38 protein-coding genes are annotated in these 49,863 nt (G+C 56.0%); 16 read left to right on the top strand and 22 right to left on the bottom strand.

The annotated features are described in order from the left end of the window. Positions 1-405: 405 nt before the first annotated feature. On the top strand, positions 406-1,455 hold the full coding sequence (selD, locus tag JRF57_01395) for a selenide, water dikinase SelD (protein MBW2302346.1): 1,050 nt from the start codon (positions 406-408) through the stop codon (positions 1,453-1,455). A gap of 107 nt (positions 1,456-1,562) precedes the next feature. Further along, a complete protein-coding gene (yedF, locus tag JRF57_01400) occupies positions 1,563-2,165 on the top strand; it encodes a sulfurtransferase-like selenium metabolism protein YedF (protein ID MBW2302347.1) in 603 nt (200 codons plus the stop codon). 36 nt (positions 2,166-2,201) lie between these two features. Here the strand turns inward: yedF and JRF57_01405 are convergent, their stop codons facing one another. From JRF57_01405 to JRF57_01415, 3 genes are all read right to left on the bottom strand, one after another. Beyond that, entirely contained in the window at positions 2,202-2,714 is a 513-nt protein-coding gene (locus JRF57_01405; GenBank protein MBW2302348.1) for a purine-binding chemotaxis protein CheW, read from the bottom strand. Positions 2,715-3,047: 333 nt separating this feature from the next. Then, positions 3,048-3,590: a hypothetical protein gene (locus tag JRF57_01410; GenBank protein MBW2302349.1), complete on the bottom strand. Its 543-nt coding sequence runs from the start codon at positions 3,588-3,590 to the stop codon at positions 3,048-3,050. A gap of 85 nt (positions 3,591-3,675) precedes the next feature. Continuing rightward, positions 3,676-4,311 carry a hypothetical protein gene (locus tag JRF57_01415; GenBank protein ID MBW2302350.1) on the bottom strand — a complete coding sequence of 212 codons (636 nt, stop codon included), beginning with the start codon at positions 4,309-4,311 and terminating at the stop codon, positions 3,676-3,678. Between the two features lie 1,229 nt (positions 4,312-5,540). Here JRF57_01415 and JRF57_01420 point away from each other — a divergent pair. Then, the gene (locus JRF57_01420) at positions 5,541-5,762 is read left to right on the top strand and encodes a hypothetical protein (GenBank protein MBW2302351.1); all 222 of its coding nucleotides are present in this window, start codon (positions 5,541-5,543) and stop codon (positions 5,760-5,762) included. A 292-nt stretch (positions 5,763-6,054) separates the two neighbouring features. On the opposite strand, the gene JRF57_01425 is transcribed toward JRF57_01420, so the two are convergent. The 3 genes from JRF57_01425 to JRF57_01435 are packed head-to-tail and all read right to left on the bottom strand — an operon-like array spanning position 6,055 to position 7,847. Next, on the bottom strand, positions 6,055-7,170 hold the full coding sequence (locus JRF57_01425) for a serine hydrolase (protein MBW2302352.1): 1,116 nt from the start codon (positions 7,168-7,170) through the stop codon (positions 6,055-6,057). Between the two features lie 42 nt (positions 7,171-7,212). Further along, complete coding sequence (locus JRF57_01430; protein ID MBW2302353.1) at positions 7,213-7,599, bottom strand: type II toxin-antitoxin system VapC family toxin; 387 nt, start codon at positions 7,597-7,599, stop codon at positions 7,213-7,215. Next, entirely contained in the window at positions 7,596-7,847 is a 252-nt protein-coding gene (locus JRF57_01435; GenBank protein MBW2302354.1) for a type II toxin-antitoxin system Phd/YefM family antitoxin, read from the bottom strand. The genes JRF57_01430 and JRF57_01435 overlap by 4 nt, the downstream gene beginning before the upstream one ends. A 240-nt stretch (positions 7,848-8,087) precedes the next feature. Between JRF57_01435 and JRF57_01440 the strand changes: the two genes are divergently transcribed. From JRF57_01440 to gcvT, 7 genes are all read left to right on the top strand, one after another. Next, entirely contained in the window at positions 8,088-8,717 is a 630-nt protein-coding gene (locus tag JRF57_01440) for a carbonic anhydrase (protein MBW2302355.1), read from the top strand. 370 nt (positions 8,718-9,087) lie between these two features. Beyond that, positions 9,088-9,675 (top strand): TetR family transcriptional regulator, encoded by a 588-nt coding sequence (locus tag JRF57_01445; protein ID MBW2302356.1) that lies wholly within the window; start codon positions 9,088-9,090, stop codon positions 9,673-9,675. Continuing rightward, positions 9,672-11,654, top strand: coding sequence for a 4Fe-4S dicluster domain-containing protein (locus tag JRF57_01450; protein MBW2302357.1), 1,983 nt, complete (start codon positions 9,672-9,674; stop codon positions 11,652-11,654). Before JRF57_01445 ends, JRF57_01450 begins: the two co-directional genes overlap by 4 nt. A 91-nt stretch (positions 11,655-11,745) precedes the next feature. Then, complete coding sequence (locus JRF57_01455) at positions 11,746-12,537, top strand: electron transfer flavoprotein subunit beta (protein MBW2302358.1); 792 nt, start codon at positions 11,746-11,748, stop codon at positions 12,535-12,537. Next, positions 12,538-13,506: an electron transfer flavoprotein subunit alpha/FixB family protein gene (locus tag JRF57_01460; protein MBW2302359.1), complete on the top strand. Its 969-nt coding sequence runs from the start codon at positions 12,538-12,540 to the stop codon at positions 13,504-13,506. It begins immediately after the preceding gene. A gap of 57 nt (positions 13,507-13,563) precedes the next feature. Further along, a complete protein-coding gene (locus JRF57_01465) occupies positions 13,564-14,712 on the top strand; it encodes an acyl-CoA dehydrogenase family protein (GenBank protein ID MBW2302360.1) in 1,149 nt (382 codons plus the stop codon). Positions 14,713-15,011: 299 nt separating this feature from the next. After that, on the top strand, positions 15,012-17,678 hold the full coding sequence (gene gcvT / locus JRF57_01470) for a glycine cleavage system aminomethyltransferase GcvT (GenBank protein ID MBW2302361.1): 2,667 nt from the start codon (positions 15,012-15,014) through the stop codon (positions 17,676-17,678). Between the two features lie 63 nt (positions 17,679-17,741). On the opposite strand, the gene JRF57_01475 is transcribed toward gcvT, so the two are convergent. The 7 genes from JRF57_01475 to JRF57_01505 all read right to left on the bottom strand — a co-directional run bounded on the left by JRF57_01475 (position 17,742) and on the right by JRF57_01505 (position 33,570). Next, on the bottom strand, positions 17,742-19,184 hold the full coding sequence (locus JRF57_01475; protein ID MBW2302362.1) for an amidophosphoribosyltransferase: 1,443 nt from the start codon (positions 19,182-19,184) through the stop codon (positions 17,742-17,744). A 62-nt stretch (positions 19,185-19,246) separates the two neighbouring features. Further along, positions 19,247-22,510, bottom strand: a complete 3,264-nt coding sequence (gene carB, locus JRF57_01480; GenBank protein MBW2302363.1) for a carbamoyl-phosphate synthase large subunit — start codon at positions 22,508-22,510, stop codon at positions 19,247-19,249. Positions 22,511-22,933: 423 nt separating this feature from the next. Beyond that, positions 22,934-24,091, bottom strand: coding sequence for a glutamine-hydrolyzing carbamoyl-phosphate synthase small subunit (carA, locus tag JRF57_01485; GenBank protein ID MBW2302364.1), 1,158 nt, complete (start codon positions 24,089-24,091; stop codon positions 22,934-22,936). A 526-nt stretch (positions 24,092-24,617) separates the two neighbouring features. Further along, positions 24,618-26,054 (bottom strand): glutamate synthase subunit beta, encoded by a 1,437-nt coding sequence (locus JRF57_01490; protein ID MBW2302365.1) that lies wholly within the window; start codon positions 26,052-26,054, stop codon positions 24,618-24,620. Beyond that, a complete protein-coding gene (gene gltB / locus JRF57_01495) occupies positions 26,047-30,597 on the bottom strand; it encodes a glutamate synthase large subunit (protein ID MBW2302366.1) in 4,551 nt (1,516 codons plus the stop codon). The genes JRF57_01490 and gltB overlap by 8 nt, the downstream gene beginning before the upstream one ends. A gap of 312 nt (positions 30,598-30,909) precedes the next feature. Further along, positions 30,910-32,142: a hypothetical protein gene (locus tag JRF57_01500; GenBank protein MBW2302367.1), complete on the bottom strand. Its 1,233-nt coding sequence runs from the start codon at positions 32,140-32,142 to the stop codon at positions 30,910-30,912. Between the two features lie 99 nt (positions 32,143-32,241). Beyond that, a complete protein-coding gene (locus JRF57_01505) occupies positions 32,242-33,570 on the bottom strand; it encodes a glutamine synthetase (protein MBW2302368.1) in 1,329 nt (442 codons plus the stop codon). A 230-nt stretch (positions 33,571-33,800) separates the two neighbouring features. Between JRF57_01505 and JRF57_01510 the strand changes: the two genes are divergently transcribed. From JRF57_01510 to JRF57_01535, 6 genes are all read left to right on the top strand, one after another. After that, the gene (locus JRF57_01510; GenBank protein ID MBW2302369.1) at positions 33,801-34,826 is read left to right on the top strand and encodes a biotin--[acetyl-CoA-carboxylase] ligase; all 1,026 of its coding nucleotides are present in this window, start codon (positions 33,801-33,803) and stop codon (positions 34,824-34,826) included. After that, entirely contained in the window at positions 34,823-35,374 is a 552-nt protein-coding gene (locus tag JRF57_01515) for a biotin transporter BioY (protein ID MBW2302370.1), read from the top strand. Before JRF57_01510 ends, JRF57_01515 begins: the two co-directional genes overlap by 4 nt. After that, a complete protein-coding gene (locus tag JRF57_01520) occupies positions 35,371-36,219 on the top strand; it encodes an energy-coupling factor transporter ATPase (GenBank protein ID MBW2302371.1) in 849 nt (282 codons plus the stop codon). The genes JRF57_01515 and JRF57_01520 overlap by 4 nt, the downstream gene beginning before the upstream one ends. Beyond that, on the top strand, positions 36,219-37,028 hold the full coding sequence (locus JRF57_01525) for an energy-coupling factor transporter transmembrane protein EcfT (protein ID MBW2302372.1): 810 nt from the start codon (positions 36,219-36,221) through the stop codon (positions 37,026-37,028). The genes JRF57_01520 and JRF57_01525 overlap by 1 nt, the downstream gene beginning before the upstream one ends. 265 nt (positions 37,029-37,293) lie before the next feature. After that, entirely contained in the window at positions 37,294-40,170 is a 2,877-nt protein-coding gene (locus tag JRF57_01530; protein MBW2302373.1) for a HEAT repeat domain-containing protein, read from the top strand. Beyond that, the gene (locus tag JRF57_01535; protein MBW2302374.1) at positions 40,167-40,370 is read left to right on the top strand and encodes a hypothetical protein; all 204 of its coding nucleotides are present in this window, start codon (positions 40,167-40,169) and stop codon (positions 40,368-40,370) included. Before JRF57_01530 ends, JRF57_01535 begins: the two co-directional genes overlap by 4 nt. 64 nt (positions 40,371-40,434) lie before the next feature. On the opposite strand, the gene JRF57_01540 is transcribed toward JRF57_01535, so the two are convergent. From JRF57_01540 to JRF57_01580, 9 genes are all read right to left on the bottom strand, one after another. Next, positions 40,435-41,403, bottom strand: coding sequence for a M20/M25/M40 family metallo-hydrolase (locus JRF57_01540; GenBank protein ID MBW2302375.1), 969 nt, complete (start codon positions 41,401-41,403; stop codon positions 40,435-40,437). A gap of 241 nt (positions 41,404-41,644) precedes the next feature. Next, on the bottom strand, positions 41,645-42,691 hold the full coding sequence (locus tag JRF57_01545; protein MBW2302376.1) for a leucyl aminopeptidase: 1,047 nt from the start codon (positions 42,689-42,691) through the stop codon (positions 41,645-41,647). Between the two features lie 358 nt (positions 42,692-43,049). Continuing rightward, positions 43,050-44,093, bottom strand: a complete 1,044-nt coding sequence (locus JRF57_01550; GenBank protein MBW2302377.1) for a leucyl aminopeptidase — start codon at positions 44,091-44,093, stop codon at positions 43,050-43,052. A gap of 68 nt (positions 44,094-44,161) precedes the next feature. Then, a complete protein-coding gene (locus JRF57_01555) occupies positions 44,162-45,112 on the bottom strand; it encodes a branched-chain amino acid ABC transporter permease (GenBank protein MBW2302378.1) in 951 nt (316 codons plus the stop codon). Continuing rightward, on the bottom strand, positions 45,096-45,953 hold the full coding sequence (locus tag JRF57_01560; protein ID MBW2302379.1) for a branched-chain amino acid ABC transporter permease: 858 nt from the start codon (positions 45,951-45,953) through the stop codon (positions 45,096-45,098). Before JRF57_01560 ends, JRF57_01555 begins: the two co-directional genes overlap by 17 nt. Before the next feature lie 16 nt (positions 45,954-45,969). Further along, positions 45,970-46,680, bottom strand: a complete 711-nt coding sequence (locus JRF57_01565) for an ATP-binding cassette domain-containing protein (GenBank protein ID MBW2302380.1) — start codon at positions 46,678-46,680, stop codon at positions 45,970-45,972. Between the two features lie 3 nt (positions 46,681-46,683). Beyond that, a complete protein-coding gene (locus JRF57_01570; GenBank protein ID MBW2302381.1) occupies positions 46,684-47,397 on the bottom strand; it encodes an ABC transporter ATP-binding protein in 714 nt (237 codons plus the stop codon). A gap of 119 nt (positions 47,398-47,516) precedes the next feature. Next, positions 47,517-48,830 carry an ABC transporter substrate-binding protein gene (locus tag JRF57_01575; GenBank protein MBW2302382.1) on the bottom strand — a complete coding sequence of 438 codons (1,314 nt, stop codon included), beginning with the start codon at positions 48,828-48,830 and terminating at the stop codon, positions 47,517-47,519. A 274-nt stretch (positions 48,831-49,104) separates the two neighbouring features. Next, positions 49,105-49,542: an Lrp/AsnC family transcriptional regulator gene (locus tag JRF57_01580; protein ID MBW2302383.1), complete on the bottom strand. Its 438-nt coding sequence runs from the start codon at positions 49,540-49,542 to the stop codon at positions 49,105-49,107. Positions 49,543-49,863 lie beyond the last annotated feature (321 nt).

The raw sequence follows: 49,863 nt of genomic DNA on the forward strand, positions 1-49,863 counted from the left end.
ATGCCATGCCCTTAACCTTAGAGGTAATGATATCTTATCGGACACTACCATGTACTCCTTTGATATTTCTAAATAAAAGGATCTCATCAAAATTTTGAAACGCTCAGTTTAGGTCATATGTTTCCTGAATCTTGCAAGCGTCGAGTTTGCCGAAGATGCAAGGCATCGCCGCACCCCGTGCCGTGATCACTCTGATCCGGCGCCGGAGAGATGGCTGGCCACGGGCTCAAGGAGTAGACTGGTCGAGACCTTTGAAAAACGTTCAATTTTGTTCAAGGTCAAGGAAGGCGAAAATTTCAACCGCAGGAATACATTTAGTATTTTGAGGATTGAAATTTGAGCCTGACGCCGCAATTGAAAGGTCTCTGGTCCTTACCCGTAACTTTTTAAGTGGAGTCGGAACCCATGGAAGACAAGTTGCCTCCTCGCCTTACACGTACCGTGACCGGGGCGGGATGAGCCTCTAAACTCCCTCCAGGGGACCTGGACAAGGCACTCTGTGGCTTGGAATTTCCAGCCGACGAGAACCTCATCGTGGGCCTGGACCGGGCGGACGACGCGGGGGTTTACAGGGTCACCGATGATATCGCAATCATCCAGACCGTCGATTTTTTCACCCCTGTGGTTGATGATCCATACTGGTTCGGGCAAATCGCCGCTGCAAACGCGTTAAGCGACGTTTACGCCATGGGGGGAGTTCCCAAGACCGCCATGAATCTCGTGGCCTTCCCCCGCCGTGAGATGGATCTTTCCGTGCTGAGAAAAATCATCCAGGGGGGCTTAGACAAAATGAAAGAGGCCGGCGTCGTCCTTGTGGGCGGCCACAGCGTGGAGGACAAAGAACTCAAGTACGGCCTTTCCGTCACGGGCTTCATCCATCCGGACCGGGTATTGACCAAGAAGGACATCCGGCCTGGAGACCGCCTGATCCTGACAAAGCCCCTCGGGACGGGAATCATCAATACTGCTATCAAGGGAGGCATGGCCTCGCCCGAACTCATTGAAAAGGTGACCCGGCTGATGGCCACCCTGAACCGCAGGGCGGCGGAAATCATGGGAGGTTTTCCGGTCCATGCCTGCACCGATATCACGGGGTTCGGACTCCTGGGGCACCTAGCCGAGATGGTCGTGGATTCGGAGGCGGGGATCACCATCCACTCCCGGGACATCCCGGTCATCCCCGAGGCCCTGGATTTGGCCGCAATAGGCCTCGTTCCGGGAGGGACACACCGTAACCGGGAATTTCGATCCACTATGGTCGACCTTGATCCCCAGGTGGGACCTGTCATGCAGGACATCCTCTACGACCCCCAGACATCGGGGGGGCTGTTGATCTGCGTGGACGGTGCCTCAGCCGACGCTCTCCTGGACGCGCTCGTTACCGGGGGGGTTGAAGATGCCGCCGTAGTGGGTGAAGTCCTTCCCTCGCCCGTGGAGCGAATAGTAGTCACATAGGACCTGAATCCCGCAGTGAGCGGAGCCATGGAAGGCGGAACGAACGGGGTGAAGAGAATATGCCGAACTCTGCATGAAGCAGCAAACTCTATTTGGGGTAAAATGAAATGAAGAAAGAAATCGACTGCCGTGGGCTGGCCTGCCCGGCCCCGGTGCTGGAGACAAAGAAGGCGATTGAAGAGGACAAGCCCAGCCTCATACGGGTGACCGTAGACAATGAAGCAGCGAGGCAAAACGTGACCCGGTTCCTGGAAACTCAAAAGTACCAGGTCTCCGTGGAAAAGGACGATGCTGGTTTCCACGTCACCGGGATCAAGGAGGAGAAGGCATCAACGGAGGAGGCAACCTCTGCGGATCGTCTTGAAGCGGCCGGAAAGAAAATACTGATCATGGTGGCCACAGACCGAATGGGTCATGGGGACGACGGGCTGGGCAAGAAACTGCTGATCAATTTTCTGACCACCCTGGAAGAAATGGGCAAAGACCTGTGGCGCCTGGTCTTTGTAAACAACGGGGTCAAGCTCACTATCGACGGATCGGAAGCCCTTCCGGTCTTAAAGAGACTGGAGGAGAATGGGATCACCATCCTGGTGTGCGGGACCTGCCTCGATCACTTCGATCTTCTGGACAGGAAAAAGGTGGGAGAGACCACCAACATGCTGGATATTGTCACGGCCATGCAACTGGCCGACAAAGTGATCAATATCTGATATTTCGCCCTGAGGAAAGGGCGGCAAGCCCCCCTACTATTGAATGGAGGCAATCTGGTCCAATTCCGTGGCCCCGATCGTCTTTTCAATGTTCAGGAGGATCTTAACGCCGCCTTCCATCTTGGCCATGCCGAGGATATATTCCGTGTCCAGCTTCGTCCCGAAGGTGGGGGTGGCCTCGATGTCTTCCTCTTTGATGTTGAGAACCTCAGAGACGGAATCCACAACGATACCGATAACCATCTGGCCGGATTCCTGTTCGATCTCCACCACAATGATACAGGTCCGTTCGGTGTATTCCGTCTCCTCCATCCCGAAGCGAAGCCGCAAGTCGATCACTGGGATGACCTTCCCCCGTAAGTTAACGACACCCTTCACAAAATCCGGAGTCCGGGGAACGGGGGTAATGGGCATCATGCCTATGATCTCCTTGATTTTCAGGATCCCGATCCCGTATTCCTCGCCGTCGAGAGAAAAGGTGAGGTATTTCCCCTCCTTTTGACCCATGACATTGATCGCTTGGCCCATCTTTTCCGCCAGTTCAGCCATTTCCTGAACCTCCCTGTTTCCGGGTCGTTCTGAACCTCAATGGGGTCCTGTTCTCATCCATCGGCACCTCAGGGCATTTCCTTGAATACTTTTCAGTGAAAACGACACAACGAAGATCCGAAATAAGCCGCTTCGTGAAGATCCTTTTACCCCTCCTCGGACAGACGTTCACGCATAATTTGGGTTTAAAGGTCTCCAAAGCAGGCGGGATGAATCATGCGGGGACTTTGACGAAATGGTGAGCGATGCCATGGTGGGATGGAGGAAGGATGAAAGTCTCTTGACTGTCACGGGTAGGGAAAGTGATGCGGCCGGTTCATTTCCGCCCCATCATCAGGCAGGTGCCCACGGCCCGTCATCCCCGTTTTTCCATCCATCCAGAGCATCTTTCAGGGCCTTTCTTTTCTCCTCCGTGAAAGTCTTCCACCCAGGATCAGCCTTCAGATTGGGGAGAACAGCGGAGCCTGAAATTCCCTTGTTCTCAAGCTTTTTCATCAAACTGGCCATCTGCTTTTTCTTTTCTTCTTCCAGTTGGCTGGTATAATCCCACAATTTCTTCCTGAGCGGACCTGTCTCAAGGCCAAGGACATCTTCCATGGCTTGAAAAACGGCTTCCTCGTTTTTTCCGGGCTCCAATCGATTCAGGACTTCTTCCGTCAAAAGTCGCCGGGCGAGATCTTCGTCCTGCTTCCAAAGATCAGAGGCTTCCCTCTTCATGCGATGAATGTCCAGGGCTCCGTCGATGTATCTCTGAACAAGGCCCTTTACCTTACCTTTAATTTCCTGCTCCCGAAAACCTTTCTTCTCCTCCTCGCTCACGCTGATTCCCTGGAGCTTTTCCATGATGATGTCCATCGTACTCCGTATCTCACCCATGAAGGCACACCTCCACCCTTTCTTACCTTTCAATCAGTCGGGAACATACCCCCAGCCTGCTTTCGTTCCCGGTAAAGCCGGGGTCTCATCCTTTCTCCTCTCCGGATGAAACAGACGGACATTTCTGATGCGTGGGATGCCCGTTGGAATCCCTTTCCACTGAGAGGATTCTGAAAGTACCAAGAACCTTTTGAAAGGTAGTAACGTCCGTTTCCGAAAACTTGTCCTCTTCTGCATTGTACCGGATACTGTAATACCATTCATCGTTGAGGAATCCATAGTAGAGGGTCCTGAAACGATGTCCTTTCCTGGTCCGATAAGTGAACTCGATTTTAAACCCATTGTAACCGTTCACTTCCGCAGGGCTGATTTCAAGTACATTCAGGTCCAGCACATCCTCATCGGATGCGATTTCTTCCCGAACCACCTCAGCCGCCTCAAGCGGGACCATCCCTGGATCAAACCCGCGCTTGGCATGTTTGAAGGGTTTTTCAACAGGCCGTTGCTGGATCAGGATATACTGAGAAAAGGGGTCTTCTCGGGTAAACATGACAAACTTGGAGACATTGATCCTTATCCAGTGATCAGGAGCGGCATAGGAAAAACGTAGCGGGACCTTCGACCCGGATCCGCCCCCATGGGGAGAGGAAGCACATGCAGTGAGGGCAGCAAGTGCGAGGATGAAAAGGCTTTTCATGAGTCTATCCATACTCGTTTTCATTTCAGTCCACCTTGCTGGAATTATTTGTATTTAGTGTCCATCCATAAATAGGCAATTTGGTTCAAGGTCAAGGAAGGCGAAGATTTTAACCATCCCGCTCAGAATACCAAGCGGCAGAGGCACCATACATTGAAGTATTTCGAAGATTAAACCCAAATTATGCGTGAAAAATGAAATAGATTTTTATTACAATATGTTAAAGCATTCTGAGAGCACCCGATGGGTGAAGGGTAAAAGGATGTTCCCTCCGCTACGTTCCCGCCAAACAGCCGGCGGGCAGGCGCTACGCCGTCCATGGCTCCGCTCACTGCCGATTTTGGCCCTTCCGCTCTCCCTGCCTGCGGCAGGCAGGCTGCTCCAGAGCCAAAATAGGCCGCTCCGGGAAAATCCTTTTACCCTTCCTTGGACAAGCGTCCCACATAATTTGGATTAAATTTTGTCCACACTTCATTTGGACTTCCCACCCTTCGGATGGGTCCCCGGTTTGAGCCTGACGCAGCCTGGTCACGCCGTAGCCGTAGCGAAGGCGGAAGATTGGGGAAAAGGGCCATTTATGGATGGGCACTATTTACATAACCATCGAAGGAAACCCTCGCCCTTTCCGTGAGTCCATATATTACTGCATCATACCCTTTATGGAATCCAGAGGGCAACCCCCGAAAAACGTCCCATCGGGACTGAAGACCTTCCGGCTGCTGATATCGGGCGGACCTTCTCGATAACCCTTGTCGGATCCTCCCGGGAGATCCTGACCTTTTTGGGTTGTGCCAAGGTCCCCTGCCCTAACTCTCTCTAACATTCTGCAAGAATCATGCAACCTTTAAAAAACGATGCGATTCCGGCCTTTAGAGGAATCTTTATGTCCCTCGAGTGAATGGAAAAGTGCTCAAATGGGTACCTGGATTATACATATTCCCGTCAACGAACTATATCCGACATACCTCAGCAGATGGTGTTTCTCCATTCATCGCAACACCCGGGAGAAAACGTTCCCCTGAAACACGGATTGCCACCCCGCCTCCCGTCCCCGGCGGTTTTCCCTTAAAGATATTGACTAAAATCGGATCTTGGCTAGAATGAAATGTAGGCAAAAATGCTGTGTAGATGAGAAACCCTGAAGATCAACAGAGTGGGCATTACACTGGGCCCATAGGAAAAATGAAGTATACTATGGCCTTATGACAGGAAAAAAGACCTTTACCGGATTAAAGGAAAGGGGTAGGACCGGTATGAAAAAATTGTTTGCATTGCTGGTGTTGAGCATGTTTCTCTTTGGATGCGGTGCAGCAGCCAGGGAATCCGAATTCTGGCAACATGACACCCTTTACAAGAACTGGGATCACACCAAGTTCAGCCTCTGGGGATACAAACACCCTACCAAGGAGACTTACAAGAAATCCCTCGAACAGGGATGGTGGGGAATTGAGATTCCTTACATTCCGGCTGAGTAATTCCTTCCTCATTCAAGAGGCGGCCTGAGAAAAGGAGAGAAAATTATATACCCTGGCCTGAATGGATTCCAGGGGGCGGAGAAAGGATACGTTTCCCGACGTCCCTCAGGGTAGGATTGCTCGGGACGATCCATTACAACGGCTCAACCGCAGGCACCTCTCATATCCACCGACAGAAGCGCCTCGTGCATGGAGGATGTTGCGAGGCCGTTGAAAATATGCGATTTTGTTCACGGGCAAGTCTATGGCTTGCCCGTGAACAAATTTTTTCATTTTATGGCCGGGCCCCCTCCTAGTTCTGCCCCAATGCTTCCATGACCGCATTATGAATGACCGGCCGGAACTCCCTTATCTTCTCATTCTTACGGGAAGGGTGGATGCGGTTCGTGAGAAAAACGACGATGACATCCTTTTCAAGGTCCATCCATACGGATGTCCCGGTAAATCCCAGGTGCCCGACGCTCTTCTTGGAAAAAAGGCCCCCTGCGCTCGAATGCTCTGTTGAGGGCGTATCCCACCCCAGGGCCCAGGTATTCCCCTTTACCGTCTCCTGTCTCTCGAAAAAGAGTCTGACCGTCTCCGGCTCGAAGAAATCCTTCCGAACACCCAGATAATGCCCGCGCAGCATATCGAGTAAAACGTAGACTTCCTCCGCGGTTCCGAACAACCCCGCGTGCCCGGAATACCCCCCTAAGGCGTAAGCGTTCTCATCGTGCACTTCCCCGCGAAGGATCTTCCTGCGCCAGGGGCACTCCTCCGTTGGAGCTATATCCTCCAATCCGACCCCCTCAGGCGCCTGCGGGAATCCGCCGAGGAACGTCCTCCGCAATCCCAAGGGACCGTAGAAATGCCTTTCCAAAAAAGTGGGGAGGGCCTCTCCGGCAGCCTCCTCGACGACCCATTCGAGAAGCATGAAGCCCGGGTCGCTGTAAACGGCCCTGGTCCCTGGGGGATATTCCAGGGGCAGCCCTAGTATTTGCTCCCTTAACAGTCTTTTCCTGACATCGGGAAGGAAATGTACCAGGTGAAGGTAGAAGGGTCTCCACGCCGGTAGACCAGAGCAATGGCTGAGGAGTTGGCGCGGAGTAATAGATCCCTTTTCTCCGAGACCGCCAAAGGACAGGATTCCACCGAGGGGCCGATCCAGGTCGAGTTGTCTCCTGTCTACCAGGCTCATCATGGCCAGGGCCGTGGCAAGGGGCTTGGTAAGAGAAGCCAGGTCAAAGATCGTGTCCCTTTTCATGGGAAGTTTCCGGGGCCGGGTGGATTGATACCCGGCGGCCTCGAAAAACACTATTTTCCCTTTCCAGGCCGCCAGGAGCACGGCTCCCGGATAGATACCCGCACCCGCACCTTCCGAAATGAGCTTTTTCAGCCTCACGCTCTCAGGATTTTCAAGAACCCTCACCTTCCACCCCCATTGTGCAGGACGATCCAGGCCAACTCCCATTTACACGGCAAGGACGGATTCCTCATATTGGGCTACGACAGCATCTGCGGTCACAAGGAGCAGGCCTTCTGTGCGGGCCTGAGCAAGAAGCATGCGATCAAAAGGGTCTTTGTGAAGTGGCGGCAACGACTCAACCCGTAAGGCATGTTCGGCGGTTACAGGCAGCTCGGTGTACCCGTGGGCAACAAGCCCTTTTCTGAAACGGTAGGCATCAACCTTGAAATCCTTCCGGCCAAGGCCCAATTTTATGATGATTTCCCAGATGCTTACTGCGCTGAAAAACAGTGTGTTTTCAGGTGAGGTCAAAATTGTACGCACTGATTCGGTAAGCTTTTCGGGCACTCCTGCTGCCAACAGGAGGATGTGCGTGTCAAGCAGCAGTTTCACGACTCTTTTCCCCCCTCAAAAAACACCCTGATCTCTGATCCTCCCATGGTGTCGAAATCATCAGGGACTGAAATACTACCTGACATAAATCCAAGTTTCCCATTCCCCTGCTTTTCTTCGTCGGCCAGAGGCACGACCTTGACCAGCGGTTTTCCCGCCTTGGCAATAACAAATGCCTTTCCTCGTGCAGCCTCATCGACGAGCCGGGACAGATGAGTTTTCGCCTCGTGAATATTGATAGTCTCCATATATAACAAATACCCCCTCAGCTGAATTTAGTCCAATAAACTTAGTTTAACCAAAAACCATCACTTCCTGTCAACCTTAAAATCGCGATGAGGAGGTTAAACCCGTACTGCAGTTGAGGTATACAATAAATATTTCACTACACCTAAAACTCATAAGAGCGGCCTTGACAATGGAGTCCACAGCATACTAACTAATCCCAGTTTCTTATTCCAATCCTGGCAACAAAAGTGAGGGAGACCATGCCGACACATACATTGATCGCCGGTCACGGCCGATTCAAAGAGCATTTCAGCAAAAACCGGGACTTCTTTCTGGCCCTTGCCCAGAAAGGACAATCTCCCAAGGTTTTATGGGTCGGGTGTTCCGATTCCCGGGTGGTTCCGGAACAGATCATGGGGGCGGATCCCGGAGAATTGTTCATCATCAGGAACATCGCCAATATCGTTCCTCCTGTGGGCAAGGGGGCTGATTCCGTTGGAGCGGCCATCGAGTATGCCGTTCTTCACCTCCAGGTGCCCCACATCGTGATCTGCGGGCATACGGAGTGCGGAGGGATCAAGGCCCTCGGAGAGGCCCTCGACATGGAGCACGAGCCCCATATTACACGCTGGCTTGAAAACGCCCGCCCCGCCCGGGAACGGGTGGAGGCAAGTGCCGGTTCCGAAATCGATCCCTACCTGGAAACCATCAAGGCCAACGTGCTGCTTCAAATGGAACACCTCATGACTTACCCCTGCGTCCGGGAAGCGGTGGAGGCCGGCCGCCTGACGATCCACGGGTGGCTCTATGATCTTCATAATGGAGATCTCTTCAGCTATAATGACAGCGAAAAAGGATGGACTCCTCTTTCCCTTCCCGGGCAAGAATGAGGCGGGGAACCCCCGCCCCGGGGGTCTTCAGAGATTCATTCCTCTCCGGTGTGGGTTGACCTCTCCGTTCTTTCCCGCCGGGTCCGGCACACCTTCAATCTGAATCCCTTCTTCCCTTCCCCTAAAAGGATTTGAACGGGCCCCCCGATCGGGGCCCATGTAAATTCTCCTCGGTAGGCCGCAAGACAGACCCCCACCACGAAATTTCTGCGGGGGTCGCTTAAATCCTGATCTTAGGGAAATCGGACAAGAGCTCCACCGAGAGCCCCTATTGAGCCGGTTTCGGGGGAAAATTATCCTTGACAATTTCGGACGGCTTAACTATAAAACGAACGTTCGTTTGACTATCAGCCGATTTCGGTATCATGACATGTCCAAGCCCAAGAACCCGGAAAAGCGCAAGGAGATTCGAAGGGTCGTAGCCCGCCTTTTCGCCGTGAAGGGTTACCATGGCACTTCCATGCGGGAGATCGGACGGACTCTCGGCATGAACCAGTCCTCCCTCTACCATTACTTTTCGAGCAAGGAAGAGATCCTCTTTCTCATCATGAACGAGGCCATGGATGAGGCCCTCGCAGTCCTGAGGGATATTTGTTCTTCTAACCTCTCCCCGGAAGAGAAGCTCGACCGTGTCCTGGCTTTTTATACCCGCTATTATGCGGGGGACCAGGACAGCCTTTCCCTGCTGGTAAACGAGATGAATTCCCTGGGCAGGGAATACCGGCAGGTTCTGGTGGAAAAGGAGAGGGAGTATGTAAAGCTCATCCGGTCCATTTTGGAAGAATTGATGCGGACCCGGAAGATGAAGGACATCGATCCCACTATCGCCACTTTCGCCTTTTTCGGCATGGTCCATTATACGATCAAGTGGTACCGAAAGGATGGCCCCATCGGGCCTGACCGCTTGGCCGACCACTTTGTAAAGATCTTTACGAAAGGAATCCTGTACCCGCCATGACACCTTTCCGGCCTACCTACTGGAACATCCACCCCGTCTGGGCCTTCTACCTCCTGGCAGGAGTCGCCTTGGCGATCTTCGGGGCGGGTCTTGCCTCTCGAATCAGCCTTTGGCTAAGGGGGACCAGGTCCCGGGTTCCCTCTTTCCCGAAGGAAGCTCTTAAAAAGCTTCTTCTCGACGCTTTGCTGGGACGGAGGATATTCAGGGGAGACGCCGCTGCGGGGACTATGCACCTCCTCATCTCCTGGGGTTTCCTCGGCCTCTTCCTGGGGACACTCCTCCTCTCGGCGGACTACTGGTTCGAAGGCTTTCTCCAGGGCCGTGTATACCTTTGCTATGCCGTCTTCATGGAAATTTTCGGCCTGATGTTCACGGCAGGTATTCTCTGGGCCCTGGCACGCCGCTACCTTCAGCGGGTTCCCCGCCTCGAACGGCGCCTTGAAGACCTGATCATCCCCCTCTGGCTCATCGCGGTCTCCCTGTCGGGGTTCCTGCTCGAATCAAGCCGCCTCGCGGCCCAGGACCCTGCCTGGGCGACTTGGTCCTTTTTCGGGTATATCTTCGCCCCGCTCTGGCATGACGGCCAAAGGGCGCTTCACGCCTATCTATTCCTGTGGTGGGGGCATGCTGTACTGAGCTTGGGACTGATCGCCTATATCCCCTATTCCAAGTTGTTTCACCTCCTTTCGGCCCCCGCAGCTATATACCTGAGCAACAGGCCGGTTCATATCCTTCCGGCCGAAGTGCTACAGGAGGGACATCGGCCTTACTCGCTGGACAGCCGGATATTCCTGGATGCCTGCACCCGGTGCGGTCGCTGCACCGAGGTCTGCCCCGCCGCCTTGGCCGGCGAGCCGTTTTCACCCAGGGATTTCATCCTCTGGGCCCGGCAAAATATCTCGGCCGATCGTCCCCTGCCAATAGGAGAAGCAGGCCTTAAAACCGACTTCACCGAGGAAAGAATCTGGCACTGCACCACTTGCAGGGCCTGTTTGGAGGTCTGCCCGATCTATGTACCCACGCCCGATACCCTCCTTGAGGCCAGGAGCTGGTCCGTGGAGAATGGAGGCGGCATGCCGCCGCTCCTCGGCCGCTCCCTCAAGACCCTCTACAAGTACAACAACCCCTGGGAGGCGACCAAGAAGAAGAGAGCCGCCTGGGCCGGAGATAGGAATATACCTGATATCAGCAAGGGTGAAGAAGTCCCTTTGTGCTACTTCGTGGGGTGCACGACCGCAATGGATTCCCGGGCCCGTTCCCTTGCTTGCTCCCTCGCGGACGTCCTGGCCCACGCGGACATCTCCTTCGGCACCCTGGGCAAGAAGGAACCCTGCTGCGGGGACATCGCCCGCCGGGCCGGTGAAGCGGGCCTTTTCGAGATGAAGATGGAGGATTGCATGGAGCTGTTCATGCGATGGGGGGTCACAGACATCGTTACTTCCTCCCCCCACTGCTTTCATACCATGAAAAACGACTATGCCGCCTTCAAGGTCCGCCCCGGGGACGGGGAGACGGCCTTCCGCGTCCGGCATTACTCCCAGCTACTCGATGAAATCCTCCAAAAGGGGGCGCTAGCCTTCACCCGATCCCTCGATTTGCGGGTCACCTTTCACGATCCCTGTTACCTGGGGCGATACAACCGTGTGTTCGATGCTCCCAGGAAGGTGATCCAGGCGATTCCAGGCGTCAAACTCCTGGAAATGCCCCACACCATGGAAAACAGTCTCTGCTGCGGGGGCGGAGGCGGGCGAATGTGGCAGGAAGAACTGGACGGGAATCCCAAGATGTCCGAAATCCGGATCCAGGAAGCCGCAGAGACCGGGGCCGAGGTCCTGGTGACGGCATGCCCCCTTTGCCTGATCATGCTGGAAGACGCCCGCAAAACCGCGGGACTCGAGGACCGGCTCAGGGTGATGGACCTCAATGAACTGGTGGTACTGGCCCTCGGGCTTAAAAATGCAACGGAAGGGGTCAAGTGAAAATCATTTTGCCTTACCTCAGCTGCGCCCGCTACGTTTTTCTGCACACTGTTAAGCATAAAAAATTACCAGAGACCGGGAGGAAAGAAGCATGGAGATCATCGTTTGCATCAAGCAGGTCCCCGAGGTGATCGACGCCGAACTGGAAATCGACCGGGACGGGACGGACATCGACAGGGAGGATCTGGAATTCGACATCAACGAATGGGACAACTACGCGGTGGAGGAGGCCGTTCGGATCAAGGAGCGCCACGGCGGAAAAGTCACGGTGGTGACCCTGGGTGACGAAGAGAGCGAAGACGTCCTCCGCCAGGCCCTTGCAATGGGGGCGGATGAGGCCATACGGATCGACTGGGACGGATTCGAAGGTTCTGACGCAGCCGGGATCGCCAGGGGACTATACCGTGCCCTCAAGGGTGTGCCCTTCGACCTCATCCTTACCGGGGTCCAGGCGTCTGATGACGGCTGGGGCCAGGTCGGTCTCACCTTGGCGGAATATTTCGGCCTCCCATACGCCTCCCTGGTGGTGGGGATAGAGGTGGAGGAGGGAACCGTGATCGCCACCCGTGAATTGGAGGCGGGAATCCAGGAGAAGGTTCTTCTTCCTCTTCCCGCCCTCATGACCATTCAGAGCGGGATCAATATTCCCCGCTACGTCTCCATCACCGGGATCCGCAGCGTGCGGAATGTGGAGATCCGGGAAGTTGATGCGGGCGATCTGGGTCTCGGGGAAGAAGAGATCGGCGCCGGAGCCTCGGCCCTTGAATCCATCGCCCTCTCCCTGCCGGAGGCAGGTGATGGTGCGGAGATCCTAAAGGGGAGTCTTGAAGAGGTCTGCGAAAAGGTCGCTTGGATCATTCGTGAGAAAGGAGGGACGGCATAAATGGAAGAGATCCTGGTGCTCGCCGAACACAGGCAGGGGCAAGTCAGGGATATCACTTTCGAGATCCTGACGCTTGCAAATCGACTAGGCATTGAGAGGGAGGCAACGGTCTCGGTCCTCTTATCCTGCGGAGGAGAGGCATACCCGGGTGAAAAGGAACTGGCAGCCTCCTGCGACGACCTCCTGGTCATAGGTGATGAAGGGCTTGCCCATTACAACGCCGACCACTACCTCGCTGTCCTTGAAAGGGTCTTGGCGGAAAGACGCCCCAGGTTCATCCTGATGGGACACACATCCATGGGGATGGACCTAGCCCCTTCCCTGGCCGCCCGGCTTTCCATCCCCCTCGTCACCGACTGCCTGGAGGTGGAGGCGACCTCCGGAGGGCTTCAGATCCTCCGCCAGATGTATGGGGGCAAGATCCAGGCCCGTATCTCCTTGAAACCCTCCGAACAATATCTCCTGACCATCCGGCCGGGGTGCTTTGAGTGTCGGCGCGGTCAAGGAAAATCGGCCCATCTCAAGGTGCTCGACTCCCATGACTGGACCGGCCTGAGGGGCCGCCGATTTCTGGAATACCTTGAAACCGGGCCGGCGGATGTGGATATTGCGGAAGCAGACATTCTGGTCTCTGTAGGACGCGGCATCGGGAAACCCGAAAACATTCCCCTGGCACAGGAATTCGCGGACGCCATCGGCGCCACCCTCTCCTGCTCCCGCCCCGTGGCCGACGAGGGATGGCTCCCTAAAAGCCGCCAGGTCGGGACATCGGGAAAGACCGTGAGGCCCAAAGTTTACATCGCCTTAGGGATCAGTGGGGCCTACCAGCATCAGGCGGGCATGAAAAATTCCGGCACCATCATCGCCGTGAACAAGGACCCCCAGGCTCCCATCTTCGGCTTCGCCCATTACGGCATCATCGGGGATGTCATGAAGGTACTGCCCATCCTTAAGGAGAAATTCGCCTGAGGGGCGGCCCGACCCATCACCCCCCGGAAATCCGCCAGCAAAGCAAGGAGAAGAAGGATGGACTTTTCACTCAGCAAGGAACAACGGGATATCGTCAGGGCTGCGAAAAAATTCGCCCGGGCAGAGTTCCCGGACAGGGCCCTGGAGTTTGACAGGGAAGAGACCTTTGACCTGGATCTCTGGCGAAAGGCCTGCGAGCTGGGTTTCGTCGGGGTGTTCATCGGAGAGGCATACGGCGGAGCCGGGTTGGGATTTTTTGAGCATTCCCTCATCTCCGAAGAGTTCTGGGCCGTGGATCCCGGCATCGGGCAGGCTATTCTCTCCACCACCTTCGGCTCAGAACTGCTCCTTCTCTATGGAACGGAAGAGCAAAAACAGTCCATCCTTCCCCGCCTGGTATCGGGCAAGGCCGTCATGGGAACGGCCATCACCGAGCCCAACGCGGGCTCGGACGTTGCAGGCGCCATGACCTCGGCCGCCAAGGATGGGCAGGAATGGGTCATCAACGGGAGCAAGATGTTCACAACAAACGGCACCATTGCCGATTTCATTCTCCTCTTTTGCAGGACGGATCCCGACAACCCCTCCCGCCACGGCCGCCACAGCTTCATCCTGGTGCCCACAGACACCGCAGGCTTCAAGGCCAAGAAGATCCGAGGGAAAATGGGTATTCGGGCATCGGACACGGCCGAGCTCTCCCTGACGGATGTCCGCGTCCCCCTGGATAATCTCGTGGGGAAAGAGGGCGAAGGATTCCGGCAGCTCATGGCCTTTTTCAACCGCACCCGTCCCCACGTGAGCGCCCAGGCCGTGGGCCTGGCCCGGGCCGCCCTGGAAGAGGCCCTTCGCCACACAAAGGAACGGCGTCAATTCGGACGCCCCCTTGCCTCTTTCCAGGTGACCCAGTTCAAGCTCGCGGAAATGGCGACCTGGATCCGTGCGGCGCGAAACCTTTACTACGAGGCCGCATGGAGCGTGGATCAGGGCAAGGTGGATCATGCCCTGATTGCCATGGCCAAGTGGTTTTCAGCGGAGACCGCCGTGCGTTGCGTTGACGAAGCCCTCCAACTCCACGGGGGATATGGATATATCGACGAGTACAGGATCAACCGTCTTTACCGGGCCGCCAAAATACTGGAGATCTATGAAGGCACCAAGGAGATGGAAAAGACCATCATTTCACGCTCCCTTATCGGATCGATATAAACCCCTATCGGCTGAAGCCGATAGCTTTAGGGGCCAAGTGAAAATCATTTTCACTCACTCGCCCCCTGGACCCTTTGAATCCTTGAACCCTATTTTTGAAAACGATCGAACTGATGTGTTAGTCTGAAAGCGTAAGTTTCTCTCATTCCCCGAATGGGACAAAAAATGAGTTTGACACCTCTTCATGTATTTTTTATAATTTTTGAAATTTTATGGACGATTTTTTCAGTTTTTTGTTTTATTTTTGAGGAAAACACCATAAAAATCACCTTATCATCGTCTTACCCAGGGAGGAAACCATGACAGGGGATGCCGAACTCACAAAAACGCCGCTCAACACCTGGCACAAGGCCAACGGCGGTCAAATGATCGACTTCGGGGGATGGGAGATGCCGGTCCAGTATAAAACCGGCATCATTGAAGAACACCTGGCCGTCCGCAAGGCAGGCGGCCTTTTCGACGTGAGCCACATGGGCCGTTTCCGGATCAAGGGCAAGGACAGGATCGCCTTTCTCCAGCACGTCCTGAGCAACAATGCCGAGGCCCTCGAGCCGTGGCAGGCCCAGTACACCCTGGTGCCCAATCAGGAGGGGGGTGCCATCGACGATGCCTACCTTTACCGGTTCGGGGAAGAAGACTACCTGCTCGTGGTCAATGCGGCCAATCGCGGGAAGGTCTGGGACCACTTTCAAGAGCAGGCCCGGGATTTTGGTGATGTCCGCCTCGAGGACCATACCCATGCCCTCGGCATGATCGCCTTCCAGGGTCCCGGGACCAAGGCCGTCCTTGAAAAAGCCATGGAGGGAGGCCGACTGCCGGAACCCATGCGGAACAGGCTCTCGGAAGGGATCATCGCCGGGACTCCCGTACCCATAGCACGGACGGGTTACACGGGAGAACCCCTTTGCTTTGAGCTCTTTCCACCAGCCGACAAGACCGAGGCCGTGTGGTCGGCCCTTTATGAAGCGGGCAGGGACATGGGGATCCTGCCCATCGGGCTCGGGGCCCGGGACACCTTGAGACTGGAGGCCGGCATGCCCCTTTACGGCCACGAACTGGGGCTTGATCCGGAAGGCAAAGAAATCCCTATTTTCGCCATTACCTTGGCCCCCATGGCAGTGAGTTTCAACCCCCGGAAGGGGTCCTTCGTGGGCCGGGAGGCCCTTGAGCGCCAATTCCAGGCCCTTGAAAAGATCCGGAACGGCCTTTTGAGCAGTCCTCCAGAGGCCCTTCCCCGCCGCATTCATCCCGTTGCGATCCAGGACAAGGGAATCGCCCGCCAGGGGGATGAGGTTCTCCTGAGGGGGGAGAAAGTCGGAGTGGTGACCAGCGGTACGATGATTCCCTACTGGATCTTTGAAGGTGAGGGGGCCACCATGACCCTCACGGGGAAATCGGCCCGGAGGGCCATCGCCTTGGCCTTGGTGGATTCCACCCTCCAGCCCGATACGGACCTCGAGATCTCAGTGCGCAGGCGAAGGCTAAAGGGAAAAATCGTTCGCTGGCACGGCCGCTCCGAAGCCCCTCCATACTTCCGTTCGATCCCTGTGGATTTCGAAAAACCCAAACCAGGCGAACTCCTCGGGCAGGGCATGGAGAAGGCTGAAATCCTTCTTAAGAAAGGCATTGAAAATCACATCTGGAGGCAGACCCGGTGCATCAACCTGATCCCGTCTGAGCAGACCCCCTCTCCCCTGGTTCGGCTCCTGTCCGTGTCCGACCCAGTGGGCCGGTACGCCGAGCACAGGGAACTACTCGCCGCCTTCGAACAGGAGGTATTCTATTACCAGGGCACTGATTTCATCGCCTGGGTCGAGGAACGCCTGAAGGCGGAAATGGCCGACTACCTGGGTTGTCCCCTGGTCGAAGTGCGGCCGGTGAGTGGGCAGATGGCCAACATGACGGTCTTCAGCGCCTTCGTGGATTTCAAGAACCGCACAAACCGAAAGCGGGAGGCTGAACGAATCCGCCTGGCCATGAACAACCACATCGGCAAGGGCGGGCACCTGAGTTCACAGCCCATGGGGGCCTTAAGGGACTATATCGCCCGGGACCCCCTCACTGATCAATACGCCGTGATCAACTTCCCCGTCATGGAAGACAATCCTTACCGGATCGATGTCGAGGCCACCGGGAAGCTCCTTGAACAGGTGAATCCCGAGGTGATCATCTTCGGCAAAAGCATGGTGCTTCATCCCGAGCCGATTGCGGAGATCCGCAAACTCGTGGAAGGCCACAGGCCCCGCCCCCTGATCATGTACGATATGGCCCATGTCCTGGGGTTAGTGGGGCCCCATTTCCAGGAGCCTTTCAGGGAAGGGGCTGACATCGTCACCGGCTCCACCCACAAGACCTTCTTCGGGACCCAGAGGGGAGTGGTCGGAGGGGATTTCGAAGAAAATACCCCCGGCTTCGAGCTATGGGAAGCCATCGAACGGCGCGCTTTTCCAGGCATGGTGAGCAACCACCACCTCGGAAGTCTCCTTGGGCTCCTTCTCGCAACCATTGAGATGAACACCTTCAAGGACGAGTATCAGGCCCAGGTGATCCGAAACGCCAAGGCCTTCGCAAGGGGACTGAAGGAGGCGGGGCTTCAGGTGGAGGGGGATCCGGAGTGCGGCTATACCGAGACTCACCAGGTCATCCTCAACGTAGGTTACGGGAAAGGGCCAGGGGTTGCCCGCATCCTGGAAATGAACAACATCATCGTGAACTATCAGGCCACCCCCTTTGACGAGTCCTTTACCGCCAGCTCCGCGCTCCGCATGGGGGTCTCCGAGATGACCCGCTTCGGCATGAAGGAAAAAGATTTCGAGGCCCTGGCCCACCTCCTGGCCGAAGCCGTTCGGGGTAAGAACGTGAAGGAGGAGATTGTCAAGCTTCGTAGCCGTTTCCTGGAATTGGGCTATTGTCTCGATGACGGTCTACTGGCCCCCTTGAAGAAACAGCTCATAGATACCTTTTAGTCCTTCGGCGCCGTTTCCAGGGACACCGTTCCGGAAACGGCGCCTCCATGTTTCCAGACCCTTTCATTTACATTCCAGCCAGGTCTTGGAAAAGGTCTCGTCTATGGACACGGGGTAGTTTCCGTCGAAACAGGCCAGACAAAGGTCATCCCTGGGAATGCGGGTGGCCCGGACGAGATTTTCAAGGCTCAGGTAACCAAGGCTGTCCAATCCAATGTAGTCCCGGATCTCTTCCACCGATTTCTGTGCCGCGATCAATTCCCCTTTGCTGGAAAAATCGATCCCGTAATGGCAGGGAAAACGGTGGGGAGGGCAGCTTACAAGCATGTGGACTTCCCGAGCTCCGATGCCTTTCAGTGTCCGCATACGGGTCCTGGCCGTCGTGCCCCGGATGATGGAATCTTCGATGATGATCACCCGGCGGCCCCTGAGGAGTTCCTTTACCGGGTTCAATTTGACCTTCACCCCAAAGTCCCGCATGCTCTGGGAGGGCTGGATAAAGGTCCTTCCCACATAGTGGTTACGGATCATCCCCATTTCCAGCGGAATTCCTGAGGCCTGAGCGTATCCGATAGCGGCATAATTGCCGGAATCGGGGAACGGCATCACCAGGTCCGCGTCAATCGGGTATTCCTTGGCCAGGAGTTCCCCCTGCTTTTTCCGAAAGAGGTAGACGTTTTCGCCGTACACGTTGCTGTCAGGCCTGGCAAAATAGATGAGTTCGAAGATGCACTGGGCCCTGCGGGCCTGGTTCCGGGGTCGGATGCTTCGCAATCCTTCCTCGTTGATTACGATGACTTCGCCGGGCTCCACATCCCGGACATAGACGGCCTCTACGAGATCAAGGGCGCAGGTCTCGGAGGTGACGACAAAACCCTTGTCGTTGATCTTTCCAAGGCACAAGGGGCGGAATCCATTCGGGTCCCTGACCGCCACCAGGGCGTCCTCGCTCATGAGGATCAGGGAATAGGCTCCTTTTACCTGCTCCATGGTCCCGACCATGGCCTGCTCCAGTCCCTTCTTCATTCCCCGGGCCACCAGGTGCAGAACGACCTCGCTGTCCATGCTCGTCTGGAAGATGGAGCCCTGGCTCTCCATTTTCGTCCTGAGGCTTCGGGCGTTCACCAGGTTGCCGTTATGTGCTATGGCCAGGGTCTTCCCCGCATGTTGGACCCTGAAGGGCTGTGCGTTGACGAGAAGTGAAGAACCCGTCGTGGAATACCTCACATGGCCCAAGGCCATGTGGCCCTTCAGTCGATCCAGGATCTCCTGGGTGAAGATCTCAGGTACCAGGCCCATGGCCTTGTACTCGGCCACGTGACTTCCGTCCGATGCCACGATTCCGGCACTCTCCTGGCCTCTGTGCTGTAAGGCATAGAGCCCGAAATAGGTCAACCGCGCGGCCTCCGGGTGTCCGTAAACCGCGAAAATACCGCATTCCTCCCTGGGCCGTTCCGGCAAGGGGACCCGTGCATTGTTTTCGGGCACATGCATGGTTCGACTCATCTTCTGGAAAAGTGAACTGATACGGGGATCCCGGAACTCCACTCCAATCCCTGGGACACGCCTTACTCCCTGAAATGCTGAATCAGGCTGTCCATTTCGTGGTATTCCTGCAAGGTCTTCACCTTCAGGTCCCCTTCCAGCATGGACTTGATGCCCAGGGCGGTGGCCCTGGCACCCGCCAGGGTTGTGGTGTAGGGGATTTCCAGGATCAGGGCCGTGCGGCGGATCTCGTAGGATTCGGAGACGGCCCGCTTACTGCTCGTGGTATTGATCACGAGATCGATCTCGCCGTTTTTCATGAGGTCTAGGATATGGGGGCGTCCTTCCCTGACCTTTTTTACCGCCTCGTTGGGGATGCCCTGGCGGGAAAGAAACTCGGACGTCCCTCGGGTGGCCACAATTCTAAATCCCAGCTTGTGGAATATCTTGGCCGTATTCAGTACAGCAGTCTTGTCCTCGTCCCGGACGCTGATGAACACCGTCCCCGACGTCGGCAGTCTTTGGCCCGCAGCCAACTGACTCTTTGCGTAGGCCAGCCCAAAGGATTGATCGATCCCCATGACCTCCCCGGTGGATTTCATTTCGGGTCCTAAAAGGGTATCCACTCCCGGGAATCGGTCAAAGGGGAAGACCGATTCTTTCACACAAGTATGGGTCATGGTCACTTCCCTGCGCAACCCCAGATCCTTAAGCTTAAGGCCCATCATCACCTTGGTCGCAAGCTTGGCCAGGGGGATTCCGGTGGCCTTGCTCACAAAGGGAACGGTCCTCGAAGCCCTCGGGTTGACCTCCAGGATATAGATCTCGTTGTCTTTCACCGCGTATTGGATATTCATCAATCCCACGACACGGAGTTCCCGGGCGAGGGCCTTGGTCTGGGACCTGATCTGTTCCAGGATATTAGGCTTGAGGGAGATGGGAGGCAAGACACAGGCACTGTCGCCGCTGTGTATTCCCGCCTCCTCGATATGCTCCATGATTCCGCCGATCACGGTTTCATCGCCGTCGGAGATGGCGTCCACGTCGATCTCCACGGCACGCTCCAGGAACCGGTCGATGAGCACGGGCTTTCCCGGTGAAACCTCCACCGCGCTCAAGATGTACCGTTCCATGTCAGCCTGATCGTAAATGATCTCCATGGCCCTCCCACCCAGGACAAAGGAAGGCCTCACAACCACGGGGTACCCGACCTCCGCCGTAACCCTCAGGGCCTCCTCAGGGCTGTATGCGATGTCGTTTCTAGGTTGACGCAGGTTGAGTTTTTTAAGCAGTTTCTGGAACCGCTCCCGGTCCTCGGCCCGGTCGATGCTGTCCGGACTGGTCCCGAGGATACGCACCCCGGCCTCGGCCAACGGAACGGCGATGTTGAGGGGAGTCTGCCCTCCGAACTGGACGATCACCCCCTCGGGATTTTCCTGCTCGATTATGTTAAGCACATCTTCCCGGGTCAGGGGCTCGAAGTAGAGTTTGTCGGAGGTGTCGTAGTCTGTGCTCACGGTCTCCGGGTTGCTGTTGACCATGATGCTCTCGATTCCGAGTTCCCTGAGGGCGAAGGATGCCTGGACGCAACAATAGTCGAACTCGATCCCCTGGCCGATCCGGTTGGGACCGCCACCTAGGATGACAACCTTTCTTTTCCGCGTGGAGCGGATCTCGTTTTCCTCCTCATAGGTGGAGTAATAGTAGGGCGTGTACGCCTCGAATTCCGCCGCGCAGGTATCCACAAGCTTGTAGACAGGGGTGACCCCCTTTCCGGTTCGCCACTCCCGGATTTCCTGTTCCGTCCTCTCGAAAAGGGTCGCCAACTGAAGGTCCGAGAAACCGAGTTCCTTGACTTCCTTCAGCAACTCCGGATCCCAGTCTCTTGGGGAAACGCCCCGGCGGGCTTGATCCCGGAGCTTTTTTTCCATCTCGTGGATCTCCCGGATGTGGAAGAGGAACCATGGATCGATGTGGGTCAGGTCCCGGATTCTTTCGATGGGCATCCCTTTTTCAAACGCTCGCAAAATGTAAAAAATCCGCTCGGAGTTGGGTTCAATGAGTTTCTTTTCGATTTCCTGGATATCCGGGTCCGGCTCCCTTCCCGGGGGAGAATCGGCTCCCAGCCCGATCCGGCCGATCTCCAGGGACCGGACGGCCTTTTGGAGGGCCTCCTTGAAGGTCCTGCCGATGGCCATGGTCTCCCCCACCGAACGCATGGAGGTGGTCAGGCTGTCCCTTGCTCCCGGGAATTTCTCGAAGGTCCACCTGGGGATCTTGACCACGCAATAGTCGATAGTGGGCTCGAAGGAAGCCAGTGTCTCCCGGGTGATATCGTTCGCGATCTCATCGAGGGTATAGCCCACGGCGAGCTTGGACGCGATCTTGGCGATGGGGAACCCCGTCGCCTTGGATGCCAGGGCCGAACTGCGGGAGACCCTCGGATTCATCTCGATGACGACCATCTCGCCCGTCCGGGGATGGACCGCGAACTGGATGTTGGATCCCCCGGTCTCCACCCCGATCTCCCTGATGATGGCGATGGCCGCATCCCTCATCTCCTGGTATTCCCTGTCCGTCAGGGTCTGGGCCGGAGCCACGGTGATGCTGTCCCCGGTGTGTATGCCCATGGGATCGAAGTTTTCAATGGAGCAGATGATCACCACGTTGTCCATGAAATCCCTCATGACCTCCAGCTCATACTCCTTCCATCCAATGAGGGATTCCTCGATGATGATCTCTGAGATCATACTCGCCTCAAGACCCGCCTTGGCGAGCTCTTCCATTTCCTCCCGGTTGTAAGCCACACCGCTCCCCGTCCCGCCCAGGGTGAAGCTGGCCCGGATGATCAGAGGATAGCCGATCCTTTCCGCCACTTCCCGTGCCTGGTCCATGTTACGGGCGATCCCGTTTCGAGAAATCCGAAGGCCGATCCGCTCCATGGCATCCCGGAACTGCTCCCTGTCCTCAGCCTTCAGGATGATGGGAATAGAAGCCCCGATGACTTCCACTCCCATCTCGTCGAGAAGCCCTGTCTCGGCCACCATGACGGCGGTGTTCAGACCGGTCTGTCCGCCCAGGGTCGGCAGTATGGCATGGGGTCTCTCACGCTTGATCACCTTCGCCAGTACCTCGGGGGTGATCGGCTCCACGTAGGTCCGGTCCGCCATTTCCGGGTCCGTCATGATAGTGGCGGGGTTGCTGTTGATGAGTACCACCTCATAACCCTCTTCCTTGAGGGCCTTGCAGGCCTGGGTTCCGGAATAATCGAACTCGCAGGCCTGTCCGATGATGATGGGGCCGGATCCGATGATCAGAATCTTTTCAATGTCCGTTCTCTTGGGCATATTCTCAACAAAAAACCACGAGGGTGAAAGAACCACGGCGTGTGGGGTTCCTCTCGGCCACGTGCCGGGTTATTTTATGTTTTTCTCTCTTCTCTTTTTACCTGGTGTCCATCCATAAATGGCCCTTTTCCCCAATCTATGCGCCTGCCTGTGCCGGACCTATCTGCCATTCCAAGGGACAGGCAGGCACGGCAGACAGGTCAGGCTCAGATTTTAATCCTCGAAATACTTCAATGTATTCCTGTGGTAAAAATCTTCGCCTTCCTTGACCTTAATAAACAAAATTGCCTGCTTTATGGATGGACACTACCTAAATTGAGCGATTTCCGAGTTTTCTGGAGACCTGCCTGAGGCGGACAAGTGCAAGGCGCACGAGATTAAACTATCTCATCAAAATTTTGAAACGCTCAGTTTAGGTTTTACTCAACTCTTTTTCCGATGGTGCTTCTCCATCATCGCGGTGAACCGGTCAAAGAGATAGGAGGCGTCATGGGGACCCGGTGAGGCCTCTGGATGGTACTGGACCGAGAAGAGGGGAATCTTCTTGTGCACGAGCCCTTCCAGGGTGTTGTCGTTGAGATTGACATGGCTCAGCTCGATGTCCGGATTCTCCAGAGACTTCATGTCCACGCAAAACCCGTGGTTCTGGGAAGTGATTTCCACCTTTCCCGTGGAAAGGTCCTTGACGGGTTGATTCGCCCCCCTGTGGCCGAATTTCAGCTTGAAGGTCCTGCCCCCGAGAGCCAATCCGAGCAGTTGATGCCCGAGACAGATACCAAAAACCGGCCGCCGGCCGATCTCCTCCCGGATAGTCCTCACGGCATAAGTCACGGCCGCCGGATCTCCCGGGCCGTTGCTCAGGAAAAGACCATGGGGTTCGAGGGAATCGATGGTTTCCGGCCCGGTACGTGCCGGGACCACCAGGACCGTGCATCCCTTTTTCTCGAGGGACCTTAGGATATTGAACTTCACACCGAAATCCATGGCCACAACCCGCCATTTCCCGGGTTCATCCGGCCACTGGAACCGATCAAGCCCTCCTTCCAGAAAAACCTGTCGGCCGTCCTTCCAGAGAAAGGGCTCCCGGCAGGTGACCTCCGTTACAAGATCGCTTCCCACCATGTCAGGGGCCTGCCTGGCCTTCTCCACGAGACTGTCCGGATCTGTATCCAGGGTGGACAGGGCCGCCTTCATGGCACCGGCCAATCGGATGTGCCGTGTCAGGGCGCGGGTATCAATTCCCTCCACGCCCGGAATGCCGCCTTCCATCAGGTAGTCCGCCAGGCTCCTCCGCGAACGCCAGTTGCTGGGGTACTCCTGGTATTCCTTCACCAAAAGGGCCCTCACCTGGATCCTCTCGGACTCAATGTCTTCTTCGTTTACCCCATAGTTCCCTATCAGGGGGTAAGTCATGGTCACCATCTGGCCGCAATAGGAAGGATCCGTTAGGATCTCCTGGTATCCGGACATACTGGTGTTGAAGACCACCTCCCCGACGCTCTCACCATGTCCAGTAAAAGAACGACCCTGGAACACGGTACCGTCTTCAAGGGCCAATAATGCTTTTGGTTTTTCTTTCATTTGTCGGTGTAAACGATCATTCCAGCTCGAAACGGTTTAAGGGCAATAAGGCTCAAGAGGCCCCTCCTTCACGGCCCCCAAAGATTACATGAACACCGCAGCAGGTGCAACCGGAATCGAGGGTCTCGTCGCCTGAGGGGAGCAGGCCTTGCCGGAAATCCGCCTCTTTACCCCTTCCACTCCCCATCCCTCCAGGGCGACTTCCATTCTAAGGTGCCGGTGAAAGCCTGTCCCGGTAGCTGGAAATAGGAAAGGTTATTCAGATTGGGTTCCACAAAACCCGATCGGCTCTGGACCATATTCCCTTTTGAAGGACAAATCAACCCCGGGGGAAGGAAAAATTCTTCAACCAGGGTCGAACTGCCGGGTGACAGTCTCGTGGAAGGCCACAAGCAGTCAAGGGATGGAGATGTCTGAAACCGTAAACCCGCAGCTCCGCAGCGGGAGTTAGCACCCGACGGGTGCGGAAAATTGGAAACCCGGCCACCGCCCAAAATACATTTGTGGATGGGCCCCGGGCTGGATATCATCCTCCAATATCCTTCAGGTAGGCCCGGATGCCTCCGGCAGCCTTGCGGCCATCCGCAATGGCCCGAACCACCAGGGATTGCCCAAGGGTCATATCCCCCGCCGCGAAGATGCCGGGGACGTTCGTCATGTTCCGGGGGCCGACCTTCACATTCCCGCGCTGGTCTCGCTCGATTCCTAAGCCATCGAACATGGAGTTCTCTTCAGGGCCCGTAAAACCCATGGCCAGGAGCACCAGATCCGCCTCCAGGTCGAATTCGGTGCCGGGTTTCTCCATCGGCCCCTTCAGGGCCCCTTCCGGGTCCCTGTCCCACTCCACTTCCACACAGCGCAGGCCCGTGACCCGGCCCTCCGAGCCGAGGAAAGACTTGGTCATGACGGACCACCAGACCTCTCCGCCTTCCTTGTGGGCATGGCTTTCCCGGAGCATGTAAGGCCAGCGGGGCCAAGGAGTATGTTCCGATCTCCGGAGGGGGGGCTTGGGAAGAATTTCGAGCTGGACCACTCTCTCGGCCCCCTGGCGAATGGCGGTCCCGAGGCAGTCCGAACCGGTATCTCCTCCTCCGATTATTACCACCCGCTTCCCTGCGGCCCATATCTCCCCGGACGCATCGAAGGTTTCGCCCCCCATTCTCCTGTTCTGCTGTACCAGGTAGTCCATGGCGAAATGGATACCCTGAAGGTCCCGGCCCGGTACCGGGAGATCCCGGGGCCGCCTCGCCCCGCATGCCAGGCAAAGGGCATCGAAGCGGCTCTTCAGGTACCGGTAGGAGATGTCCTCCCCGACCCGCACCCCCGTCTCGAACACCACCCCCTCCTGCTCCATCATCCGGATCCGGCGCTCCACGACCCATTTCTCCAGCTTGAAATCCGGGATGCCGTATCGGAGGATTCCTCCGGGCCTTGGGGCCTCGTCGAAGACCACGACCGGGTATCCGGCCCTGTTCAGGGTATCGGCCGCCGCCAGCCCCGCAGGCCCGGCGCCCACCACCGCCACCCGGCTTCCGTGACGGCGCGGGGGAGGGGACGGCCTCAAATAATCACTCTCGAAACCCTTCTCGATCACGGCCAGCTCGATCTGGCGGATAGTGACGGGATCGTCGTTGATCCCGGCAACGCAGGCCGCCTCGCACAATGCCGGGCAGACCCTCCCGGTAAACTCCGGGAAGTTATTGGTCGAGAGAAGCAGATCCAGGGCCCGGCGCCACTTTCCCCTGTACATGAAATCATTGAACTCGGGGATCAAGTTGGAGAGCGGACATCCGGTGGCGTGGCAAAAGGGCGTCCCGCAGTCCATGCAGCGGGCGGCTTGAACCTGGATTTCCCTGTGGGAGAGTTGACATTCAACGGCCCTGAAATCACGGATCCTCTCCTCCCTTGGACGGTATCCCGGCTCCTTTCTTGTGTATTCCAAGAATCCGGTGGGCTTACCCATGCTGCACCTCTTCCCTTTCCGTGGACTCGTCTTCTTTCGTCATCATCCCCAGGACCCGGCGGTATTCCATGGGAAACACCTTGACGAAAAAGGGAAGGTGTGCATCCCAGTCCCCTAGGATCCCCGCGGCCTTCTTACTCCCGGTATACTCCAGATGCCGCCGGATCATTCCCTGGAGTTCCTGGATATCTTCCGGTTCAGTCACCAGTTCCAGGTCCACCATATCCAGGTTGCATCGCCCGTCGAACCTCCTCTCGGGATCATAGACATAAGCGATTCCCCCACTCATGCCCGCGGCGAAATTGATCCCCGTCTCTCCCAGGACGACGACCCTCCCCCCGGTCATGTACTCGCATCCATGATCCCCGACCCCTTCCACGACGGCATAGGCCCCGCTGTTGCGGATGGCGAACCTTTCTCCAACCATACCATGGATATAGGCCTCTCCGGAGGTTGCCCCGTAGAGCAGAACGTTGCCGGCGATAATGTTCTTCGAGGGATCGAAGGTCACCCCCGGGTAAGGCTTGAGGATGATCTTGCCGCCGGACAGACCCTTCCCGACGTAATCGTTGGCTTCGCCCTCCAGGACCAAGGTCAACCCGCGGGCCGCGAAGGCCCCGAAACTCTGCCCCGCCGCCCCGGTGAATCGGCAAAGGATCGTATCCTCCGGGAGCCCCCGATGGCCGTATCGCTTCGCGATTTCTCCCGAAAGCATGGCGCCTGTCGAGCGGTGTACGTTACGGATGGGCCGGTGGATCACTACCTTTTTTCCGGAATTCAGCGCCTCCCTTGCCTCTTCGATCAGTTCCCTGTCCAGCACGTCCTGGATGGGATGTTCTTGGGGTTGCACGCAACGGTAGGCCGATCCTTCCGGTGCCTCGGGGCGTGTAAGGATCCTTGAGAAATCCAGCCCCCTGGCCTTCCAAAATCGAACCGCTTCGCGCATCTCCAGGAGATCGGATCGGCCTATCAAGTCATCCATTCGGCGGAATCCCAGACGTGCCATGTACTCCCTTACTTCTTCCGCGACGAAGGTGAAGTAGTTCTGGAGGTATTCCGGCTTGCCCGCAAAACGCCGTCGGAGCCTGGGATCCTGGGTGGCGATACCCACGGGGCAGGTGTTCAGGTTGCATTTGCGCATCATCACGCACCCCAGGACCACCAGGGCCACCGTGGCGAAGCCGTACTCTTCCGCGCCCAGCAAAGCGGCGATCACGACGTCCCGGCCCGTCTTCATCTGTCCGTCCACCTGGACCCGAATCCGATTTCTCAGGCCGTTCAGGACCAGAGTCTGCTGGGTCTCTGAGAGTCCCAGTTCCCAGGGTATCCCTGCATGGCGGATGGATGAGAGGGGTGAGGCACCCGTTCCTCCGTCGTAGCCGCTGATAAGGACCATGTCCGCGTGGGCCTTGGCCACCCCCGCGGCAACGGTCCCTACCCCGATCTCGGAGACGAGCTTTACGGACACCCGCGCTGCGGGATTGACGTTCTTGAGGTCGAAGATCAATTGCGAGAGGTCCTCGATGGAATAGATGTCATGGTGAGGTGGGGGAGAAATCAGGGTGACCCCCGGTGTGGAATGGCGCACCCGGGCGATCTCCTCGTTCACCTTGTGGCCGGGTAACTGGCCCCCTTCTCCGGGCTTTGCCCCTTGGGCGATCTTAATCTGGAGTTCCCGGGCGTTGACCAGGTATTCCGCCGTCACCCCGAAGCGGCCGCTGGCCACTTGCTTGATCGCGCTGCATCGGCTGTCCCCGCCCGGCAAAGGCCGGTAACGCTCCGGGTCCTCTCCACCTTCCCCGCTGTTGCTCATGGCCCCAAGGCGGTTCATGGCGACGGCGATGGTCTCGTGGGCCTCGCGGCTGATGGATCCGAAAGACATGGCGCCTGTAACGAACCGTTTCACGATCTCCGAGGCGGGCTCCACCTCTTCGAGGGGAATGGGAGTACTTTCCTTGAACCGCAGGAGGCCTCGGAGGGTGGAATGCCGCTCGTTCTGCTCGTTGATCAGTTCCGCGTATTCCTTGTAAAGGGCGAAGTCGTTTTTCCTCGTGGCCCACTGGAGCTTGGTGACGGCCTCAGGGCCGAAAAGATGCCGCTCGCCGTCCTTCCGGAAACGGTAAAAGCCGCCGCTCCGAAGGATCCGAGGGGCATCGGGCCGAGGATCGTAAGCCTCTTTGTATCGGAGGTTGGCCTCCCTGACGATCTCTTCGAGCCCGATCCCTCCGATCCTTGACTGGGTCCCCCGGAAGTATTTTTCCACGAGGTCACTGTTCAGTCCCACCGCCTCAAAGACCTGCGCACTTCGGTAACTCCTCAGAGTCGAAATCCCCATCTTGGACATGATCTTCAGGAGTCCTTTCACTAGGGCCTTGATATAGTTCTCGATAGCGGCGGCCACGCCCAGATTCCTCTTCAGTTCCCTCTGGATCGCCATTGCCGCGACGGTCTCGAAGGCCAGGTAAGGATTGACGGCGGTAGCGCCGTATCCCAGGAGCAGGGCCAGGTGCATGACCTCCCGCGGTTCCCCGGATTCCAGGATGAGACCCGCCCTGGTCCGGATTCCCTTTCGAACAAGATGCTGGTTCACGGCTGAGACCGCCAGCAGCGCGGGGATGGGGGCCTGGCCCTCGGGAAGGTTGCGGTCGCTCAGGATAACCAGGGGGTGCCCATGGCTTATGGAATTCTCGGCCTGCAGAACGAGTCTTTCCAGCGCGGTCTCCAGCTTGACGGCTCCGCCCCCCGCCTCGAAGCCCAGGGGCAGGGTCTTCGCCCGGAAACCGTCCAGGTCCAGTTCCCGGATCCTTTTGAGGTCCTCATTGGTCAATACTGGATGGAGCAGTTTGATGAGCCGGCTGTTCTTGGGGATCTCCGAGAGGATATTTCCAGGGTTCCCGATGAAGGTCATGGTGCTCATCACCAGTTCTTCCCGGACCGGATCGATGGGCGGGTTGGTCACCTGGGCGAATAACTGCTTGAAGTAGTTGTAAAGAAGTTGGTTTCTCTCCGAGAGGACCGCCAGGGGGGCGTCGGCGCCCATGGAACCGACCGGTTCCTGCCCTTGGGATGCCATGGGGGCCAGGATCATGTCCAGATCCTCCCTGGAATACCCGAAAAGCTTCTGCCGGAACAGGAGCCTGTCCATGTCTGGTTCAATGGAGGCCACGTCACCGTAAAATCCCCTAAGGGAAATCCTGTTCTCCTCCACCCACCTGCGGTAAGGCTTGGCCCTGGCGCAAAGGGTCTTGATCTCTCCGTTCTTGATAATCCGGCCCTTTTGAAGATCAACCAGTATCATCTGACCCGGCCGGAGCGCTCCCTTCTCGGCGATCTCCTCGGGGGGAAACTCCAGTACTCCCGCCTCTGAAGCGAAGACCACAAATCCCTGTTTGTCGATGGTGTACCGGGCCGGCCGGAGACCGTTCCGGTCCAGCATGCCCCCCACCTGGACACCGTTTGAAAAGGCGATGGCCGCGGGGCCGTCCCAGGGTTCCATAAGGCCCGCGTGATACTCGAAAAATCCCCTTTGGTCCGGCCCTATGGGATACTTGACCCCCCAGGCCTCGGGGACGAGCATAAGCATGGAGTGGGGCAAGGTCCGGCCGCCATGGATCAGGAGTTCCAGGATGTTGTCCAGGCATGCGGAGTCGCTGCCCCGCTCATCAATGACAGGAAGGAGCTTCTTGATGTCATGCCCCAGGCGCTCGGATTTCAGGGAGGCCTCCCGCGATCGGATATGGTTCAGGTTTCCCCGAAGCGTGTTGATCTCGCCGTTGTGGGCGAGATAACGGAAGGGCTGGGCCAGTTCCCAGGATGGAAAGGTATTGGTGCTGTATCTCTGGTGGATGACGGCAAGGGCGCTCTCCGTCCTGGGATCCGCCAGGTCCAGGTAATATCTCCCCAACTGGGTGCCTGTGAAGAGCCCCTTATAGGTCACCACCCTTGAGGAAAGGGACGGGACGTAAAAACCCTCTCCCTCCCCTAACGCTCCTTCTACCCCTCGCTCCACGACCCGCCGCAGGATATAGAGTCTTCGTTCCAGTTCATCCCCCGCAAATCCCCTCCCGTCGATGAAACACTGGCGGATCACCGGCTGTTCACGTTTGGCCTGCCCCTCGATGGCTCCATCGTCCACGGGAACATCCCTCCAGCCGAGGAAGGAGAGACCCTCCGCGGAGGTGGCCTGCTCGAGGATCGCCTCGCATTTCCGTCTCTGCTCCTCCCCCCGGGGCAGAAAGATCATCCCCAGGCCGTATCCGCCTGGCGCAGGAAGGCGGATCCCAAGCTTACCGCACTCCTCCCTCAACAGGCGATCGGGGACCTGGAAGAGGATTCCCGCTCCGTCACCGGTTTTCTGGTCGCCTCCTATGGCCCCCCGGTGCTCGAGGTTCCTCAGGACTTCCACTCCCTTCTGGATCAGGGTGTGGCTCTTGTCTCCATGGACGTTTGCAAGAAATCCGACACCGCAACTGTCATGCTCCTGCCCTGGGTCATAGAGCCCCAGGGCAGGAGGAAATCGCCCGAATTTATTGTTCTTCTTCATGGGTCGTTCTTTCCCGATGGGAGGTCGGTTGTGGGAATCCACCGTCTCCCCGAATGTGCGTGGAACCCGGGATCACTCCCGTTACGGGAACACCTATCGTCGAACCGGCGCACATCTCCGCAAAAAAAGGATTATCCTGGGTCCCTGGATCAATAAAAAAGGCGCCTTTCCCTCCCGAAAGAGAGAGAACAGACGCCGTTGTCCAATGACAAGATGTAGAAATAGAACCCCTTTGTTCCTTTCAGGCTTTCAGATTAACCCATCTGATCGACTTGTCAAGTCCTTTTTCAGTAATGGGGCCCCGCCCTCGGGTCAGAACATGTAAATCTGATGGCTGTCCGGGTTTTTCCCGAAAAAAGTCAGGTCGTCGATCTTTTCCAGCTTCGCTCCCCTGCAAATGGCGTACAGGGCCCGCTCCACTCCGATCCCGCCGCCCATGCAGTCCGGGAAGGTGTAGCACCCCTCTGGATCCTTGTGGGACGCCATCAACAGGAAGGGGGCATACCCTCCCAGCTCGTCGATGTTCTTTACGTTTCCATCAACGATCTGGGGCCGGGCAGGAATGACCTCGTTGTCCACCAGCCTCTCCACGATGGGTTCGTAGAGCCACTCCCGGATCGCCCCCGATAAGATCTCGAGGGCCGGGGTCTGCCGCTTGGTGTCCCGGATGATCGCTTTGGCGCAAATATCATAGTTGTAGATCATATCCGAGGTCACCTTCGAGAGGGGCAACTTGCCGTTCGGAGTTATATAGGGGTAGACAAGGTCGTAGTTTTCGCGGAGGATCCCGGTGATCCAGAAGAAAGTCTCCGGGATCTCCTGCCCGACGGCTATCTCGTATCCCCTTCCGTGGGCCTTCTTGGCCTCGTCGCACTTGAACCGGGGGAAGGGTTGCCTGGGCACTTCCAGGGCCACACCCAGGGTCTTCAGGTCCTCCTCGTTCTTCTCCAGGATCCGGGTCGTGGCGTGGACGATCAACCGCTCGAAAAAATCCAGGGCCTTCTCCATGTCCTCAGCGAGGATCTTTCGGACCTTCTCCGGCTCATTGAGGTAGGTTTCATAATCAATATCACGGTTCCTTCGCAGCTCGATATCCATCTGGCTGAAATCGACCAGATACTTTCCCCTTTGGACGCGGTCCGGGCTCTCGATCTCCAGCCGGATGTTGGGTGAGTCCACAAAGACCCCCTTGATCCCGGGATTGTGAAGGGCCAGAAATTTTGCATAGATCATGCTGTGGGTAAGCAGATAGGTCTGGCCCTTGTACTGGATCGAGGGGACGTGCTCCACGTCGTGGGCCAAGGGATCGGTCACAGGGCTCATCTGGAGGCGCTCGATATTGACCAGGCCTTCATCGGCAAGGAACTGCTGCATGGCGTTTACGAAGGTGGTACGCAGGCGCAGCGCAGCAAAAAGCTCATCGCTCATCCATTTCTCGTAGTAGTACTTTTCGAGGTATTCCTGGAGGCTCGACCCCGTCTGCTGGAGGGCCGCCTGGAAACCCAGAAGGCTCTGGCCGATGGCAATCATTCTTTCGTCTTTCATTCTCTCTCTTCTTCTCCTTTTATATTTATAAATTTCCAGCAGGACTCCCTCATTTCACCTCATCCTGAGAGAGAGGAAGAAGCTGTTTTGAGCTTTCCCTTACAGCCTGGGGAGGTATCGGTCGATTTCGAAACGGCTCACGTGGGTCCGGTATGTATCCCACTCTAGCTTCTTGTTCTCGATGAACTTGTTGAAGATGTGATCCCCAAGGACCTCCTGCACCAGTTCACTCTCTTCGGTCTCGATGATGGCGGCATAGAGATTGCCGGGAAGGTCCGTTATCCCGTGGGCCTTCCTCTCAGCCGGGTTCATCTCGAAAATATCCTCCTCGATGGGATCCGGCAACTCCATTCTCTTCTCAATGCCGTCCATACCCGCACCCAGCATAACGGCAAAGGCGAGATAGGGATTGCAGGCAGGGTCGGGAGACCTGAACTCGATCCTCGTGGCGGTTTCCTTGCCCGGCTTGTACATGGGGACCCGGATCATGGCGGAACGGTTTCTCCGCGCCCAGGAAACGTACACCGGCGCCTCATATCCCGGGACCAGGCGCTTGTAAGAGTTGACCCACTGATTGGTGACGGAGGCGATCGCGGGGGCATGGTGCATCAGGCCGGCGATATAGTGCTTGGCGATGTCGGAAAGATGGTAAACGTCATCTTCATCGTAGAAGGCATTCTTTCCGCCTTTGAAAAGGGATTGATGGACATGCATGCCGCTCCCGTTCCGGCCCGCAACGGGTTTGGGCATAAAGGTGGCGTAAAATCCGTGCTGGCGGGCGACTTCCTTGACCGCCACCCGGTAGGTCATGGTTTTGTCCGCCATGCGCAGTCCCTCGTCGTAGCGAAGATCGATCTCATGTTGGCTGGGAGCGACCTCGTGGTGGCTGTATTCCACTTGTATATCCATGTCCTGGAGATAAAAGATGGTCTCTCTCCTCAGGTCGCTTCCCAGGTCAAGGGGCCGGGAATCGAAGTATCCCCCCTCATCCAGACCTTCCGTTCCCCTATCATCCTTGAAGTAGAAGTATTCCAGTTCGGGGCCCACGTAAAAAGTATATCCCCGTTCCGCGACTTTCCTGAGAAGCCTCTTGAAAACATAACGGGGATCCCCCTCGTAAGGGGTCCCGTCCGGTTTCAGGATGTCACAGAACATGCGGGCTACGGGCCTCTCCGAGGGACGCCATGGCACCAGTTGAAAAGTGGTCGGATCAGGCATGGCGATCATGTCGCTCTCCTGGATCCTCGCAAACCCCTCGATGGACGAGCCGTCGAATCCCATACCCTCGCTCAGCCCTTCCTCCAGTTCCGAGGGCGTGACCGAAAAGCTTTTCAGGAACCCCAGCACATCCGTAAACCAAAACTGGATAAAGCTCACATTTTTTTCCTTGACGACCCTCAGGACGTCATCGGCCGTGCGGCAATTCATTTTATCCCCCTATTGCTTCCGTTCTTTTATGATTTGTCTTTCTCCCGGTTGCGATCCCGAACGAATGAAAAACCGCAGGGTTCCGCCACCGGACCCCTATGGGTTCGGCACGGAAAACGAGCCCCGGGAGACTCAATTGTAAACCATAAAAATTTTTTTGGTTGACAAAAAAAGATCCCCATGTTATCCACCCCGAATCGAGCGATTACCTTACCGGAGGTACTGCGGCCATGTCAATCAGGGAAATCTTGCTGGATTCCCTGAAATGCCAGAAAGGACGATGGGTGTCCGGCGAAGCTCTCAGTTCACGGCTCTCCGTGAGCCGAGCGGCCATATGGAAACACATCCGCGGGCTCCGGGAGGAAGGATACGAAATCCTGTCTTCTCCTAAAAAGGGTTACCTCCTTGAAAAGATCCCCGACCGCCCTTTTCCCAGGGAGATTCTCGAAGGGCTCAATACCCGCCGGTTCGGGAAGGAGAAAATCCACCACTTCGAGGTCACGGATTCGACCAACCGGGTCTCAAAGGATCTTGCTGCCGCCGGGGCCCCGGAAGGCACCCTCGTGGTGGCTGAGGCCCAGGGGAAAGGTCGAGGCAGACTGGGCAGGAAATGGTATTCTCCGGAGGGGGAAGGGATCTATGCCTCGCTGATCCTGAGGCCCAGGATCCCTCCAAGCGAGGCTCCCCGAATCACCTTCCTCGCGGCCGTGGCCGTGGCGGAGGCCGTCATGGAGGCCTCATCACTTGACGTCAAGATCAAGTGGCCGAACGATCTTCTCGTCAATGGCAGGAAATTGGCGGGCATTCTCACGGAGATCGCGACCGAGATGGACGCAGTCGAATACCTGGTTCTCGGCCTCGGTCTTAACGTCAACACCCGGTCATTCCCCGCCAGCCTGAAAACCCGGGCCACTTCACTACTCCGGGAGACCGGCGCGGAATTCTCGAGGACTTCCTTGATCCAGGGCTTCCTTCGCTGGTGTGAGAAGTATTACGGGATCTTCCAGGAGAGCGGTTTCGATCCAATCCTGCACCGCTGGAAACAACTCTCCCTTTTGATGGGAAAGAGGGTCAGGGTGGAGACGGTCGGTGGAATACTTGCCGGAACGGCCACCGATGTAGACCCGAGCGGGTGCCTGATCTTGGTCGATGATCGGGGCGAAGAACACCGCATCTTCTCTGGAGACATCCTGAGCGGAAGACCTTCAACCACGCGAAGATCCCGCAACTTGACTGAAAAAGGAGACAAGCAATGAAAAGTACCGGCATTTCCTTGAGGGGAATGATCTACGCCTCTCTTCTCGGGGCGATCACGGCTGTGGGGGCTTACGTCATCATACCTCTTCCCCCCGTCCCCATCACCCTTCAAACCCTTTTCACAGCCCTATCCGGGGCCCTCCTGGGAGGTGGCCTCGGGGCCTTGGCCCAGGCCGTATACGTCCTGCTGGGGATCATCGGTCTGCCTGTCTTCGCGGGAGGCAAGGCGGGACTCGGTGTTCTCCTCGGCCCTACGGGTGGATACCTCATAGGGTTCATGGCCGGGGCGTATCTTATCGGAAAACTCATCGATATCAAGAAGGAGCCCGGCTTTGCATGGATCGTTTTTTCCATGATCCTGGGTTACGCCGCGATCTATCTGCTGGGAATCCTTCAACTGATGCTCGTGGCCAAGTTCACACTCGTTAAGGCCCTTTCAGTGGGACTTCTCCCTTTCCTGATCGGAGACGCATTGAAGATCCTGGCCGCAACCCTCGTGACCTTGAAGTTAAGGGACAGGATCAGGGGGAGGATCGGGCGGTTATGATCACGATCAAAGACCTGGTTTTTGCTTACGACAAGGGGAAAGAGCCGGTCCTTCGGGGGATTGATCTCCAAATCGAGGAGGGATCCTACGTGGCTCTGGTGGGTCCCAACGGCTGTGGCAAGACCACCCTGTTGAGGCACCTCAACGGGTTGCTCCTTCCCACCCGGGGAACCGTGCTGGTGGACGGACTGGACACCAGGGACCCGAAGTCCCTTGAAAAAATCAGGCAAAGGGTAGGGATGATCTTCCAAAACCCGGACAACCAGATCGTCGGAATGACCGTGGAGGAAGACGTCGCCTTCGGCCCCGGGAACCTGGGCCTGGATCCCGGAGAGATCCGCAGGAGGGTACGACGATCCCTTGAGACGGTGGGAATGGTTGCATATGCCCAGAGCCCTCCCCATGCCCTCTCAGGCGGGGAAAAACAACTGGTGGCCATTGCCGGGGTCCTGGCCATGGACCCCCGCCACATCGCCCTTGACGAACCCACCTCCTTTCTGGACCCGGGAGGGCGAAAGCGGGTTCTCGGCGCAATCCAGGCCCTTAATGAGCGAGGCATCACTGTGATCCACGTTTCCCACGACATGAACGAGATCACGGGCGCAGACCGGGTCCTTGTCATGGACCGGGGCCGAATCGTCCTGGACGGGGCCCCGAGAGAGGTCTTCTCCAGGCTGGAACAGCTCCGGGACCTGGGCCTGGACGTGCCGGTCGTAACGGATCTTTTCTGGAGACTACGCCGGATAGGTGTCGATGTCCCTCCAGGGGTTCTGAGCGTGAAAGACGCCTGCTGGGCTCTGTCGGCCCTGATCCCGCACCCCGGAGAGGGACAAAAGGGAAGCTGATGTACGCCCTTGGTCAATTCATTCCTTCAAACTCCCTGATTCACGGCCTGGATCCTCGAACCAAGACCCTCAGCGTGATCCTCCTGAGCCTCGTGATCCTCAATTCCCAGCCGGCGGCGGCAGCCGTCTTCACCCTGTTCCTTCTCTCCCTCATCCCCTTGTCCCGAATCCCGGCCGGCGCGTTTCTCCGGGCATTGAAGCCAGCCCTGCCCTTTCTACTGCTCCTCTTCGGGATCCATCTCCTGTTCACCGGGGGCGCTCCCATTCCACCTTTTCCGGACTGGCGGATCACCGTCACATACGAAGGCCTCCTCAAAGGAACTCTCGTGATCTGGCGGTTCGCCCTGCTCCTCATGAGTGCATCGTTCTTGACCTTCACCACTTCCCCTTCCGAACTGGTCTGCGGCCTCGAATGGTTACTGCGCCCCCTGAATATTCTGGGAATCTCGTCCCGGGACGTCGCACTCATGGTCTCCCTGGCCCTTCGGTTCGTCCCGACCCTCCTTGAAGAGATCCGGATGATCCGCGAGGCCCAGATGGCCCGCGGCGCCGCCTTCGGCACCGGGGGTCTCAAGAAAAGGGCCCGAAGCATCCTGTTCCTCTTGACACCCCTTCTGAACAACTCGATTCGGAGGGCGGACGATCTGGCCATGGCCATGGAAAGCAGGGGTTACGGCCGGGGGGCCCGGACCTCCATGAGGGAACTCAAATTGAGGTATAAGGACTTCCTGGCCTTGGCGGCGGTAATCCTCTGCTCCGGACTCCCCTTTCTCCTAAAGGACCTCCTTCCCTCCTTCCCGGCTTGCTGAAGCGGTACACCTCGACTATACTTTTTTCCCTAAAAACGGTATTCGCCGATTACAGATCACAGGAGGGGGTGAAACCATCTCAAAACATTACTGTACGACTGCGATTTCCCCTCACGGGAAAGGGAACCCCGGGAAGTTTCTTGCGGGTCGGCTTGTCTTCGGATTCCTGGCCTGGATTTTTTTCTCCCTTTCCTATCCTTCCTGCCTTTTGGGGAAGGAACCCCCGGAAGCGGACCTCCTGGACCGGGCCCTCGGGACCCTGGGCATGAGCAAAAAGGATGTCTACATGCGGCCCGATCTCTCAGGGAGCGATTTCGTCTTCGGGTTATTCTCCAGGTGGATGAAAGACCCCCTTTCCGCCCCTGCCGAGGCCCAAGGTTCGGCCCGGGAAATTCTCCGGGCCGCGGACCGACCCAGCCGATTCCTGGCCTCCCTTGCGGCACCCGCTGATCTTGCGCCTGCCATGCCCCGGCCTCCAACAGTGCTCATCCGCTATCCCCTTCCACTCCACCTCCCGGATCCCCTGGACCGGGCTGTCCGCATTCTCCTGGATGCCCTTGGACGGGCCCACGAATGGCTGACTCCCCTGACGGAGAATCTCCACCCCGGCGAGGCCGCGCTCCTCGAGAAATACCTTTATCCCTCCGGTGTCCCCGGGATGGTTGAGGACCAGGACTCCGAAGACCTTTTCCGAATCGAAGAGGCGCGACAAGCCTTGGCGGCCGCCGAGAAGACCGATCGGAAAGCGATTCTCCGTGCCGGCCTGGTTCTCGCCGAGGCCCTGGAAAGGGCTGCGGATCTGCTTCAAAGGGAAGGGGCTCTATTGGCGGATTTTCCATCCCTTTCCTTCATGACCCCGATCGGCAGGGTGGTGATCGGCGGCACGGGGCCGGATATCCACGAGGGAGAGGCGGCCCTGGTCCTGGACCTGGGAGGAGACGACCTTTACCGGGGCCCGGTTGCCTCGGGCCGTGACGGAAAATGCTCGCTGGTCCTGGACCTGCGGGGAAATGATTCCTACATAGGCGGTGACCTTTCCCAGGGGGCGGGACTGCGGGGAATCGGCATCCTCTGGGATATGGGCGGAGACGATCTTTACAGCGCGGGACGGTGCTCCCAGGGAGCAGGCATTTTCGGAATCGGGCTGCTGCTTGACGGCGGCGGTTCGGATACCTACCTCGGAGAAAGTTTCACCCAGGCCGCATCCCTCTGGGGATGGGGAGGGCTTGCCGACCTCGGAGGAGAAGACGTCTACCTGTGCCGTAAGGCCGGACAGGCCTACGCCGAGGTTCTCGGCGTCTCCTGCCTGGCAGATCTTTCCGGAAACGACCGCTACCTGGCAGGCAGAAAAACACCCGACCGAAGGGAACCCGGCATGAACCAAAGCATGGCCCAGGGATTCGCCGTTGGGATGCGGAACCTCACCGGGGGAGGATTCGCCCTCCTGGCCGACGCCACGGGAAACGACCACTACCAATGCCAGTATTTCGGTCAGGGGGCCTCTTACTGGATGGGTGTGGGGGTGCTCTACGATGAACGGGGCAAGGACACCTATGTTGCAAGGCGATATGCCCAAGGGGCCGGGATTCATTATTCCCTTGGCATGCTCCTGGACGCGGATGGAGACGATCACACCGTCTCCTGGGCGGTCTCCCAGGGCTGCGGCCACGACTGCGGGGTGGGCCTCCTCATAAATGAGAGCGGGCAGGACACCTATTTTTCGGACTGGCTGTGCCTCGGGGCCTCTGAGGCCAACGGAATCGGCCTGTTCGTGGATAACGGGGGCGACGACGGATACGACAACAAGAGCGGAATGGGAGTGGGACATCTCACGAAATCAAGGCGGTCGGGAGGGCTTGGAATCTTCCTGGACGCCGGGGGCAAGGACAGGTACTCGTCCCCGGGCGGGAACGGCCGAACCTGGGGCTCTACCCCATGGGGCGTAGGAATCGACGGCGAGCAAAGGGTCTCCTCCAGTCCCCACCTGGCTCTCCCCGAGTCCCCGCCGAAAAAGCCCGAACCTGCGCGACTTGAAAAGGAGGAGGAGAAAGCGCGGCTGCTGAAACAGATGGACAGGGCGCAACAGGCCCCCCTTCCCGAAAAGGTGCAGAGGCTGCTGGCTGTGGCATCACATTGGGGCCATGAAAGAGAACTCCCGGTAGAGGCAAAGGAAGAACTACTCGAACTCCCGGGCCGGGAATCCTCCCCGGTCATGGTGAATCTACTGGATACACCCGACGTATTGAGTCTCCTTTTCATGGACCGCTTTTTCATGGTGCACGCCTTCCAGTCCCTTTCTTTTTTGAGAAAGAAACTGGAATCCGCCGGCCCCTTGCTTGCCTCCAGGATCCTTTTCCAGCTCGGAAGGCTCAGGGATTCCAAAGACGTTGCGAGCTGTTTGTCTTTCTTGGACCATCCTTCCTGGAAGGTGAGGGCGCAAGCCATACGGGCCCTGGGTCAGACCCTGGAGAAAAAACGCCTGAGAGACTTGCTCCCCATGCGGGAGGCCTTTATCAAGGCCCGGACCTGTAAGTCTCCGAAACCCATTGACACCTATCTCCTTAAGAAGGGAAATCCCGCCAAGGCCCTTTCCGTCTTGGCACGGGCCGTGCCCCTGGATTACCGCACTTACAAGCGCTTCGAAAAGGGGCCGGTCACGGGAGAGGGGAAAAAATATTACAGGGATTGTGCCGGCCTCCTCTTCCGTCATTCAGAAAGAGTGATCTCCACCCTTGAAAGCTGGATAGAGAGTATAGAGAATTCCGACCCGATCGGGAAGCGCATCGCCCATTACCTAGGTGACCCGGACCCCGCCATTAGAAAGGCGGCGGTTTACGCCCTGGGACAAATGGAGTACTCCCCCGCCCTTCCCGGGATCATCCATACCTTGTATGACACCGACAGGTGGGTGCGGGATGCGGCTGTCCTCTCACTTGCACGCTTCGGAGACAGTGCAGTCGATCTCCTCGCATCCGCTCTGAAAAAGTCATCTAGACCTTCTTCCCGGATCCTTTTACTCAGGGCCCTAGGAAGGATCAAAGGCCCCAGGGTGGAAGAAGCCATCCGACCCTATCTCGAGGATCCCCACCCAGGGGTGAGACGGGCCGCTGAAAGCGCCTTGGATAAGCAGGGACGTCAATGAAATTTAGATATTCGAAATATGAAATTAGGAATGTCCCGCTTTATCCAAACGTGAACCGGTTCAAGGGCGTTTTATCGGAAATCCGGATCCTGCCGGAGATCGTCAGGCTCCGGGTAGTCGTCGGGGAGACCCCGCTCCGGGTTGAGATGCCCCATCAGACCTTTGATTGGGGCTCCGGAAAGGGCAGGATGTCTTCTTAATCATCAAATTGAGGAGAGTAAAGGTGATTATGAATAAGGACGACCCCTTTTCGCTTTTCACGGTTCAGCAGGTCTCCTTCAAGATATTTCGAATGATTTCAACGCTCTTCATCATGTCTCCAACAGTAATATGCTCCTCTTTTGTGTGTTCCGACCGCACCCCTATCCCCATAACCACCGTTTCTGTTCCCTTTTCATTATAAATAGCGGCATCGGTCCCGGCGCATATGACTTTGGTATTAGGGGCAAGACCTGCACTGACAATCGCCCTTTTGGCAATTGCTACCGATTCAGCGTCTTCCGGAACCTGGTAGCATTTCACCAGGAGTTCCATAGTGATCTCCGCCTTTGCTCCGATAGACTCCGCTGCATTTTGAAATATCCGGCCTATCAATTCACTCCTCCCAAGGCATTTCTCATGCGTTTGACTGCGACACTCAACCTTTACTTCCGTTTTTTCCGGCACCGCATTGAGGACCTCCCCGCCCCGGATGACCCCAACGTTCACTGTTGTCTCATCATCCACCCATCCTTCTTTTATCATGGATATCGCATATGACGCAGCCTTGATGGAAGATATGCCTTTTTCCGGCTCCATTCCCGCATGGGCCGATCTACCGGTGATATCCACTTTGATACTCATGTAAGACGGGCCGCCGATGATAATGTCCTCTAAGCTGTCTGAATCCATCACGAACCCAAAATCCGATTTAAGAAGGGAGGTGTCGATATTCTTGGCCCCTTTGAACCCGATCTCTTCTTCTCTTGACACCGCGATCTCTATTGGAGGGTGACGGTCGACTGTCTTTATCGCCTCTACGAGTTCTGCAATACCTGCCTTGTCATCCGCACCAAGTATAGTATTTCCTCGAGATCTTATGATTTGACCTTCAAGTACGGGTTCAATGCCGATACCAGGTTTGACCGTATCCGCATGAACCCCGAAAAGCACAGATCTATCGGAACTTGAATTCCTGGCAGGCACCTTAGCTATCAAGTTTCCGTAATCATCTATAAAGCATTCGGCTCCCAATTCCTTTGAAAATAAGCCTTTGAGATAACCGATGAAATCCTTCTCATTGCCGGATTCGCTGCTGATCCGAACCATCCTGAAAAAAGTCTCTATTAACTCTTGTTCCATGAATCTTTCCTCACCATATTTCCCGGCTCATCAAAAACCGCCGCCGTCTTGAGTATCAAATCTTTTTCCCCTTCCGGCACCAAGCCCACCTACGGGTCCCTTTATGGACCCCTAAGCAACGGTGAAACCCCCTTTAGTGTCCACAAGCCTTTGCCAGGTCCCGCAGTTCCGGGTGAACCACCTCACCTTCCCTGGTTATGGACTGGCCATCGCAGGTCACGGAACACGCCAGGCTGATCCCATCTATATGGGATGCAGCCTCTCTCGGCTCTCCTCCCGAATACATGGGGCCCTGATAACCGAAACCCCATTCTGTACATCCCCACACCCTTTCATCTTCCGTAGTAGCATACCCAAGTTTCGCCCTTGGGTTGAAACCATAGCAGACATGAGCGGCCAGATACATATCGGGATCATCCAATTTTTCGAACCATTTCTTTACGATCTCGGCTTCTTTACCCCCTCTGATCTCCTGGATTCTTCCATTTTCAACTTCGTAAACAACAGGTTCTGATACAACCCCTATGTCTGCTTCACCGCCGCCCGAAATAGCCCCGTCAAAAACAATGGTTCCATTAATAGTATCCTCCTTCGGTGCCCAGCCGATCTGGCCTATGAGAAAATGCCCCCCTGGTGTATCCGCTATGTGTTCATTTGCAAAAGGACGATCGGGATGGTTTTCAAAAGTGACGTTCGTTCCCGCCGCATTTACGATCTTCATTTCCTTTGCTCGCTTCGTTATCTCAACAACCTTTTCCTGGAATGCAATTTGGGCCTGGATATCCACTTCTCCTATACAGCGGATCAATTGATCAGTAGACAAACCTCCTAGCATAAGGTTTCGTGTACGCCCATTCGTTACCGCCCGTGTCCAAGGGGTCCCATATAGAAGCCACTGGTTGTTCAGTTCGATCCAGGCGTCTGTCGCAGGGCAAGCAGCGAAAAGGGGTTCCGGCAGATAAGGGTCACAGGCCTTGCCGTAGCCCCTGGGAGTAGTGTGCCAGGCCACCATTACCTTTGCTCCCAGGGCCTCGCCCGCCTTGGCCATCTCTTCCGCCACTCTGAAGTCGCTGATGGAATCGATGGTAATTAAAAGGCTTTCCCCCTCTTTGATTCGGATTATCTCCTTAACGGTTTTATAGGCCGCTTTAAACAATTCGAGGTCTTTGCTGGTAGGCATAACTTATCGCCTCCTGTTCCCGGGCCTCTGGGAGGCCTTTCGGCTTGCCGATTATTGTCCCATTCGGGAAATGAGAGAAACCTGCGTCTTCAGGCGAAGACTTCAATTCGTTCATTTCTTTGAGTAGGGTTCAAGGATCCAAGGGTTCAAGTGGCCGAGTGATTATTGAAGAACCGAAATAAGCCGACCTCAATGCATTTCACTTGACTCCTCAGCCCCTCACATAAAACGGGGTTCAAGGAGTCGAGGGGTCCAGGGGTCAAGTGAGAAAAAGGATTTGAGATGAAATGATTTTCACTTGGACCCTTGAACCCTGAACCCTTGGCCCCTAAAGCTATAGGTTTCAGCCGATAGTAGTTTACTTTCCCAAGGGCTTGGCCAACTCGGCAAGTTTAGGGTCGATCACCTTTCCTTCATCCAAAATCTGGCGGCCGTCCAGCCACACTGATGAGTTAAGGCAGATGCCATCACAATGGGTTACCGCCTCACCCGCGTTTCCCTCGAAAAACGGCCCCTGGTAGCCGAAGCCCCACTCGGTACTGCCCCAGATCCGCTCATCCTCGGTGCAGAGGCCCGAAAGCCGCGCGCCTGGATTGAAACCGTAACAGACATGGGCCATATTGTACATGTTGTCATCATTTAAGTTCTTCAGCCAATCGGCCAGGAATTTCGCTTCCTCACCGCCTACAATGTCCACGATACGTCCCTTTTCCACAACCAATTTGATGGGCGTTTTGAGGATACCCAGGTCGGCAGGTCCGCCACCGGAAAAAGAACCATCAAAAACGATCTCGCCGTTGATGGTCTCTTCCAAAGGCGCCCATCCGATCTGGCCCAACAGGAAGTGCGGGCCGGGCGTTGAGGCATGGCATTCATTGGTGACCGCTCGACCTGCGTTTGTAAAGGACACGTCGGTGCCGGCCGGAGTGGTGATGCGCATCTCTTTTGCGGCATGGGTCATTTCCACCACTGCGGTCATAAACTCACGCAAAGCCTTGAGATCAATAGCCCCGATGCAGCGATTGATCATGTCCACGTCGAGCCCTCCCAGGAACAAATAGCGGGTTTTCGTGCCTTCCCGCATGGCCTCCTCCCAGGCGGAATTGTAAAGAAGCCACTGGTTGTTGAGTTCCACCCAGGCATCGGCCCTGAGGATAGCCCCATAAAGGGAGTCCGGAAGGTAGGGGTCTCCCACCTTGCCATAGCCGGGTGGGGTGGAGTGGTATGCGATCATGGTCTTGGCGCCGGCACATTCTCCGGCCCGGGCCATGCCCTCGGCAATACTAAAATCAGCTTTGGAGTCGATGGTTATGAGTAAGGTCTCGCCGGGCTTGACCTCCAAGATATTAAAGATTGTCTTATGACAGGACACGGCCAGCTCAAGCTCTTGACTGCCAATCATTATCTCTCTCCTTTTCTATGACTCATTCAGCTTGTTCATTCAAAAGGTCGGGAAGGCGTCGGCCCCTCTCAACCGGCGGTTACAGGGCCCCTTCTGAATCCTTGTGTCAATCTTTTTGCGTATCGTTCCACGCTGGGGCCGACTCCCTCGGGAAGAAAGACCAGAACCAAAACGAATATCAGTCCGAAGAGTATCCTTTGATAGCGCTCCACCCCGGAGAAGATATCCGGGAGCAGAATCACGATGAGGGTTCCCAGCAGGGGGCCGTAACACAGGCTTCTCCCCCCCAGAAGGGGAATGAAATAGATATAAATCGTGGTGAATACCTCAATGTCCACCGAGGATATGAATCCTGTAAAATTGACGTAGAGGGCACCACCGAAACCGGAGAGCAGTCCCATGATTCCATAAGCCAGCACCTTGTATTTCATGGTGTTGATACCGACAGTCTGGGCCAGATCGTCGTTCTCGGCAATAAGGGTCAGGATTTGTCCCGTTCTGGTGGTCATCAGCCAAAATAGAAATCCCACGATAAGCAAGGTACAAACAACAAGGACCACATAATATGTATTTGGGTCCACTAAGGCCTGAATGCCGTCGAAGTAAAGTCCGTTGCGTCCGCCTGTGATGGGTTTAAGGGCGTCGATCACCTTGGGAAACAGAATGGCCAAAAGAAAAGAAGCCATCCCCACATAAAACCCCTTGGCCCGGCACGTGCTCAGGAAAATCCCCACCCCCACCACGCAGGACATCAACGATCCCATGACCATTGAGAGCAAAATCGGCCAATGGTATATCTCGGTCAGAACGATGGTTCCGTATGCACCCAGCGACATGGTCACCGAATAGCCAAAAAAGGGCTGGCCGGCCTTGTAAAGCAAGAACCAGGCCACATATCCCTGAATCATAAAGAGAAGAACGTGACCAGAAATCTCCTGCAAATAGCCGCCCCACAGCACGAAAAGACTTGGAACCGCCAATACAACCAGGGTCATAATGTGTTTATAGTGCTCTTTCACTGCCCAAAATACCTCTCGGGGACACAATCAGCACAGTGATGACAATGGCATAGAGGAGTACACTTTGCCAGTTGCCGTCCAGGAAGTACCCACTGAAACTCAATACCAGGCCCATCAGCAAGGCGCTCAACATGCCGCCCCAGACATTCCCGATACCTCCCACAACAGCGATGATGAAACCAAGAAAACCCAACTCCCACCCGCTTAACACGTTCAGGTTGTAAAGGGAGCCCCAGAAAATGGCCCCGATACAGGCCAGGGAGCAACCGATGCCATGAGCCACGGCATAAACCCTGTCGGTGTTGACACCCACCAGCTTGGCCAACTTCAGGTTACGGGAGGTGGCTTGCCAGGACTGGCCGGGTTTTGTGTGAATCTCCAAAAGGCGGATGGCGGTAAGGGTACTTAGGGCGAAAACCAGGGCCAACAGCTTTATCACTTCTACTGTCACTCCGCCGACCGTGAAGCTGCCCAGGTAGGGCAATGCAATGGAGATACTGGGGCGGGGAAATATGGCCCTGGTCAGGCCCTCAAAAACAAACCCGAGGGAGATGGTGATGACGAAGAAAAGGATTGCGTCTCCTCCCCTGTTGCTGATGGGAGTCAGAAGAATCTTCTGCAGGAAATAGCCAATGGGGAAGCAGACCCCTACACCCAGGATCAAGGCCAGTCCCAGATTGTAAGATAAAAAATACCAGGTCACAAAACCCCCGAATACGCCGATCAGGCCGATGGCAAAATTGGGAATGCCTGTTATGCCGTAAACCACGGCTACTCCCAATACGGGTAAAGAGAGAATGCCGCCCATTATGATGCCGTTTATTATGCCCGTAAGAATCATGGCTCTCACCTTGAAATCACTGTCCCATGTACAGGTCTTGCAGCGTTCTGTCGTCCAGGTTGGATGATTTTTCTATGAACTTGATCTCTCCGCCTTCCAATCCGATGATCCGATCGGCGATTCGCAATATCTTGATGTTTTGCTCAGCCAGAAAAAGCGCTTTACCGGTCTCATTCCTGATCTGGCTGAGATTACTGAAAAGCCGGGTGACCAGCTTGGGAGCCAGGCCGATGGAGGGTTCGTCGATGAGCAGCAGATTCGCATCGGAAACGATACCGATTCCCACGGCCAGCATCTTCTGCTGCCCTCCACTCAATGTATGGGCGCTTTGGGTACCCCTATCCTTTAGGACCGGGAAAAGAGAATGCACATACTCGATCAACCGGTTGACTCTTTGGGAGCTGACAAGCACGCCACCGACTTCCAGGTTTTTTCTTACCTGCATCATGGGAAAGATGTATCTTTCTTGGGGCACCAGCATGAGTCCCATTCGTCGGCGTTCCCTCACGGACAAGCCGTCGATGCGCCTCCCCAAAAAGGAGATCATCCCTTCCTTGTTTCTCAAGGTGCCGGCTATGGTCTCCAGCAAAGTGGTCTTGCCGGATCCGTTCGGGCCCACAATCCCAATGATTTCATGCTCAAAAACCTCAAAACTGATATTCTTCAAGGCCGTGATCTGGCCGTAGTTGGTTATCAGTCCTGACACTTTGAGTATAGGATCGGACAAAAGCTATTCCTCCTCCGTTTCCAAGTAGCAGGCCAGCACGGCTGGATTGGTTCTGATCTCCTCGGGCGTGCCTTCGGCAATGGGGCATCCTTGATCCAGCACAAATATCTTGTCAGAGGTCCGCATAATGGGTTTCATCTCGTGACCAATCTGGAAGATGGTATACCCTCGATCGCGCAGGTCGAGGACGATATCGCAGACATGATCGGTTTCGGCGGAAAGAAGTCCCCCGATCAACTCATCCAGCAAGATCAACTTGGGGCTGGTAGCCAAGGCCCTCCCCAGATCCACCAGTTTGCTGTCAAGAGGCGGAAGATTGGAAACCAAGGTGTCAGCCTTGTCATCCAATCCCAACAACTCCAACACCTCATGGGTGCGTATCGTTCTCTCTCTTTTGCTGATGGGGTCCTTTAGAAAGCCTGATCTTATATTTTCGAAAACGGTCAGATTGGGAAAGTTATTTCTGAGTTGGTAGGTTTTGGCTATCCCCGCCCGACAGATTTGATGGGGTCGCAGTCTGGTGATATCTTTGCCCAGAAACTTGACAACTCCGGCATCAGCCCGCAACACACCGGTTATGACATTGAACAGGGTCGTCTTTCCGGCTCCGTTGGGCCCGATGAGGCTGCATATAGACCCCTCCTCCACATGAATGCTTACATCGTCCAGCGCTTTGAGTCCGCCGAACGAAATCTCCACATTCGTTACATCCAACATGGGTCCAACGCCTATTCTGCTCTCCGGCTGAAAGGAAATTTACATTGAATTATCCGGCCCGGGAAACCATCCCCAATGCCGGCCCCTTTTTCAGGGGGCCGGCATGTAGGATAGCAACCTTACTTGCCCATGGGGTAAGTCTTCCCCTGCATGAGGCGTTCTTTCCCTTTGATCTGGGCCATCACCTCCTTGATATTCATCTTCGGGGTGGAAAAAATTTTGATCAGCACGGGATGAAGGCCAAAGCCGGGGTCCAGTTCACCAGCACCAGGTTCGAATTTAACGATACCTGCCCTTGCACCCATATTGCTGCCAAAAGGTCCCAGAGGGCCCATAGGACTGATGCAGACGTTCTGGAAGGAAGTTTTAAGCATGGTTTCCATGACCTTTTCACGGTCTTTGGTGCCTGCGGCCTCAAAGGCTCTGATGGCCCAATACACCGCCTGATAGTAGTTGTTTGTGTATGCCTCCGGGTAGGCGTCTTTGCCGTACTCGGCCTTCCACTTCCTCACGAACTCCTTCCACGCTGGACTACCAGGATCATGATCGGCCAGGGTGTAAATGTTCTTGGCGCCTTTCACACCTGTAATCTTGGCACCTCCCATGTTGGAATACGTGGTGCCATAGAGGAAGTACTTCGGCTTGGCTCCGGCGGCAGCCAACTGCTTGGCGGCGCTGAACCAGCCGGCCCCGGAATAGGGACAGAACAAGGCGTCAGGTTTGGCGTCCTTTATGATCTGAACCTCTGTGGAGTAATCCGTCTTGTCCAATGGAGTATACAGTACGGGCACGATCTCAAAAGGCCTTCCGTTCTTCTCCCAGTAATCCTTGAGACCGAGACTGTTGCTGTATCCCCAGTCGTAGTCCCCGCCCAGGAAGGCTACTCTTTTTGCGCCCATCTCATGAAAAAATTTACCTGCAAGCTGTCCGGCGAAAAAACTCGCGTAACCGTAATAAGCGACCCACTTGCTCACCGGTACGTTCCCGGGGGGCATGTACTTGGTTACGCTCAGGTGTCCGCCTACGAAGTAGGGAAGCTTGTACTTGGAAGCGTCCTTGCAGGGCACCCTGATGGTGGTTTCCAGGGCGGCCCCGGCAGCCACATCGGGTTTCCAGATCTGAACCTCTCTCTTAAGTTTTCGTGAAAAAACCGAGGGTTTGGTTTCGATGTCAATGACCTTATACTCGACTTTTGAAAACCCCTTAATCCCTGCTGCATTGATCTCCTTTACCGCCAGCCGCATGGCTCGATCATAAGCCGGTCCGATGTTTCCAGCCGCCCCTGACTGGGACACTGTTCCCAGCAGCCGTATGACCTTGTCGTCGGCCTTTACTGTCGCTGTTGAAAACAAAAAGACCAACAGCAGCAAGCCAGCCAAGGTTACGGTGATCGCTTTCACCTCTTGTTTTCGGAAGAAACCAGGATAATGCATTTCCCCCCCTCCTTTCTTGTGTGTGACAGGTTATGGTCGGCCTGCCAAAAAAGGTTGTGCTTCTTTGTTCCTAAAACTTCCAAAACCAGAGGGGGTGGTAGGCGAATGTTTGAAGGCGTGTTGCCCCCTCAACAGAGTCTGTTGAGTTTGATGAATGGAACGACCGACTGAATCAATTACCGCTATGAAACGCCACGTTCGGGTCTTTGCCCTCCACAAGGAGCCCGAACTGCGGAAGGTTATGCAAGGTCAAACCGGATGCCAGATACCCGGATCAGAGCACATACCGAAGCTGCCAGTGGACTCCTCTTTCGCAAAAAAAGGTCTCAACCGCCAAAAGACCGTCCACTTTCGGGAGTTCCTCAAATATGAATCTCTCATGTGAGAACTCTTGGTTAAAGAACATGACGGCCATGATATCATAGCGCCCGCTGACACCACTCGCCATGACCACACCTTTCATGTTCCCGATCTGCTCAAGAACCTGGCCCACCTTGCTCGGTTCAACCTTGAAGGCCATGAACGCCGAATAATGCCCTGATACTGCCTTAGGGTCCACAAGCCCAATTATCTGCAGTATGCCGGCCTTGATAAGCTTATTGACCCGATTCCGCACGGTATTAGTGGTCATTCCCAGATCCTTGGCGATCTCAGCGTAAGGTTTGCGCCCGTTCCACAGGTGACGGACGATCGCCAGATTGATTTCATCCATATCCATAGCCCTTGGAGTTCTCAATTTCTGATTACTTTTAATTAAAATTTTCATAGATCGTTTTGCATTTGTCAACAAAAAAATATTTTCTTTTAGCAAATACCAAAAAAGTTGAAAAACAAAACAATCTTCTCAAGATGCCTCTCCATGGAATCAATCACTGTATCCCCCGGAAAGATGCACCGTTGAGAATCGCTGTAGTGTCGGTATGAACCTGATTTATGGAAGGGTTGTCCGGGGGCGTTTGGGTTGACAGGTTCAAAAACAAAGGCCCTTCATCCCAGATCTTGAAATCCCTTGAAGGCTATCGTGGTCTTACTT

This window comes from Deltaproteobacteria bacterium, assembly GCA_019310525.1.
In the GTDB taxonomy this organism is placed as follows: Bacteria; Desulfobacterota; DSM-4660; order Desulfatiglandales; family HGW-15; genus JAFDEE01.

Excerpts from the sequence above, each read along its gene's own strand:
- JRF57_01510 (MBW2302369.1), top strand. The coding sequence starts at position 33,801 with ATGTCAATCAGGGAAATCTTGCTGGATTCCCTGAAATGCCAGAAAGGA.
- JRF57_01465 (MBW2302360.1), top strand. The coding sequence starts at position 13,564 with ATGGACTTTTCACTCAGCAAGGAACAACGGGATATCGTCAGGGCTGCG.
- JRF57_01560 (MBW2302379.1), bottom strand. The coding sequence starts at position 45,953 with ATGATTCTTACGGGCATAATAAACGGCATCATAATGGGCGGCATTCTC.
- JRF57_01455 (MBW2302358.1), top strand. The coding sequence starts at position 11,746 with ATGGAGATCATCGTTTGCATCAAGCAGGTCCCCGAGGTGATCGACGCC.
- JRF57_01475 (MBW2302362.1), bottom strand. The coding sequence starts at position 19,184 with ATGAGTCGAACCATGCATGTGCCCGAAAACAATGCACGGGTCCCCTTG.
- gcvT (MBW2302361.1), top strand. The coding sequence starts at position 15,012 with ATGACAGGGGATGCCGAACTCACAAAAACGCCGCTCAACACCTGGCAC.
- JRF57_01575 (MBW2302382.1), bottom strand. The coding sequence starts at position 48,830 with ATGCATTATCCTGGTTTCTTCCGAAAACAAGAGGTGAAAGCGATCACC.
- carB (MBW2302363.1), bottom strand. The coding sequence starts at position 22,510 with ATGCCCAAGAGAACGGACATTGAAAAGATTCTGATCATCGGATCCGGC.
- carA (MBW2302364.1), bottom strand. The coding sequence starts at position 24,091 with ATGAAAGAAAAACCAAAAGCATTATTGGCCCTTGAAGACGGTACCGTG.
- JRF57_01525 (MBW2302372.1), top strand. The coding sequence starts at position 36,219 with ATGTACGCCCTTGGTCAATTCATTCCTTCAAACTCCCTGATTCACGGC.
- JRF57_01535 (MBW2302374.1), top strand. The coding sequence starts at position 40,167 with ATGAAATTTAGATATTCGAAATATGAAATTAGGAATGTCCCGCTTTAT.
- JRF57_01490 (MBW2302365.1), bottom strand. The coding sequence starts at position 26,054 with ATGGGTAAGCCCACCGGATTCTTGGAATACACAAGAAAGGAGCCGGGA.
- JRF57_01500 (MBW2302367.1), bottom strand. The coding sequence starts at position 32,142 with ATGAAAGACGAAAGAATGATTGCCATCGGCCAGAGCCTTCTGGGTTTC.
- JRF57_01460 (MBW2302359.1), top strand. The coding sequence starts at position 12,538 with ATGGAAGAGATCCTGGTGCTCGCCGAACACAGGCAGGGGCAAGTCAGG.
- JRF57_01505 (MBW2302368.1), bottom strand. The coding sequence starts at position 33,570 with ATGAATTGCCGCACGGCCGATGACGTCCTGAGGGTCGTCAAGGAAAAA.
- JRF57_01420 (MBW2302351.1), top strand. The coding sequence starts at position 5,541 with ATGAAAAAATTGTTTGCATTGCTGGTGTTGAGCATGTTTCTCTTTGGA.
- JRF57_01580 (MBW2302383.1), bottom strand. The coding sequence starts at position 49,542 with ATGGATGAAATCAATCTGGCGATCGTCCGTCACCTGTGGAACGGGCGC.
- JRF57_01410 (MBW2302349.1), bottom strand. The coding sequence starts at position 3,590 with ATGGGTGAGATACGGAGTACGATGGACATCATCATGGAAAAGCTCCAG.
- JRF57_01405 (MBW2302348.1), bottom strand. The coding sequence starts at position 2,714 with ATGGCTGAACTGGCGGAAAAGATGGGCCAAGCGATCAATGTCATGGGT.
- JRF57_01550 (MBW2302377.1), bottom strand. The coding sequence starts at position 44,093 with ATGATTGGCAGTCAAGAGCTTGAGCTGGCCGTGTCCTGTCATAAGACA.
- JRF57_01450 (MBW2302357.1), top strand. The coding sequence starts at position 9,672 with ATGACACCTTTCCGGCCTACCTACTGGAACATCCACCCCGTCTGGGCC.
- JRF57_01520 (MBW2302371.1), top strand. The coding sequence starts at position 35,371 with ATGATCACGATCAAAGACCTGGTTTTTGCTTACGACAAGGGGAAAGAG.
- JRF57_01440 (MBW2302355.1), top strand. The coding sequence starts at position 8,088 with ATGCCGACACATACATTGATCGCCGGTCACGGCCGATTCAAAGAGCAT.
- JRF57_01415 (MBW2302350.1), bottom strand. The coding sequence starts at position 4,311 with ATGAAAACGAGTATGGATAGACTCATGAAAAGCCTTTTCATCCTCGCA.
- JRF57_01515 (MBW2302370.1), top strand. The coding sequence starts at position 34,823 with ATGAAAAGTACCGGCATTTCCTTGAGGGGAATGATCTACGCCTCTCTT.
- JRF57_01435 (MBW2302354.1), bottom strand. The coding sequence starts at position 7,847 with ATGGAGACTATCAATATTCACGAGGCGAAAACTCATCTGTCCCGGCTC.
- gltB (MBW2302366.1), bottom strand. The coding sequence starts at position 30,597 with ATGAAGAAGAACAATAAATTCGGGCGATTTCCTCCTGCCCTGGGGCTC.
- JRF57_01445 (MBW2302356.1), top strand. The coding sequence starts at position 9,088 with ATGTCCAAGCCCAAGAACCCGGAAAAGCGCAAGGAGATTCGAAGGGTC.
- yedF (MBW2302347.1), top strand. The coding sequence starts at position 1,563 with ATGAAGAAAGAAATCGACTGCCGTGGGCTGGCCTGCCCGGCCCCGGTG.
- JRF57_01530 (MBW2302373.1), top strand. The coding sequence starts at position 37,294 with ATGAGCAAAAAGGATGTCTACATGCGGCCCGATCTCTCAGGGAGCGAT.
- JRF57_01545 (MBW2302376.1), bottom strand. The coding sequence starts at position 42,691 with ATGCCTACCAGCAAAGACCTCGAATTGTTTAAAGCGGCCTATAAAACC.
- JRF57_01570 (MBW2302381.1), bottom strand. The coding sequence starts at position 47,397 with ATGTTGGATGTAACGAATGTGGAGATTTCGTTCGGCGGACTCAAAGCG.